General features: G+C 47.5%; 55 protein-coding genes (1 of these 55 running past the window's edge). 46 read left to right on the top strand and 9 right to left on the bottom strand.

The window, feature by feature from the left end; all coding sequences use genetic code 11:
* The 11 genes from DWX28_RS10265 to DWX28_RS10215 form a co-directional block, all read left to right on the top strand.
* A protein-coding gene (locus DWX28_RS10265; protein WP_118252632.1) for a L,D-transpeptidase family protein crosses the window boundary here: on the top strand, nt 1-1,201 show its 3' portion. Its footprint begins 242 nt before the window's first position; only the last 1,201 of its 1,443 coding nucleotides appear in the window; its start codon lies beyond the left edge, outside the window; the stop codon is at nt 1,199-1,201.
* Nucleotides 1,202-1,457: 256 nt separating this feature from the next.
* The gene (cbiD, locus tag DWX28_RS10260; RefSeq protein WP_118252631.1) at nt 1,458-2,633 is read left to right on the top strand and encodes a cobalt-precorrin-5B (C(1))-methyltransferase CbiD; all 1,176 of its coding nucleotides are present in this window, start codon (nt 1,458-1,460) and stop codon (nt 2,631-2,633) included.
* Nucleotides 2,633-3,391 (top strand): precorrin-4 C(11)-methyltransferase, encoded by a 759-nt coding sequence (gene cobM / locus DWX28_RS10255; RefSeq protein WP_022215257.1) that lies wholly within the window; start codon nt 2,633-2,635, stop codon nt 3,389-3,391. Before cbiD ends, cobM begins: the two co-directional genes overlap by 1 nt.
* The gene (locus tag DWX28_RS10250) at nt 3,375-4,457 is read left to right on the top strand and encodes a cobalt-precorrin 5A hydrolase (protein WP_330361775.1); all 1,083 of its coding nucleotides are present in this window, start codon (nt 3,375-3,377) and stop codon (nt 4,455-4,457) included. The genes cobM and DWX28_RS10250 overlap by 17 nt, the downstream gene beginning before the upstream one ends.
* Nucleotides 4,450-5,181, top strand: coding sequence for a precorrin-3B C(17)-methyltransferase (gene cobJ, locus DWX28_RS10245; RefSeq protein ID WP_022215255.1), 732 nt, complete (start codon nt 4,450-4,452; stop codon nt 5,179-5,181). The genes DWX28_RS10250 and cobJ overlap by 8 nt, the downstream gene beginning before the upstream one ends.
* Entirely contained in the window at nt 5,174-7,177 is a 2,004-nt protein-coding gene (gene cobK, locus DWX28_RS10240) for a precorrin-6A reductase (protein WP_022215254.1), read from the top strand. The genes cobJ and cobK overlap by 8 nt, the downstream gene beginning before the upstream one ends.
* Nucleotides 7,174-8,577 carry a cobyrinate a,c-diamide synthase gene (locus tag DWX28_RS10235; RefSeq protein ID WP_022215253.1) on the top strand — a complete coding sequence of 468 codons (1,404 nt, stop codon included), beginning with the start codon at nt 7,174-7,176 and terminating at the stop codon, nt 8,575-8,577. Before cobK ends, DWX28_RS10235 begins: the two co-directional genes overlap by 4 nt.
* On the top strand, nt 8,574-9,554 hold the full coding sequence (gene cbiB, locus DWX28_RS10230; protein WP_330417649.1) for an adenosylcobinamide-phosphate synthase CbiB: 981 nt from the start codon (nt 8,574-8,576) through the stop codon (nt 9,552-9,554). Before DWX28_RS10235 ends, cbiB begins: the two co-directional genes overlap by 4 nt.
* 30 nt (nt 9,555-9,584) lie before the next feature.
* A complete protein-coding gene (gene cobD / locus DWX28_RS10225) occupies nt 9,585-10,661 on the top strand; it encodes a threonine-phosphate decarboxylase CobD (RefSeq protein ID WP_022215251.1) in 1,077 nt (358 codons plus the stop codon).
* 1 nt (nt 10,662) lies between these two features.
* Nucleotides 10,663-12,186 (top strand): cobyric acid synthase, encoded by a 1,524-nt coding sequence (locus tag DWX28_RS10220; RefSeq protein ID WP_118252629.1) that lies wholly within the window; start codon nt 10,663-10,665, stop codon nt 12,184-12,186.
* On the top strand, nt 12,186-12,827 hold the full coding sequence (locus DWX28_RS10215; RefSeq protein ID WP_022215249.1) for a precorrin-8X methylmutase: 642 nt from the start codon (nt 12,186-12,188) through the stop codon (nt 12,825-12,827). The genes DWX28_RS10220 and DWX28_RS10215 overlap by 1 nt, the downstream gene beginning before the upstream one ends.
* Before the next feature lie 49 nt (nt 12,828-12,876).
* Here the strand turns inward: DWX28_RS10215 and pdxR are convergent, their stop codons facing one another.
* Nucleotides 12,877-14,187 (bottom strand): MocR-like pyridoxine biosynthesis transcription factor PdxR, encoded by a 1,311-nt coding sequence (gene pdxR / locus DWX28_RS10210; protein ID WP_118252628.1) that lies wholly within the window; start codon nt 14,185-14,187, stop codon nt 12,877-12,879.
* Between the two features lie 104 nt (nt 14,188-14,291).
* Between pdxR and DWX28_RS10205 the strand changes: the two genes are divergently transcribed.
* Nucleotides 14,292-15,158: a pyridoxamine kinase gene (locus DWX28_RS10205; protein WP_118252627.1), complete on the top strand. Its 867-nt coding sequence runs from the start codon at nt 14,292-14,294 to the stop codon at nt 15,156-15,158.
* Between the two features lie 205 nt (nt 15,159-15,363).
* On the opposite strand, the gene DWX28_RS10200 is transcribed toward DWX28_RS10205, so the two are convergent.
* From DWX28_RS10200 to cobI, 3 genes are read right to left on the bottom strand one after another with little or no spacing between them, the layout of a single operon-like run.
* On the bottom strand, nt 15,364-16,095 hold the full coding sequence (locus DWX28_RS10200) for an ABC transporter permease (RefSeq protein ID WP_022215246.1): 732 nt from the start codon (nt 16,093-16,095) through the stop codon (nt 15,364-15,366).
* Between the two features lie 13 nt (nt 16,096-16,108).
* On the bottom strand, nt 16,109-16,954 hold the full coding sequence (locus DWX28_RS10195) for an ABC transporter ATP-binding protein (RefSeq protein WP_022215245.1): 846 nt from the start codon (nt 16,952-16,954) through the stop codon (nt 16,109-16,111).
* 2 nt (nt 16,955-16,956) lie between these two features.
* Nucleotides 16,957-17,643, bottom strand: a complete 687-nt coding sequence (gene cobI / locus DWX28_RS10190) for a precorrin-2 C(20)-methyltransferase (protein WP_118252626.1) — start codon at nt 17,641-17,643, stop codon at nt 16,957-16,959.
* A 154-nt stretch (nt 17,644-17,797) separates the two neighbouring features.
* Between cobI and DWX28_RS10185 the strand changes: the two genes are divergently transcribed.
* The 12 genes from DWX28_RS10185 to DWX28_RS10130 all read left to right on the top strand — a co-directional run bounded on the left by DWX28_RS10185 (nt 17,798) and on the right by DWX28_RS10130 (nt 32,561).
* Nucleotides 17,798-18,349 carry a hypothetical protein gene (locus DWX28_RS10185; RefSeq protein ID WP_022215243.1) on the top strand — a complete coding sequence of 184 codons (552 nt, stop codon included), beginning with the start codon at nt 17,798-17,800 and terminating at the stop codon, nt 18,347-18,349.
* A gap of 221 nt (nt 18,350-18,570) precedes the next feature.
* Nucleotides 18,571-19,968: a PTS mannitol transporter subunit IICB gene (locus DWX28_RS10180; protein ID WP_118252625.1), complete on the top strand. Its 1,398-nt coding sequence runs from the start codon at nt 18,571-18,573 to the stop codon at nt 19,966-19,968.
* 248 nt (nt 19,969-20,216) lie between these two features.
* The gene (locus DWX28_RS10175; RefSeq protein ID WP_118252624.1) at nt 20,217-21,743 is read left to right on the top strand and encodes a PTS mannitol transporter subunit IICB; all 1,527 of its coding nucleotides are present in this window, start codon (nt 20,217-20,219) and stop codon (nt 21,741-21,743) included.
* Nucleotides 21,740-23,845 carry a BglG family transcription antiterminator gene (locus tag DWX28_RS10170; protein WP_118252623.1) on the top strand — a complete coding sequence of 702 codons (2,106 nt, stop codon included), beginning with the start codon at nt 21,740-21,742 and terminating at the stop codon, nt 23,843-23,845. The genes DWX28_RS10175 and DWX28_RS10170 overlap by 4 nt, the downstream gene beginning before the upstream one ends.
* A gap of 195 nt (nt 23,846-24,040) precedes the next feature.
* Nucleotides 24,041-24,529 (top strand): PTS sugar transporter subunit IIA, encoded by a 489-nt coding sequence (locus DWX28_RS10165; protein WP_022215239.1) that lies wholly within the window; start codon nt 24,041-24,043, stop codon nt 24,527-24,529.
* 4 nt (nt 24,530-24,533) lie between these two features.
* The gene (pfkB, locus tag DWX28_RS10160; RefSeq protein ID WP_022215238.1) at nt 24,534-25,463 is read left to right on the top strand and encodes a 1-phosphofructokinase; all 930 of its coding nucleotides are present in this window, start codon (nt 24,534-24,536) and stop codon (nt 25,461-25,463) included.
* 45 nt (nt 25,464-25,508) lie between these two features.
* Complete coding sequence (locus DWX28_RS10155) at nt 25,509-26,774, top strand: zinc-binding dehydrogenase (RefSeq protein ID WP_022215237.1); 1,266 nt, start codon at nt 25,509-25,511, stop codon at nt 26,772-26,774.
* A gap of 255 nt (nt 26,775-27,029) precedes the next feature.
* Entirely contained in the window at nt 27,030-28,550 is a 1,521-nt protein-coding gene (locus DWX28_RS10150) for an amino acid adenylation domain-containing protein (RefSeq protein ID WP_118252622.1), read from the top strand.
* Nucleotides 28,551-28,555: 5 nt separating this feature from the next.
* Nucleotides 28,556-29,731, top strand: coding sequence for a diaminopimelate decarboxylase family protein (locus DWX28_RS10145; RefSeq protein ID WP_158565303.1), 1,176 nt, complete (start codon nt 28,556-28,558; stop codon nt 29,729-29,731).
* A 2-nt stretch (nt 29,732-29,733) separates the two neighbouring features.
* Complete coding sequence (locus DWX28_RS10140) at nt 29,734-29,961, top strand: phosphopantetheine attachment site (protein ID WP_022213472.1); 228 nt, start codon at nt 29,734-29,736, stop codon at nt 29,959-29,961.
* A 1-nt stretch (nt 29,962) separates the two neighbouring features.
* The gene (locus DWX28_RS10135) at nt 29,963-31,558 is read left to right on the top strand and encodes an MBOAT family O-acyltransferase (RefSeq protein WP_243002402.1); all 1,596 of its coding nucleotides are present in this window, start codon (nt 29,963-29,965) and stop codon (nt 31,556-31,558) included.
* On the top strand, nt 31,545-32,561 hold the full coding sequence (locus tag DWX28_RS10130; protein WP_118252620.1) for an SGNH/GDSL hydrolase family protein: 1,017 nt from the start codon (nt 31,545-31,547) through the stop codon (nt 32,559-32,561). Before DWX28_RS10135 ends, DWX28_RS10130 begins: the two co-directional genes overlap by 14 nt.
* Nucleotides 32,562-32,577: 16 nt before the next feature.
* On the opposite strand, the gene bioA is transcribed toward DWX28_RS10130, so the two are convergent.
* From bioA to DWX28_RS10110, 4 genes are read right to left on the bottom strand one after another with little or no spacing between them, the layout of a single operon-like run.
* Nucleotides 32,578-33,762 (bottom strand): adenosylmethionine--8-amino-7-oxononanoate transaminase, encoded by a 1,185-nt coding sequence (gene bioA / locus DWX28_RS10125; protein ID WP_022213475.1) that lies wholly within the window; start codon nt 33,760-33,762, stop codon nt 32,578-32,580.
* Nucleotides 33,759-34,457 (bottom strand): dethiobiotin synthase, encoded by a 699-nt coding sequence (gene bioD / locus DWX28_RS10120; RefSeq protein WP_118252619.1) that lies wholly within the window; start codon nt 34,455-34,457, stop codon nt 33,759-33,761. Before bioD ends, bioA begins: the two co-directional genes overlap by 4 nt.
* A gap of 7 nt (nt 34,458-34,464) precedes the next feature.
* The gene (gene bioB / locus DWX28_RS10115) at nt 34,465-35,448 is read right to left on the bottom strand and encodes a biotin synthase BioB (RefSeq protein ID WP_118252618.1); all 984 of its coding nucleotides are present in this window, start codon (nt 35,446-35,448) and stop codon (nt 34,465-34,467) included.
* Nucleotides 35,445-36,035: a biotin transporter BioY gene (locus DWX28_RS10110; protein ID WP_022213478.1), complete on the bottom strand. Its 591-nt coding sequence runs from the start codon at nt 36,033-36,035 to the stop codon at nt 35,445-35,447. The genes bioB and DWX28_RS10110 overlap by 4 nt, the downstream gene beginning before the upstream one ends.
* A gap of 370 nt (nt 36,036-36,405) precedes the next feature.
* On the opposite strand from DWX28_RS10110, the gene DWX28_RS10100 reads away from it, so the two are divergent.
* Nucleotides 36,406-37,587: an MFS transporter gene (locus tag DWX28_RS10100; RefSeq protein WP_118252616.1), complete on the top strand. Its 1,182-nt coding sequence runs from the start codon at nt 36,406-36,408 to the stop codon at nt 37,585-37,587.
* A gap of 63 nt (nt 37,588-37,650) precedes the next feature.
* Here DWX28_RS10100 and DWX28_RS10095 read toward each other — a convergent pair whose 3' ends face one another.
* Complete coding sequence (locus DWX28_RS10095; protein WP_118252615.1) at nt 37,651-38,445, bottom strand: sirohydrochlorin cobaltochelatase; 795 nt, start codon at nt 38,443-38,445, stop codon at nt 37,651-37,653.
* A gap of 193 nt (nt 38,446-38,638) precedes the next feature.
* On the opposite strand from DWX28_RS10095, the gene cysK reads away from it, so the two are divergent.
* From cysK to DWX28_RS09990, 21 genes are all read left to right on the top strand, one after another.
* Nucleotides 38,639-39,571 carry a cysteine synthase A gene (cysK, locus tag DWX28_RS10090; RefSeq protein ID WP_118252614.1) on the top strand — a complete coding sequence of 311 codons (933 nt, stop codon included), beginning with the start codon at nt 38,639-38,641 and terminating at the stop codon, nt 39,569-39,571.
* A 90-nt stretch (nt 39,572-39,661) separates the two neighbouring features.
* Nucleotides 39,662-40,972 carry an O-acetylhomoserine aminocarboxypropyltransferase/cysteine synthase family protein gene (locus DWX28_RS10085; protein WP_022213482.1) on the top strand — a complete coding sequence of 437 codons (1,311 nt, stop codon included), beginning with the start codon at nt 39,662-39,664 and terminating at the stop codon, nt 40,970-40,972.
* The gene (locus DWX28_RS10080; RefSeq protein WP_118252613.1) at nt 40,973-41,416 is read left to right on the top strand and encodes an Rrf2 family transcriptional regulator; all 444 of its coding nucleotides are present in this window, start codon (nt 40,973-40,975) and stop codon (nt 41,414-41,416) included.
* A 71-nt stretch (nt 41,417-41,487) separates the two neighbouring features.
* Nucleotides 41,488-42,564, top strand: a complete 1,077-nt coding sequence (locus DWX28_RS10075) for a LacI family DNA-binding transcriptional regulator (RefSeq protein WP_118252612.1) — start codon at nt 41,488-41,490, stop codon at nt 42,562-42,564.
* A 26-nt stretch (nt 42,565-42,590) separates the two neighbouring features.
* The gene (locus DWX28_RS10070; RefSeq protein ID WP_118252611.1) at nt 42,591-43,742 is read left to right on the top strand and encodes an ATP-binding protein; all 1,152 of its coding nucleotides are present in this window, start codon (nt 42,591-42,593) and stop codon (nt 43,740-43,742) included.
* A gap of 221 nt (nt 43,743-43,963) precedes the next feature.
* Nucleotides 43,964-44,986: a sulfate ABC transporter substrate-binding protein gene (locus DWX28_RS10065; protein ID WP_118252610.1), complete on the top strand. Its 1,023-nt coding sequence runs from the start codon at nt 43,964-43,966 to the stop codon at nt 44,984-44,986.
* Nucleotides 44,987-45,004: 18 nt separating this feature from the next.
* Nucleotides 45,005-45,841, top strand: a complete 837-nt coding sequence (gene cysT, locus DWX28_RS10060) for a sulfate ABC transporter permease subunit CysT (protein WP_118252609.1) — start codon at nt 45,005-45,007, stop codon at nt 45,839-45,841.
* Nucleotides 45,841-46,668, top strand: a complete 828-nt coding sequence (gene cysW / locus DWX28_RS10055) for a sulfate ABC transporter permease subunit CysW (RefSeq protein ID WP_118252608.1) — start codon at nt 45,841-45,843, stop codon at nt 46,666-46,668. The genes cysT and cysW overlap by 1 nt, the downstream gene beginning before the upstream one ends.
* Complete coding sequence (locus tag DWX28_RS10050) at nt 46,669-47,727, top strand: sulfate/molybdate ABC transporter ATP-binding protein (protein ID WP_118252607.1); 1,059 nt, start codon at nt 46,669-46,671, stop codon at nt 47,725-47,727.
* A gap of 60 nt (nt 47,728-47,787) precedes the next feature.
* A complete protein-coding gene (locus tag DWX28_RS10045) occupies nt 47,788-48,219 on the top strand; it encodes an RrF2 family transcriptional regulator (protein ID WP_022213490.1) in 432 nt (143 codons plus the stop codon).
* A 199-nt stretch (nt 48,220-48,418) separates the two neighbouring features.
* Nucleotides 48,419-49,654: an O-acetylhomoserine aminocarboxypropyltransferase/cysteine synthase family protein gene (locus tag DWX28_RS10040; protein WP_118252606.1), complete on the top strand. Its 1,236-nt coding sequence runs from the start codon at nt 48,419-48,421 to the stop codon at nt 49,652-49,654.
* A gap of 1 nt (nt 49,655) precedes the next feature.
* Nucleotides 49,656-50,519, top strand: coding sequence for a 4Fe-4S binding protein (locus DWX28_RS10035; RefSeq protein WP_022213492.1), 864 nt, complete (start codon nt 49,656-49,658; stop codon nt 50,517-50,519).
* Nucleotides 50,512-50,760 carry a sulfurtransferase TusA family protein gene (locus DWX28_RS10030; protein ID WP_022213493.1) on the top strand — a complete coding sequence of 83 codons (249 nt, stop codon included), beginning with the start codon at nt 50,512-50,514 and terminating at the stop codon, nt 50,758-50,760. The genes DWX28_RS10035 and DWX28_RS10030 overlap by 8 nt, the downstream gene beginning before the upstream one ends.
* 1 nt (nt 50,761) lies before the next feature.
* Nucleotides 50,762-51,079 (top strand): thioredoxin family protein, encoded by a 318-nt coding sequence (locus DWX28_RS10025; RefSeq protein WP_022213494.1) that lies wholly within the window; start codon nt 50,762-50,764, stop codon nt 51,077-51,079.
* 77 nt (nt 51,080-51,156) lie between these two features.
* Nucleotides 51,157-51,366, top strand: coding sequence for a sulfur carrier protein ThiS (gene thiS, locus DWX28_RS10020; RefSeq protein WP_022213495.1), 210 nt, complete (start codon nt 51,157-51,159; stop codon nt 51,364-51,366).
* Entirely contained in the window at nt 51,366-52,169 is an 804-nt protein-coding gene (locus tag DWX28_RS10015; RefSeq protein ID WP_118252605.1) for a HesA/MoeB/ThiF family protein, read from the top strand. The genes thiS and DWX28_RS10015 overlap by 1 nt, the downstream gene beginning before the upstream one ends.
* A gap of 246 nt (nt 52,170-52,415) precedes the next feature.
* On the top strand, nt 52,416-52,835 hold the full coding sequence (locus DWX28_RS10010) for a M67 family metallopeptidase (protein WP_022213497.1): 420 nt from the start codon (nt 52,416-52,418) through the stop codon (nt 52,833-52,835).
* A gap of 18 nt (nt 52,836-52,853) precedes the next feature.
* Nucleotides 52,854-54,548 carry an adenylyl-sulfate reductase subunit alpha gene (locus tag DWX28_RS10005; protein WP_118252604.1) on the top strand — a complete coding sequence of 565 codons (1,695 nt, stop codon included), beginning with the start codon at nt 52,854-52,856 and terminating at the stop codon, nt 54,546-54,548.
* On the top strand, nt 54,529-54,840 hold the full coding sequence (locus DWX28_RS10000) for a 4Fe-4S dicluster domain-containing protein (protein WP_022213499.1): 312 nt from the start codon (nt 54,529-54,531) through the stop codon (nt 54,838-54,840). The genes DWX28_RS10005 and DWX28_RS10000 overlap by 20 nt, the downstream gene beginning before the upstream one ends.
* A gap of 15 nt (nt 54,841-54,855) precedes the next feature.
* Nucleotides 54,856-55,758, top strand: coding sequence for a sulfate adenylyltransferase subunit CysD (gene cysD, locus DWX28_RS09995; RefSeq protein WP_118252603.1), 903 nt, complete (start codon nt 54,856-54,858; stop codon nt 55,756-55,758).
* Nucleotides 55,759-57,450, top strand: coding sequence for a sulfate adenylyltransferase subunit 1 (locus tag DWX28_RS09990; protein WP_118252602.1), 1,692 nt, complete (start codon nt 55,759-55,761; stop codon nt 57,448-57,450).
* Nucleotides 57,451-57,671 lie beyond the last annotated feature (221 nt).

The raw sequence follows: 57,671 nt of genomic DNA, 5'->3' as shown, positions 1-57,671 counted from the left end.
GGATGTCTACAGTCTGACTCTGAAAGATCTGGGTTACAGCCTGGATGAAAATGACCTTACGACGCAGCTTACAGAACTTCAGAAGAAGAGAGAGGCAAACCGCAAGATCTTTGCAGAACAGGAGAATGTAAATATCTCTTACAAAGTCAACAAGGATGCCGAGCAGGAAAAGAGTGCACTGACAGCAGACCATTTTGGTGACAGGGAACGTACCTCTTCTACAAATGCATCGATCCAGTATGATGACGCAAAGAAAGAATTTACGATTACCAGTGAGGTACAGGGCGATGAGATTGATGAAAGCCGTCTGATGAGCTTTGTGGATCAGACACTGGATGCGGATTTTACTTCTGCACTTCTTGATGCAGAAGCAGATATTACGATGGGTACAGAATGTTATCAGCTCCCGGATGTTTCCGCAGATGAGGAGATGCAGAACAAGCTGACCAGCCTGAATGACCAGCTTGACAAATACAGAAGTACAACAGTTACCTATACATTTGGAGAGAGTACAGAAGTCCTGGATTCCCAGACCATTAATTCCTGGATCACGATCGACGGAGAAAATATCGGAATTGACCAGGAAGCAGCGAAGGCATATATCCAGAATCTTGCGAATACCTATAATACGATCTATGTACCGAGAACTTTCCATACTTCCTATGGAAATGATGTGACGATCTCAGGAAATGAATACGGCTTCCAGATCGACCAGGACGGAGAACTTGCACAGCTTCTCGAGGACTTAAAGAGCGGCACCGCAGTTTCCAGAGATCCGGTATACAGCATTCAGGGAATGCAGCGCAACGGGACCGACGACCTGGCGGGCAGCTACATAGAAGTCAGCCTGGATAACCAGCATCTGTGGCTTTACAAAGACGGTGCGCTTGTGACAGAAACCGACATCGTAAGCGGTGCTCCGACCAAAGGCAGAGAGACCTACCGTGGTGCATGGCCGATCGCATACAAGGCAAGTCCGTTTGAATTATCAAGCGAAGAATATGGCTACAATGTCAAAGTAAACTACTGGATGCCGTTCGTATACGGTCAGGGACTTCACGACGCATCCTGGCAGTCTTCCTTCGGAGGAAACCGCTACAAATCCGGCGCCGGCAGCCACGGCTGCATCAACCTCCCTGAAGACCAGGCAGCTCTGATCTACAATACGATCGATGGTGGCTATCCGATCATCATCTATTAAATAAGAAGACCGACCCGGCTTGCAGGTCGGTCTTTTTGTGCAAGATCTGGTTTGTGGGTCGGCCTTTTTTGTGTAAGCTCCGGCCAATTTTCTCTTCTAACAATCATCCGGCATCGATTTATATGTTATGAAGCATTCCCGATGCCGGAAGTGCCTGTTATGTTGACTTTTGGGCATTGCCCGAAAACAGGTGCATTTCGTTGACTTTTTTTATACAAAATAATATAATTAGTGAGCGGATACAAGGAGGAGATTTATGGTACAGAAAAACGGACTGGAAGATTATTATGTAATCAGAAACCAGAAGAAATTACACTTTGGTTATACGACTGGTTCCTGTGCGGCTGGGGCTGCCAGGGGAGCAGTACGACTTCTGCTTGGAGAGGATGAGATCAGTGAAGTGGAGCTGATGACTCCGAAGGGAATCCTTCTTCACCTGGAGATCCTGGACAGGAAACGAAGTGAGAACGCGGCAAGCTGCGCGGTCCGTAAGGATGCAGGAGACGATCCGGATACCACAAATGGAATCCTGGTTTATGCGAAAGTTGAGAAATTTTTGATACGGTCAGATATGGAAGACCGCATCGTGATAGATGGAGGTATCGGAGTAGGACGGGTGACGAAGCCCGGGCTTTCCCAGAAGGTCGGGGAGGCTGCGATCAATCCGGTGCCGAGAGCTATGATCTTACAGGCAGTCGAAGAAATTGCAGATCAGTATCACTATGAGGGCGGACTCAAAGTGACGATCTCTGTGCCGGAAGGGGAGAAGATAGCCAGAAAGACCTTCAATCCCCGTCTGGGAATCGTGGGCGGAATATCGATTCTTGGAACATCCGGTATCGTAGAGCCTATGAGTGAGAAAGCTCTGATCGACAGTATCCGGGTGGAAATGACACAGCATGCAGCAATGGGTGAGCAGTACATGCTTGTGACACCTGGAAACTACGGAGCCGATTATCTGAGGGAGCACATGGAGCTTCCTTTCGAAAAAAACATCAAATGCAGCAACTATGTAGGTGAGACGATCGACATGGCAGTAGATATGGGCGTGAAAGGGATTCTTTTTATCTCTCATATCGGCAAATTTGTCAAGGTTGCGGCAGGGATCATGAACACCCATTCACACAGTGCAGATGCACGTATGGAGGTACTTTGTTCCAATGCCATCCGTGCAGGCGGGGATCTTGCATGTGCCAGATCCATTCTGCAGTGTAATACCACAGACGAAGCATTGCGAGTCCTCGACGAGAACCACATTCTTAAGGAAACGATGAAGGAGATCACAGACAGGATCCAATTCTATCTGGACCATCGCTCCTACCAGCAGATCCTGCTCGGAGCAGTGATCTTTTCCAATGAATATGGATACCTCGGACAGACAGCAAATGCAGCGGAATTGATCGATAAAATTAGCAAAGGAGAAAAGGAATAATGGTTCATTTTGTAGGAGCAGGACCGGGAGCACCGGATCTTATCACAGTCAGAGGAAAACAGTATCTTGAGGAGGCGGACGTGATCATTTATGCAGGATCTCTTGTAAATCCGCAGCTTCTTGAATACAGCAAGGACGTATGTACGATCCACAACAGTGCCAAGATGACACTGGAAGAAGTAATTTCTGTCATCGAAAACGCAGAGGCAGAGGGTAAGATGACCGTACGTCTTCACACCGGCGATCCGTGTATCTACGGTGCGATCCGTGAGCAGATGGACATTCTCGATGAGAAGGGGATTTCCTACGATTACTGTCCAGGAGTCAGCGCATTCTGCGGTGCAGCAAGTGCACTGAATCTGGAGTACACACTTCCGGAGATCTCACAGAGCGTGATCATCACCAGAATGGAAGGACGTACACCGGTTCCGAGCAAGGAGAGCATCCAGTCTTTTGCGGCACATCAGGCAACCATGGTCATATTCTTGAGTACCGGAATGCTCGAAGAACTGAGCAGACGACTGATCGAGGGCGGATACACAGCAGATACACCGGCAGCGATCGTTTACAAGGCAACCTGGCCGGATGAGAAGAAATTTGTCTGCACAGTCGGAACACTTGCACAGACAGCAGCAGAGAACAACATTACCAAGACTGCACTTATGATCATCGGAGATTCTGTCAAGGCAGCCCAGTACGACCGTTCCAAGCTTTATGATCCGGGATTTACCACAGAATTCCGTGAAGCGACCAAATAAGAATAATATGGATATTTCTATCATATGCTTCAGCCTTACCGGATTTCAGACAGCTCTGAAACTCCAGGAAGGACTGAACGCACAGGGGTATCACACCAAACTTTACAAAAAGAGTAAATATCTGGAAGATTCTGTTACGGAAAGTACAGGAAACTGGACAGCAGAGCATTTCCAGAAGGATGACGGGATGATCTTTGTCGGAGCCTGCGGGATCGCCGTACGCAGCATCGCACCACAGGTTGCCAGTAAGAAATCAGATCCGGCAGTTCTTGTCGTGGATGAGTGCGGACAGTTTGTGATCTCACTTTTGTCCGGACACCTGGGCGGGGCGAATGCACTGACTCTTGAAACGGCAGAGATTCTGGAGGCACAGCCGATCGTGACGACAGCGACTGACCTTCATAAGCGGTTCGCAGTTGATGTTTTTGCCAAAAAAAACGGCTGTGAGATCTTCTTCATGAAAGCAGCGAAGGAAGTCTCAGCGGCACTGCTTGCGGGTGAGTCCGTGGGATTTTACAGTGAATTTCCATTTGAAGGATCTCTTCCAGAAGGACTGACAGCGTGCAGCGCGGATGGAACCCCGTTCGATGGAGGAACTGCCCCGGAGATCGGTGTTGCGGTTACGATCCACCCGTCCTGTCTGCCGTTTGCCTCTACCACGCAGGTAGTTCCGCCGGCAGTCACACTCGGAATGGGATGCCGTAAGAACAAAGAAACAGAAGTCATCCTGAGAGAAGCAGAGAACTGCCTCAGGGAAGCGGATATCTACCGTCAGGCAGTTGGAAATCTTGCAAGCATTTCCCTTAAGAAAGACGAGCCTGGGCTTAATGCCCTGGCAGAGGAATGGAAGATCCCTTTTGTCACTTATACAGAAGAAGAATTAAAAGAAGTAAAAGGAGAATTTACTCCATCTGCTTTTGTCCGGACCATCACAGGCGTAGAGAATGTCTGTGAGAGAAGCGCAGTACTTGCATCCGGCAATGGCAGCCTTATCAGAAAAAAGACCGGGAGAGAGGGCGTGACGACAGCTCTGGGACTCCGGAAATGGGAGGTACATTTTGAATAAAATATATGTTGTAGGAATCGGACCGGGAGGCTGTGATCAGATGACCGGTATAGCAATGGAAGCTCTGAAAAAAAGTGATGCGATTATCGGATATACCGTCTATGTAGATCTTGTCAAAGACACATTTCCGGACAAAGAATTCCTGACCACACCAATGAAAAAAGAAGTTGACCGCTGCGTTCTGGCATTTGAGGAAGCAATGAAAGGCAAAGTTGTTTCCATGATCTGCAGTGGAGATGCCGGTGTTTACGGTATGGCAGGCCTTATGTATGAAGTTGGCGTAAATTATCCGGAAGTAGAACTTGAGATCGTCCCTGGTGTCACAGCAGCACTTGGCGGGGCAGCAGTCCTTGGTGCACCACTGATCCATGATTTCTGTCTCATCAGTTTAAGTGACCTTCTCACTCCGTGGGAAAAGATCGAGGCAAGACTTCTCGGCGCATCTCAGGCAGATTTCGTGATCTGTCTCTATAACCCATCCAGCAAAAAACGTCATGATTATCTTCAGAAAGCTTGTGACCTGATGATGCAGTACAAATCCCCGGACACTGTCTGCGGAACTGTCTGCAATATCGGACGTGAAGGAGAAGAATATCATCTGATGACTCTGAAAGAACTTCGTGACACACAGGTGGATATGTTTACAACCGTATTTATCGGAAATTCTCAGACAAAAGAAATCAACGGCAAGATGGTAACACCACGAGGATACAGGAATGTATAAAGTCATTGTATTTGCCGGGACGACCGAAGGATACGAGATCAGTCGTTTCCTCGGTGAAAACCAGATCCCGGTGCTGGCATGCGTGGCGACAGAATATGGTTCTAGATCCCTCAAAGAGAGTTCCAGTCTGCATGTACAGGCGGGACGTCTCGACGAGAATGAGATGAAAGAGCTTTTTTCCAGAGAAAAACCGGAACTTGTTCTGGATGCGACACATCCTTACGCAGCAGAAGTGACAAGAAATATCCGAAAAGCCTGCGAGGAAGCCGAAGTCTCTTATACGAGGATCCTCCGTACAGGCAGCGGACAGCAGAACGCTGTCTATGTTAAGGATACACAGGCAGCGGCAGAGTACCTGAAAGGAACTACAGGGAATGTTCTCCTGACCACAGGAAGCAAGGAACTGGCGGCATTTACCTCCGTTCCGGATTATAAGGAGCGCTTGTTTGCAAGAGTGCTGTCCCTTCCGTCCGTGATCGAATCCTGTCAGGCACTTGGTTTTGAAGGCCGGAACCTGATTGCGATGCAGGGACCTTTTTCCATGGAAATGAATCGGGCGATGCTTACGCAGTATGAGTGCAGATATCTGGTTACCAAGGATTCCGGCAAAGCCGGCGGCTTTCTTGAGAAGATCCAGGCGGCCGAAGCCTGTGGTGCAACTGTTGTGATCATCGGAAGACCTCTCGCAGAAGAGGGTCTGTCTCTGCGGGAATGCAGGCATATGCTGATCGAACGCTACGGACTTACCAGAAAACAGAAGGTCACACTTCTCGGAATCGGCATGGGAAGCCCGAAGACTCTGACGCAGGAGGGTCAGGAAGCTGTCCGAAACGCGGATCTTATCGTAGGCGCAAAGCGAATGGTCGATGCTGTCCGGCTTTCTGGACAGGATGTTTTTTATGAATATCGGAGCAAAGAGATCGCAGAGTATCTGATCGCACATCCGGAGTACACCAAAGTTGTAGTTGCACTTTCCGGTGATGTTGGATTTTACAGCGGGGCGAAGAAACTTGCAGAACTTCTCGGACCGGATACGGAAATGATCTGTGGGATCTCATCTGTGGTTTATTTTATGTCAAAGATCGGCCTGTCCTGGGACGACGCAAAGATCGTCAGCGCGCATGGAAAAACCTGCAATCTCATTTCCCTGATCCGCACGAACCGCAAGGTTTTTGCAATCCTCGGAACGGGTGACGGAGTGCGTAAACTGGCAGAGAAGCTTATATTTTACGGAATGGGCGACGTTATTCTTCATGTCGGAGAAAATCTTTCCTATGATAACGAGAAGATCCTGGCGAAACCAGCCAGAGAACTTGTTTCCTATGAGGGAGATCCTTTGAGCGTAGTCTGTGCATATAATCCACAGGCAGAACTGGAACTGGCAACTCATGGAATTCCAGACGAAGAATTTATCCGCGGCAAGGCACCGATGACCAAGACAGAAGTGCGTACCGTTTCTCTCTCCAAACTGAGACTTCCAAAAGATGCCATCTGCTACGACATTGGTGCAGGAACAGGTTCTGTTTCTGTCGAAATGGCACTTCGCGCATCTGAAGGCGGGGTCTATGCGATCGAGAAAAAGGAGGATGCCCTGGCACTCCTTCAGGAGAATAAGAAGAAATTTGCACTGGACCATATGTACATCGTTCCGGGAACCGCACCGGAGGCACTTGAGGAACTTCCTGTGCCGACACACGCTTTTATAGGCGGATCTTCCGGAAATATGAAGGAGATCGTGGAGCTTCTGCTGAATAAGAACCCACAGGTGCGTATTGTGATCAACTGCATTACTCTGGAAACCGTGGGCGAGGCACTTGACTGCATCCGTGAACTTGAGAAGCAGGAAACTTATCAGTGCGAGAGCGAAGTCGTACAGCTCTGCGCTTCCAGATCCAAAAATATCGGACGTTACCATATGATGATGGGCGAAAATCCAATCTATATCATCACGGTACAGGCACACGAGAAATCCGAAACACAGGAGGAACAGGTATGAAGATCCCGAGAATCCTTCTGGCAGCAGGCTCCAGCGGAAGCGGCAAGACCCTGATCACCTGCGGGCTTCTTGAAGCACTGGTGGAGCGCGGTCTTAAGACGGCGTCCTTTAAATGCGGGCCGGATTACATCGATCCGATGTTCCACAGCCGGGTGATCGGGACAAAGTCCCGGAATCTGGACACCTTTTTTACAGGATCAGAGGTAACGAAATATCTTCTGACCCGAAATGCCAGAGACTGTGAGATCGCAGTCATGGAAGGTGTCATGGGCTTTTATGACGGCGTTGCGGGAACTACGACCACAGCCAGTGCCTATGACCTTGCCAAAGTGACCGATACACCAGTCATCCTGATCGTAAACAGCCGTGGGATGAGTGTGTCCCTGGCTGCCTATGTCAAAGGTTTCCTGGAATATAAGAAGGACAGCCACATCAAAGGTGTGATCTTTAACCAGATGTCTCCCATGCTCTATCCGAGAATGAAGAAACTTCTGGAAGAAGAACTGGGTGTTGCGGTTCTTGGTTATGTACCGAAGGTTGAGGACTGTGTGATCGAAAGCAGACATCTTGGTCTGGTCCTTCCGGATGAGATCCCGGAACTGAAAGACAGGCTTCATAAGCTTGCAGGCGTTCTGGAAGAGACACTTGACATCGACCGGATCCTGGAACTGGCGGGCGAGGCACCGGATCTTCTGGATGCGAAGCCGGAGTCAGTGACCGATTTCAGACTCTCCGAGCCGGTGCGTATCGGCGTTGCGGAGGATGAGGCGTTCTGCTTTTTCTATGCAGACAATTTCCGTCTTCTGGGCGAGATGGGGGCAGAGATTGTTCCATTTTCACCGATGGAAGATAAGCAGCTTCCGGATGATCTGGACGGGCTTTTGTTATACGGCGGCTATCCGGAATTAAACGGAAAAAAACTGGAACAAAATACCACAATGAAAGACATGATACGGGAAAAACTGAAAGCAGGGATGCCATGTATGGCAGAATGCGGAGGCTTTATGTATCTCCACAAGGAAATGGAGGGCATGGATGGGAACTTCTACCAGATGGCAGGGGTGATCCCGGGAAAAGCATACCGCACACCGAAACTTTCCAGATTTGGCTATGTGACACTGACACAGAAAAAGCCGGCTCTTGGAATGGAAGATTTCGGAGAGATCCCGGCACATGAGTTCCACTATTTTGATTCCGAAAACTGCGGCGGGGATTTTCATGCGGCGAAGCCGGAGAGTAAGCGTGGATGGGACTGTATCCATGGAACGGACACGATGCTGGCTGGTTTTCCACATCTTTATTATTATGGAAATCCCGAAGTACCGAAGGCATTTCTTAAAAAATGCCTCGCATACAAAAAACAACGATGTTCCTGCAAGCAGGAAGGTCAGGAAGAGTGACAAATGTGATCTATCATACGATAGCCCTGGCAGCAGGGTTTTTACTTGATCTGATATTTGGAGATCCCAGGTGGCTGTATCATCCGGTCTGCCTGATCGGAAATCTGATCTCCGTTCTTGAAAAGGGAATCCGCAGGATCTTTCCGAAGACAAATGCAGGAGAACTGGCTGGCGGAGTTGTGGAAACGATTCTTGTCTGTCTGTTTTCCTTTGGCGTGCCGGCTGTGCTCCTGTCTCTTCTGTACGGACATTTCCCGGTGGCGGGTGTGATCCTGGAGACATTCTGGTGCTACCAGCTCCTTGCTACCAGATCGTTAAAGGATGAGAGCATGAAGGCCTATGACCGGCTGGTAAACGGTACGATCGAGGAGGCGCGTTATGCAGTGTCCATGATCGTAGGACGTGATACCCAGGAACTCACCGATACAGGTGTCACAAAGGCAGCCGTGGAGACTGTGGCAGAGAACTGTTCTGACGGTGTGATCGCTCCGATGATCTATATGGCGATCGGCGGCGCACCGCTGATGTTTCTTTATAAAGGGATCAATACCATGGATTCCATGCTCGGCTACAAAAATGACAAGTATCTGTACTTTGGAAGATGCAGTGCCAAGCTTGATGATGTGGCAAACTTTTTTCCGGCAAGGATCTCTGGCTGGCTGATGGTTGCGGCAGCTTTTGTCTGTGGAATGGATGGCAAAAACGCAGCAAAGATCTACCGGAGAGACAGAAGAAACCATGCAAGCCCGAACTCTGCACAGACAGAGGCAGCAATGGCAGGAGCGCTTGACGTACAGCTTGCCGGCAATGCCTGCTATTTTGGCAAATTATACGAAAAACCGACGATCGGAGACCCGATTCGCGCTGTGGAACCGGAGGATATCAGACGCTCCAACCGTCTGATGTACGGAACTGCTTTTCTTGGCATTCTGATCTGCCTTATCATCCGCATCGCCGTCGGGTTCTGGATCCTGTAATACCACAACAGGCAGCAAAGGAGAAATGAAATGAAACACGTACATGGGGGAAATATCTATACTTACAAAAACTGTCTTGATTTTTCTGCAAACTGTAATCCCCTTGGAACACCGGAGAGTGTCAAGCAGGCAGTCCGGGACAGTCTGGACCATCTCAAAGACTATCCGCAGGTGGGATACGCGCCGCTGAAAGAAGCAATCGCTGCCTATGAGGATGTCAAACCGGAGAATATCATCTGTGGAAACGGTGCGGCGGAGCTGGTCTTTTCACTGTGCCATGCACTCAAACCGAAGAAAGCACTGATTCCGATTCCTACATTTGCAGAATATGAGCAGGCACTGGAAAGTGTCGGGGCAGAGGTGGAGCATGTGCTTCTCAAGGAAGAAGATGAATTCCGTGTTCAGGATAGTTTTATTGACTGGCTGCACAAAGATCTGGATATGGTATTTCTTTGTAATCCCAACAATCCGACGGGGATACTGACGGACAGAGAATTTCTGTTCAGACTGCTCCGTGTCTGCCGGGAAATGGGAATCTTTCTGGTGGTGGATGAATGTTTTCAGGATTTTATCCGCGAACCGGGACAGTACAGCCTCAAGGCACAGCTTCCGAGGTATCACAATCTGTTTCTTCTCAAAGCATTTACAAAGCGTTATGCGATGGCGGGTGTGCGTCTTGGATATGGAATTACAGAAAATGAGGAACTTCTTGAAAAGATGACACAGGCTACACAGCCATGGAATATTTCGATTCCTGCACAGGCGGCAGGAATTGCGGCACTTGGTGAAGTCGAATATGTCGAAAGAGCGAGAAAACTGATCTTTGCGGAATCTGAATATTTAAGTGAAGAATTATATAAGCTTGGGATGACCGTTTTTCCTTCTCAGGCAAATTATCTGTTTTTCAAGGGACCGGAAGATCTTTTTGAGATCTGCGTGGGACAGAATGTTCTGATCCGCGACTGCAGTAACTATCCGGGACTTGGTAAGGGATTTTACAGAGTGGCAGTACGCACCCATGAGGAAAATGAGCGTCTGATCCAGGCAATCCATGACGGTCTCATGGAAGCAAGAAAGAAAACACAGGAAGAAGAGGGGGAGGAGTAAAATGGCAAAAGCGATCATGGTGCAGGGAACGATGTCAAATGCGGGCAAGAGCCTTCTGGCAGCGGGACTCTGCCGTATCTTTAAACAGGATGGATACCGTGTGGCTCCCTTTAAGTCACAGAATATGGCATTGAATTCCTTTATCACAAAGGAAGGACTGGAGATGGGAAGAGCGCAGGTCATGCAGGCAGAGGCTGCCGGGATCGAACCGTCCGTCCTTATGAACCCGATCCTTCTGAAACCGACCAACGATGTGGGCTCTCAGGTCATTGTAAACGGAGAAGTCCTTGGCACAATGAGCGCAAGGGATTATTTTGCTTACAAGAAAAAACTTGTCCCGGACATCATGAAAGCATTTGATGTACTTGCAGCAGAGAATGATATCATCGTGATCGAAGGTGCAGGAAGCCCGGCAGAGATCAACCTCAAAAAAGAGGATATCGTAAACATGGGAATGGCGAAGATGGCAAAAGCACCGGTCCTTCTGGTCGGAGATATCGACCGCGGCGGTGTGTTTGCACAGCTTTACGGAACCGTGGAGCTTCTGGAGGAAGACGAGCGAAAGATGATAAAGGGTCTGATCATCAACAAATTCCGCGGTGATAAGACGATCCTTGATCCGGGCGTGGAGATGCTGGAGAGCAAATGCAGGATCCCGGTTGTCGGTGTCGCACCGTATCTTAACATCCAGGTGGAGGACGAGGACAGCCTGACAGAGCGCTTTGACCGTCCGCAGGAAGTTGGGATGATCGATATGGCAGTCATCCGTGTGCCGAGGATCTCCAATTTCACAGATTTTAATCCACTGGAGAGCATACCGGGAGTTTCTCTTCGCTATGTACAGCATCCGTCCGACCTTAAGAATCCGGATGTGATCTTCCTTCCGGGAACAAAGAATACGATGGATGACCTTAAGTGGCTCCGTGAGAGCGGGATGGAGGCTCTGATCCTCAAGGCAGCAGCTTCCGGTACCCTGATCTTTGGTGTCTGCGGCGGCTATCAGATGCTGGGCGAGACTTTAAGTGATCCGCATGGTGTGGAAGCGGGAGGTTCCATGCGTGGAATGGGACTTCTGCCGATGGATACCGTATTTGCGGAGAAAAAGACAAGGACACAGGTTACCGGACGTTTCCTTTCCCTGGAAGGCGATTATGCACCGCTTAAAGATGTCGAATTTACAGGATATGAGATCCATATGGGCGAGAGCACCTGGAAAGAGGGCGCCTCTGCCAGCACCTTTACGAAGGATACCGTGACAGGAAGCGAGAAGAGAGAAGGTACGTTCTACCACAATATCTGCGGTACTTATGTGCATGGAATCTTCGACAAGGAAGAAGTTGCACTCGGTCTCGTAAAAGCGGTGGGCGACAAAAAGGGAATCGATGTATCCGAGATGGAGGGCGTGGATTTTGCAGCATTTAAGGAGACACAGTATGATATCCTGGCAGCAGAACTGCGGAAACATCTGGACATGAAAAAAATCTATGAGATACTGGACGAGGGAATCGAGGAGGAGAAAGCCTGATGAAAGTAGAACTTGAAAATGTAAAACCGATGGACATCGAGAAGAGAAGCTTTGAGATCATCACGGAAGAACTCGGGGATACCCCGCTGCTCCCGGGAACAGAACTGGTGGTGAAACGCTGCATCCATACAAGTGCAGATTTTGACTATGCCAGAAATCTTTGTTTTTCCCCGGATGTTATCGAGAAGGCAATGGATGCGATCAAAAACGGAGCCTGCATCGTCACAGACACACAGATGGCTAAATCCGGCATTAACAAACGCGCCCTTGCCCGTTATGGCGGTGAGGTTTACTGCTTCATGTCCGATGAAGATGTGGCAAAGACCGCAAAAGAAAACGGAACCACGAGAGCGACTGCAAGCATGGACAAAGCAGCTACTCTCGATAAAAAGCTGATCTTCGCGATCGGAAATGCGCCGACGGCACTGGTGCGTCTCTATGAACTGATCGAGGACGGCAAACTGGATCCGGAACTGATCATCGGTGTTCCGGTAGGATTTGTCAATGTGGTGCAGTCCAAGGAACTGATTATGCAGTCCGGAGCACCGTATATCGTTGCAAGAGGACGCAAGGGCGGCAGCAATATCGCAGCCTGCATCTGCAATGCACTTTTGTACATGATCGACAATCGAAGGGATTAAAGAAAAACACCTGTTCCAGAGAAAAGGAGGGACAGGTGTCAGGTGATCATTATTTATTAAGAAGTTCTTTCAGGAGCCGGCATGCCGGGGCAAAATCGTCTGCGGGGATCGAGGAACAGGAAAGCAGGAGCGTGATCGTGTCTGCGCCTTCCTCGAGAATCAGCAGATCGAAGCCCTTCATGCGGGTTTCTTTTTTTAGTTCCAGGCCGGTCCGGGCGTAGGGAACAGTCAATGCGAGGCTTGTTCCGGCGGCACCTGTCTGGATCGTACAGTCACTGCCAAAGGTGTTCCGCACTTCGTTTTTCAGTTTTTTGAGTTTCTGCGCGTAGAGTTTCTTGAGCTTTTTGGTCTGTGAAGTCAGGTGACCGTCGCGGATAAACTGGCAGAGTGCGATCTGTTCGGCCTTGGAGGCAGTCTGGCTGTAGCGGTCTGCGACAGCAGCGTATTTCCTGGAAAGATTCGGTGGCAGGACCATGAAACTTAAGCGGATCGACGGAAGCAGCAGACGGGAAAATGACCCGATATAAACAACTCCATGTCCACCGGCAAGGTTAAAAAGGGACGGGGTCGGCCGCTGAAAATTGACGAATTCATTCTCAAAGTCATCCTCGATGATCAGGCTGCCCTTCTGAGCCGCGTAATGTACCAGTTCCATACGGCGGCTGACCGGCATGATCTCGCCCCATTTGGTCATATGGGCAGGAGAAACGTAGATGACATCACAGTCCTTGTTGCGGTACTGCACTTCAAAACCATAGCCTGCAAAGATCGTACTTCCCTGTACAAAAGAAGCATTCGGGAAAGAAACGGACTTTCTGTCCCGGATCAGAGGACAGAGAAGGTTCAGAAGACTCTGCACACCGGCTCCGATCACGATATCATCGGCAGAGCAGTTGACATTCCTCCGCTGTCGGATATAGTCAGCGAGCACCTGACGGAGATCCGCCTCACCCTGCGGTTCGCCGTAAGAGAGAAGACGGTCACTCTGGCGCAGCGCACTCTTGATATAACGCTGCCACAGATCGAAGCGAAAGCTTTCCCGGTCGACACCGTTGGAGGCAAAATCATACTGCACCAGCGGAAGATCTGCATGCCAGGAAGCGGTGGACACTGGTTTCTGGTCGGCGATACTGGTTACGTAGTAACCGCTCTGGGCACGGGCGACGATGTAGCCGTCTGCGGCAAGCTGAAGGTAGGCATTCTCGATCGTGGTGCGGCTGAGTTTCAGTTCTGTGGCGCATTTACGCAGGGAAGGCATACGGCTTCCGGCAGGAATGCGATGCTCCATGATCAGATTTTTGTAATGGTCGTATACCTGGAGATACAGGCTTTCTTTGGTGGAATGGAATGCTAGACTCATAAACTGTCCCCTCAAAAATGAATAAAAGTGGTTATTTTTATAAATACACTTAGGTGCTATTCTAAATCAGAATATGACAAAAAGCAAGACAAGGAGACAATACTTTGAAGAAAATTGCAGTTCTCAATGACCTGTCCGGGATGGGAAAATGCTCCCTGACAGCAGCGATACCGGTGATCTCGGTGATGGGGGTGCAGGCATGTCCGCTTCCTACTGCTATTTTGAGTGCACAGACCGGTTTTCCGTCTTATTATTGTGATGATTATACAGACCGTATGGATATCCTGATGGACGAATGGCAGAAGATGGATTTTCACCCGGATGGCATTTATACAGGATTCCTGGCTGATGCTGCACAGGCAGACAAGGCGGTGGATTTTATACAGAGATTTAAGAAAAAAGAAACAAAAGTCCTCGTTGACCCGGTCATGGGTGATGATGGGGAGGAATACCCGATCTATACAGAAGAACTGTGCGAAAAGATGAGAATGCTTGTCAGAGAGGCAGCAGTGATCACTCCGAACATCACGGAAGCGTTGCTTCTTCTCTATGGAAGAGAAAAAATGCACACAGAATGGCAGAAGATTTCCGGTTTCTCCGGAGAGGAATTTCTGAAATATGTCCAGACGATCGGCAGCCTGCTTACAGAGAAATTTGATGTGGAAGCTGTGATCACGGGCATCAGCCATGAAGAAGATGGTGCGAAGTACATCAGCAACCTTATCTGCAAAAAAGCAGCGCAGACCTGGGTGACAACGAAGAAAGAGGGCGGCAGCTATTCTGGTACGGGAGATCTGTTTGCCTCTATCTTAAGTGCAGGGATGGTCAAGGGGACTGATACCGCTGCTTCCGTACAGAAAGCGGTGAATTTCCTTGCAAAAGGAATCCATGATGCTGTAGAAGAAGGAACAGATCGAAATGAAGGAATCTGTTTCGAAACTTATCTCTATGAACTTGCAGATGTAAAATAACAGAAAAATACCCGCCGGTGGTCGCAGTCGATCGATCCGGCGGGTATTTTTTATTTAAAGATTCTTGTAACTATTTAGTAGGTAGTATCCCGCGAGGTGTTTTGGCATGTTTTTTGCCAAAATCCCGAGACATACAAGGCAAAATGCTATCACCGAAGGTGATCTGGAATGCATTTTGACTCGTAACTGTAAGGGTACTGAACAGTTACAGATTCTTTTTCTTATAGATAAACCAGGAGGCGATCCCTGTAAATACCAGAAGGTAAACAAGCAGGATCACAATTCCCGAAAATGCAAAGCCTTCACCAGCAGAAATGCTTCGGATCATGTGGCTTGTCTGGGAAAGCGGAAGCGCGGCTACGAACTTTCCGATAAAGCCAGGAAGCTTCTCAGTGGAAAAGAAGGTGTTGCAAAGATAAGCCATCGGCATGATGATGTAGTTGGAAAAACGCGGTACATCGGCGTGGTTTTTTGCAAGGAAAGAAACAACCACTCCGATCGCAGAAAACACTGCTCCGTTTAAGAACATCACCAGGAAGGACCATCCATTGAAGATCAGTCCTGTGTCGATCGGCAGAGTCAGGATCAGGATCACACCTCCGGCATAAAATCCACGGAGACTTCCTCCGATGATCTGACCGGCAATAAACTGCCACAGAGGCGTCGGTGAGATCATGACCTGGTCGAATGCTTTTTCGTACAGTCTCTGTACGTTCAGGTTCTGGGCGATCGCATTGAAACTTCCGTTCATGGTCGTCAGAGATACGACACCGGGGATCAGGAAATTCAGATAAGGCTGTCCGTGGGACGTTGTCTGGATCCCCATTCCAAATACGACAAGATACATCAGAGGCGCGATCATGGCTGCCAGGGTGATCTTGTAGAAATCTCTGCGGAATTCTACCCATTTTTCCCATAAAATTGTTATAATTCCCATAATTGACCTCCCTTTATGACGGCATCAGATGACGGCCGGCACGTTCCACAAATACATCTTCCAGTGTGGTCTCACGAAGAGAAGCCTGTCCCGGAATGCCGGACAGATAATCAATGGCTTCCTGACGGCTGTGGAAATAGCGGCTGACGGTATTTCCATCCGGTCCGGGCTCATCGATCGTGTAGGCTCCAAGACTCTCGATCAATGCGGAAGGTGTGCTGATTTCCTCAAGTTTACCGTGATCCATCAGGGCGACGCGGTTGCAGAGGTTCTGGGCTTCTTCCATATAGTGTGTGGTCAGAAGGATCGTCAGGTTTTTGCCGTTCAGCTTGCGGAGAAGGTTCCACATCTGTCGTCTGGAAAGCGCGTCCATTCCGGCGGTCGGCTCATCCAGAAGAAGGATCTCCGGATCTGTAAGAAGGGCACGGCAGACCATCAGTTTACGCTTCATACCGCCGGAAAGCTTGCGGACGGTACGTCTGCGGAATTTGATCAGGTCACAGAACTCCAGAAGTTCCTCTGTACGCCGTTTGATCTCCTTGCGCGGCATGAAATAAAGCCTGCCCTGATATTCCATGATCTCGTCCATGGTCATATCCTGGCGCATGGAATATTCCTGGGTGATCACGCTGATCTTGCGTTTTAGGTCCGGGCGGTTTCGTTTCAGTGTCTGGCCATCGATCAGAATCTCTCCCTTTGTAGGAAGGAGCAGGGTGGACAGAAGACTGATCGTCGTTGTCTTTCCTGCACCGTTCGGACCAAGAAGACCGAAAAACTCTCCCGTTTCAATCTTGAGATCCAGGGAATCCACGGCTGTGAAATTATCAAATGTCTTGGTCAGATTTCTGGTTTCGATCATTTTTATTTTTTCTCCTTTGCGATGATCAGGGAATAATAACCTGCATCATCCGGAATCTCCTCAACACTTCTGTAAATATGTTCTTCTGGCATACCGCAGTTCTCGACCATCAGGACATCACGGTCGCTCTTTGCGAGGATTTCCTTGACCTGGTTCATCTTTTTGCCTGATTTCATGAGTATATAGTTGCCGGATTCGCTGAGGTCGCTGTCCAGGCGGTGAACAGCCGGCACGATATGAAGCTGCTCATTCCACTCGGAAAGAGAAATGTTCAGGCGGGCAGCAGCGGCACAGAAAGAAGTGATCCCGCTCACCAGCTCTGTGTGATATCCGTCAGCCTCCACACGGTGCTGCAGATAGGAAAAAGTGGAGTATACACAAGGATCTCCAAGTGTCAGGAAGACAACGTTTTTGCCCTGGTCAAGACAGGCTTCCAGAGTTTTGGCTCCCTTTGCGTGGTTTTCTTCGAGTTCTTTTGCGTCGTGTGTCATTGGCATGTAGATCGGAAGAAGTTCTTTGTCGGCTAATTCCGGCACTGCCTGGACTGCGATCTTGTAGGCAACGGTTTCTTTGACATCTGCTCCCGGTACGGCGATGATCTCATTCTCGCGGATCATGCGGACTGCCTTCAGTGTCATTAATTCCGGATCCCCAGGTCCGACTCCTACGCCATATAATGTTCCTTTCATTGGTAAAAAACCTCCTGATATTTAAAAATATTAATTGATATAATTACTCACATTCTTTTTATTATACTAGAACATTATATAGTTTGCAATGTGTGATTTGCTGTGCTATAGTAGTTTTCAGAGTAATGAAAAATGAAACGGGGTTTGAAGTACGATGCATAAATATAAGAAATTTCTGACAGTCTGTTCTCTGGCAGCACTGGTATCCTCCTGTACTGCACCATTTGTCTGTATGGCGGCAGCAGATACGACAGAAATGCAGGCGGTAGAATTTGACAGGGAAGATGGAGAATATTCCATTCAGGTAGATCTGGAGGGCGGAAGCGGCAAGGCGAGCGTGACTTCCCCGACACTTTTTACCGTGAAGGACGGAAACGGATACGCACAGATTCAGTGGAGCAGTTCAAATTATGATTACATGATCGTGGACGGGGAGAAATATCTTCCGACGAATGAAGAGGGCATGAACTCTGTATTTGAGATCCCGATCCTTACACTTGATGAGGCAATGCCGGTGGTGGCAGACACAACAGCGATGGGAACACCGCATGAGATTGATTATACATTAACTTTTTATTCAGATTCCATCGGCTCCAAGAGCCAGCTCCCGCAGGAGGCTGCCAAGAGAGTCGTTGGCGTTGCAATGGTAATCATCGTTGGCGGCGGGATCCTGAATTATTTTGTCAACAAACGCAACAGATGTTAGGGACATTTATGAAAAACATTAAGGAGATTTGGCACTAAGGGATGGTGCCAAATCTCTTTTTCTATTTCTTGAAAAGTACAATGGTTTTTCGCTATAATGAACTCATCAAGAAGAGAGTAACTGGCCGGTTACACCTCAGAAAAAAAGTAAAACAAAACCGAAAAGACGGACAGAGAGAAGGGAATCTGTTCACAAAAAAATCAAAATGAGGTGTAAACACAATGAAAGAAAAAGTTCAGGTATTTGGAAGGTTTTTGAGCGGAATGGTCATGCCGAACATCGGCGCATTCATCGCATGGGGGCTCATCACAGCGCTTTTTATCGAGACAGGATGGTGTCCGAATGAGAAACTCGCACAGTTTGTAACTCCGATGTCAACCGTACTGCTGCCGCTTCTGATCGCATACACTGGCGGTTCTGCCGTAGCAGGACAGCGCGGCGGCGTGATCGGTGCGATCGCGACCATGGGTGTGATCGTCGGTTCTGACATCCCGATGTTCATCGGTGCCATGATCGTCGGACCGCTGGCTGCATGGATCATCAAGAAATTTGACAAAGCAGTTGAGGGTCACATCAAAGCCGGCTTTGAAATGCTGGTAAATAACTTTTCGCTTGGTATCATCGGTGCGATCCTTGCATGTCTTGCCATGTATGGAGTTGCCCCGCTCGTAACAGGAATGAACTCCGTTATGAGAGCCGGTGTAGATGTCTTTGTTTCACACGGACTTCTTCCGCTGGCAAGTATCTTTATCGAACCTGCAAAAGTATTATTCTTAAACAACGCGATCAACCACGGGATCTTATCCCCAATGGGAATCCAGCAGGTAGAGGAAACAGGAAAATCCATTTTCTTCCTGCTTGAAGCAAACCCGGGACCGGGACTTGGAATCTTGCTTGCTTACTGCATCGCAGGCAAAGGAAATGCGAAGAGCTCTGCACCTGGAGCAGTGATCATCCATTTCCTCGGCGGAATCCATGAAATCTATTTCCCGTACATCCTTATGAACCCGTTGCTTCTGATCTCTGTCATCGCAGGCGGCGCAAGTGGAATCTTCTGCTTCAACTTATTTAACGTAGGTCTTACCGCTCCGGCTTCACCGGGAAGTATCATCGCGATCATGATGATGGCAGAAAAACATAGCTATTTTGGACTGATCGTCGGCGTTGCAGTGGCAGCACTTGTCTCCTTTGCAATCTCCGTGCCGATCCTCAAATTCATGGGCAAGGATACATCACTGGAAGATGCACAGCGTCAGAAAGATGCCATGAAAAAACAGGCAAAAGGAATCACAGCAGAAACAGCAGCTACTGTACCGGCAGCAAATACAGGAAAAGTAACAAAGATCGCTTTTGCATGCGATGCAGGAATGGGATCCAGCGCAATGGGCGCAACGGTCCTCAAGAAAAAACTTGTAGCAGCAGGTCTTGAGGGAATCGAAGTCATCCACACTCCGGTATCCAGCATCCCGGCAGATGTACAGATCGTTGTCACACATGAGGAACTGGGAGAGCGCGCCGCACACAGCAATCCGAATGCAGAACGCATCCTGATCACCAACTTCCTTGCTGCACCGGAATATGCAACACTGGTAGAAAATCTGAAAAAGAGAAATTTATAATTTATCAGATGCCCTCTAAAATTTTAATATAACCGCAATGATCCCACACGTAACTGTTCACGGGTAATATCCCGCGAGGTGTTTTGCCATGAATATGGCAAAATCCCGAGACATACGGGGCAAAATGCCATCACCGAAGGTGATTTGGAATGCATTTTGACCAAGTTACTGTGAACGGAGTGAACAGTAACATCCCACACGTTGGTTATGCACCTTAACCGGAGCGAATTGACGGGTGGGATTGTTGTATGATAAAATTATTTACAGAATTAAAACGGGTAGCAGACAGGCGGCGGGGAGTCTGTCTGACGCGGGGGAACGTTATGAATGTGATACAGAAAACAGGAAAATTTTATTCAAGGATCATCATGAAAAACATCGGCATTTTTGTCTTTATCGGTCTTCTGTCTGTGGTATTCCAGACCGAAGGGTGGTTTCCGAATGAAGATATCTATGCGATCTCACAGGTTGCTTATCGCTATGTCCTGCCATGCATGATCGCCTATGAGGGCGGAAACCTTCTCAGCGATTCATTTGGAGGGCTGGCGGCAGTCATGGCACTCTGCGGGATCCTTCTGCGGGATCCGGAGGCAGGGATCTTTGGGGCAATGGTCTCGGCACCACTCGGAGGATACCTCTGGAAAAAAGAACGGGAATTTCTGGAGCGGGACTGTTTCGCAGAGACCAAGATGCTGTTCCGAAATCTGCTCCTGGGGCTTACCGGGGCGGTTCTTGCGGTCGGGGAATATTATCTTCTGGCAGAAGCAGTGACTGTCTTTGCAGTAGCAGCCGGCAGCTGCATCGGATGGATCCTGGAGCATGGCTATATCGCAGTCCTGAATGTCCTGATCGAGCCGGCGAAGGTTTTTTTCCTGAACAATATCATGAACCATGGGATCCTTGTTCCGCTGGGGATGAGCCAGGCAGAGCAGACTGGAGGTTCGCTCCTTTTTCTGCTTGAGACGAACCCGGGACCGGGACTTGGGATGCTGCTTGGACTGCTTTTATACAAAAGAAAAAATGTCAAACGCCGTCAGGAACTGGCGACAGCTGCATTTACACAGGCGATCGGAGGAATCCATGAAGTTTATTTTCCCTTTGTACTTGCGGATCTGGGACTTCTGCTTCCATTGATCGTGGGTGGTGTTGCGGGAAGTATCTGGTTTTCCATTTTTCACTGTGAGACAGCGGGCGTGATCTCGCCGGGAAGTGTTCTGACTATTCTGATCATGGCAGGAAGAAGCAGTATGCTGCCGGTGCTTGGAGGGATCTTTGTTTCTACGGCTGTGTCCGGCGTTGGAAGTTATCTGTATCTGTGCTGGAGAGGTGAGAGGAAAGAAGTGCCGCAGTCGGAAATACCGGAGAGTGAGAAGCAGGAAGAACTTGAGAAAGAAAATACAGAAATGTCCGGACTGGAGCGTGAACTGGAAACTGCATCAGAACAGGAGGAGAAACCCATGCCAGAAAATATTTATCAGAACTTACATAAAATAGGCTTCGTCTGTAACGGAGGAATGGGCTCCAGCGCAATGGGTGCGGCCCTGTTCCGACGCGCACTCAAAACAGCCGGTATCACCGGGATCCAGGTGGAAGTTTATGCCGCAGACCTGATCGAAGAGGACATTGACCTGATCGTCTGTCAGAAAGAATTTTATGCGCTGAATCCACAGCTGCATGAGAAAGCCTGTCATGTGATCGCCGGATTTACCGACAGAGAAGAATACACAAAACTGATCCAGTGCATCCAGGATGCACAGAACGGGGGAACACGATGAAGTTAAGCAATATTTCGCCCCGCGTCAGCCAGATCCTGCAGATTCTTCTGGAACAGAATGCGCCGATCTCTGTGAAAGCGCTTGCAGAGCAGATGAATTTAAGCAAGCGCACGATCCAGAGAGAGATGGATTCTATCAACACGATCCTCAAAGGATATGAGATCACCTTGAATTCCAAAACAGGAATCGGCATCTGGCTCGAGGGCAGCGAGGACAAAAAACAGGAACTGCGGCACGATCTGTCGATGGATGACCGCCTGGATGTCAGCAACCGCGAAGAACGCAGGAAGCGTCTGACGCTTGAGATCCTCAAGGAAAAAGAACTCCGCAAACTGTTTTATTACAGCAGCCGTTTCCAGGTAAGTGAGGCGACGATCAGTGCAGATCTGGAGGCAATCGAAGGATGGCTGACCAGATACGGGCTCCGGATCACGCGCAAGCCGGGAAGCGGGATCTCCATTTCCGGAAGTGAGGAAGCATACCGCCGTGCGATCCGTGCATTTATCAACGAAAATATTGATACCCATATGCTGAGAGAAGCCTACGAGTCTACAGAGAGTGACGCAGAGGGTTATGCATCGCTGCAGTACGGAGATATCGGTAAGATCTTGAATGATGATATCGTGAAGCGTGTGATCGCCTGCCTGTCAGGGATGGACAATACCCGTGTGATGACTCTGACAGAGAGTTCCTATGTCGGTCTGGTGATCCATATTGCGATCGCGATCAACCGGATCCTCAAGGATGAAGTGATCGACACGGATGCATCCTGGCAGCAGGGACTTGTGGAGGATGCAGATTATCACCTTGCAGAGCAGATCGTAGAAGAGCTGGAGGAAGAGTTTGAGATCGAGATCCCGGCAGTGGAGGTTTCCTATATCTGCCTGCACATCAAGGGAGCAAAGCATGAAAAGATCCAGTGGGACGGACAGAAGATCAATGCGATCGAGAACAGGGAACTCCGGGGGCTTCTTAATGAAATGGTGGATGCTTTTGACCCGGAAAGTGCGTATCTTCTGAAGCAGGATGAGGAATTTATCCAGGGCCTTCTCGCACACTTACGTCCGACTTTGATCCGCCTGGATCACGGTATGCAGATCCAGAATCCGGTGCTGGATGATATTAAACAGAATTATACGGATATTTACCAAAAATGCCTGAACGTTTCCAAAGTGCTGGAACGTTTTACCGGAAAGCCGGTTCCGGAGGAGGAGACAGGATTTCTGACCGTGCATTTCGGTGCGGCTATGGTGCGTCAGGAAGGACGCAAAGAAGAGATCCGGCAAGTGGATGTGGGAATCGTCTGCTCGAGCGGGATCGGTATTTCCCGTCTGATGCTGTCGAAGCTCAATAAGCTGTTTGGCGACCGCGTGAACCTTACTGCTTATGGCAAAAACGACATTACTTCCTATGTACAGGGAAAAACAGACTTTTTTGTATCCAGTCTTCCGATCGAAAAAGCGGAGATCCCGGTGATCCATGTCAACCCGCTTCTGAATGAGGAGGACATCGATCAGATCCGTAAGATGATCTATCAGTATCAGCGGATGCCGACCAAACATAAACAGGAAGATCTTTTTTCCGTGCAGCTTGACCAGATCAACCAGATGGCGGCACAGATCAACATTGTCATTAAGGATATGGAGCTTTTTTATGTGGATGTGGACATTACGTTTGAGGAACTTCTGCATCAGATCGGTGAGAGACTTTCGCCATATTCCGACCAGAGCCAGATCATCCAGGAGGATCTGATGCGGAGGGAGCAGGTGTCCTCGCAGATCTTTGCGGAGTTTGGCTTTGCGCTCCTGCATACCAGAACAAAAGGCGTGACGCGCCCGGTATTTGCCGTGTGCATGCCGGAGGAAAATGTGGCATTTAAAGATCCGTATTTCAAACAGATCACGGTGGCTTTTGTCATGCTGGTACCAGACGATGAGCTGGTAAAGATCAACAATGACATCATGGGACACATCAGCGGCATGCTCATCGAAGAACCGGAATTTATGGAGGTCGCAGAGCAGGGCGACAAGGAGCAGATCCGCACGCTGCTGTCCAGACATCTAAAACAATATTTCAGGAAATACATTTCAGGACTGTCATAAACGACAGTCCTTTTTGTTGTTATAAAACGTCTTTTTTCTTCAATTTTGGCACTAAGGGATGGTGCCAAATCCCCCTTTCTTTAAATTGAAATTTCCCATTTGCCATGCGTATAATAAAGTCACAAAGAGGGAAGCAAAAACAAATCGGAACTTCAAAAAATAGAAAATGAAAAAGAATTCAGGGAGGTAACTTACATGTTTTTTAAATCAAAAAAAGAAAAAGCTCAGAAAGCAGAAACAGCACCGGTGATCGAAAAGAAAGAACTTCTGTACCGTGAGAACATCCGCACAGGCTGTGCACCGGCGACAAAGCAGGAAGCGATCATGGCAGCAGGAAAGATGCTTGTGGAGACAGGTTATGTAGAGCCGGAATATGCAGAGGCGATGCTCGAGAGAGAAAAAACATGTTCCACATTTATGGGAAACGGACTTGCTCTTCCGCACGGTGTTGAAGCTGCAAAGAAGAGAGTTTTACAGTCAGGGATCTCCGTACAGACCTTCAAAGAACCGATCGACTGGGACGGCAATCCGGTCCGCATCGTGATCGGGATCGCAGGAGTCGGAGATGCACATCTCGACATTCTGGCACAGATCGCAGAAGCAATGCTTGATGAAGAAGTGAGTGCAAATATTGCAGATTATGACGCAGATAAAATTTACAAAGTCCTCACAGGAAAGGAGTAAAGAAATGATCATAACAGTAACAATGAACCCGGCGATCGACAAGACCGTAGAGATCGAACAGCTCGTGCCAAACGGACTGAACCGCATCCAGAAGGTAGAATACGATGCCGGAGGAAAAGGAATCAACGTTTCCAAAACGATCCACGAACTTGGCGGTGAGAGCCTTGCGATGGGATTCCTCGGAGGAAATGCAGGAAAGACGATCGAGAACGTACTTACATCCTGGAACATCCAGCACGATTTTATCTGGGTGGAAGGCGAGACAAGAACCAACACCAAAGTTTTTGAAAAGAGCGGCGGTGTGACAGAATTAAATGAGCCAGGACCGGTCATCAACGAAGCACAGGTGGAAGAACTGATCCAGAAGATCTGTGAGCACACAGACAAAGAAACTCTGGTCGTTCTCGCAGGAAGCATTCCGGCAGGTGTCGACAAAAACATTTACGCAGCGATCACAGAGAGTGTCCATGAAAAAGGCGGTTCCGTCCTGATGGATGCAGATGGAGAACTGTTCCGCAATGCGCTGAAAGCATCTCCGGACATCATCAAACCGAATCAGGTAGAACTGGAAGAATACATCGGAGCAGATTACAGGCTTTCCATGGGAGAACTCAAAGCTCTGGCAGAAAAATTCCAGAACAACGGAATCAAAACTGTAGCGATCTCCATGGGAAAAGGCGGCGCGATGATCGTAAGAGACAAGTTTGTGGCAAGATGCCCGGCATTGTCTGTCAAAGCACATTCCACCGTAGGAGCCGGAGATGCAATGGTAGCAGCCCTTGCATATTCCTGGGACAAAAAACTCGGTGATGAAGAAACCGTAAGACTCTGCATGGCAACGTCCGCAGGAGCCGTGACAACCGTCGGAACAAAGCCGCCGGCAAGAGCAGTTGTAGACGAGCTGATCCCGCAGGTGGAGATGGAGATTTTATAAAAAACTTACTTCAAATATATAAAGAATAGAAAAGGAGAATTTATCATGAAAACAAAAGCAGTGAGAATGTATGGAACAAGAGATTTAAGACTGGAAGAGTTTGAATTACCGCAGATCAAAGACGACGAGATCCTCGTAAAGATCATGAGTGACAGTATCTGCATGTCCACCTACAAACTTGCAGAGCAGGGTAAGAAACACAAAAGAGCACCACAGAACATCGACACCAATCCGATCATCATCGGACATGAATTCGCAGGTGTGATCGTAGAAGTCGGTGAAAAATGGAAAGATCAGTTCAAACCGGGCATGAAATTCGCACAGCAGCCGGCACTGAACTACAAAGGAAGCCTTGCATCTCCTGGATATTCCTATGAATACTTCGGTGGAGCCTGCACTTACTGCATCATCCCTCACGAAGTTATGGAACTTGGCTGCCTGATGCCATACGAAGGTGACAGCTTCTTCGGAGCGTCCCTTGGTGAGCCGATGAGCTGTATCATCGGAGGATACCACGGAAACTACCACACAAACAAACGCAACCATGACCTTTCCGTAGGAACAAAAGCAGGCGGCGATATCATCATCCTCGGCGGCTGCGGACCGATGGGACTTGGTGCAGTCAGCTACGGTATCCAGATCGAAAACCGCCCGAAACGGATCGTTGTAACAGATATTGACGACGCCAAGATCGAGCGTGCAAGAGAAGTTATCCCGGAAGCAAAAGCAGCAGAAAACGGCGTAGAACTTCTCTATGTAAACACCGCAAAAATGGCTGATCCGGTTGAAGAATTAAAAGCGATCACCGGCGGCAAAGGCTATGACGATGTATTCGTATACATTCCAAACAGAGCGGTTGCAGAAATGGGCGATAAGCTCCTTGCATTCGATGGCTGCATGAATTTCTTTGCAGGTCCGACAGACAACCAGTTCAAAGCAGAGATCAATCTGTACAACTGCCATTATACAAGCACACATATTCTCGGTACTACAGGTGGAAACAACGATGACCTGATCGAAGCGAATGAACTGGCTGCCAAAGGAAAGATCGAACCGGCAGTTATGGTAACACACGTCGGCGGTATCGACAGTATTGCAGAGACAACCCTGAACCTGCCAAAGATCCCGGGCGGAAAGAAGTTAAGCTATACACAGTTTAACATGCCAATGACAGCAATTGAAGATTTCGGAAAACTCGGCGAGACCGATCCTCTCTTCAAGAAACTGGACGAGATCTGCAAAGCAAACCGCGGTCTGTGGAGCGCAGAAGCAGAGAGAGTATTATTCGATCACTTTGGTGTGGAATACTAAAAAACAATTGAAAAATCACATTTTCTGCCAGCTGGCTTGTCCGGCTGGCAGTTTTTCTCTGCATATAAAAATTTCCTGTTAAAAATTCCCGGAAAACATTGACTTAAAACGATTTATGACATACAGTAATGTATTGTGGTGTACACCACATTTCTTGCATAAAAAAGTCTGAACTTAAGAAAAATTAAGAAATTATTCAGAAAAAGGTAATATTATTATGCAAAAATGATATGAGTAAAGGCAGGTGAATAGGCAATGGATAATATATTAAAATATCTGGAAAATACAGCAGAGAAATTTCCGGACAAAACAGCAGTGGATGACGGAAATCAACAGTTTACCTATCAGGAACTTCTGAACCGAGCGAGACATTTTGGTCTGTCTTTCCTGAACAGGACAGAACCAGGCAGACCAGTGGCAATCCTGCACGAAAAAAGCTCCGAGGTTTTATCCGCTATGTTTGGCGTTGTTTATGCAGGATGTTTTTATGTAATGATCGATCCGGAACAGCCGCTTGAAAGGCTTAAGGATATCCTTACTGTTCTTGAAACAGATTTGGTGATTACAGACAGTACATACAGACATCAGCTTGATGATGCCGGCTATCAGGGACAGATCTATCTTCTGGAAGAGGAACCATCTGATGAAGCAGTTACTGTACAGGAACTGGACAAACTGATGGAACGACGTTCTTTTGCAAAAAATACAGATCTTCTTTATGGTATTTTTACATCAGGTTCTACCGGAAAACCGAAATGTGTGGCAGTCAGCCATCAGGCAGTCATTGATTTTATTGGTCATTTTACGAAACAGTTTCAGATTACGGACAGGGACTGCATTGGCAATCAGGCTCCGTTTGATTTTGATGTTTCGGTCAAGGATATTTATTCCGCAATTACAACAGGAGCAACGCTGGTGCTGGTTCCGAAGCGTCTGTTTGCACTTCCGCCGAAGCTTCTCGACTATCTCTGCGACAAAAAGGTTACAGTTATGGTCTGGGCTGTTTCTGCCCTGTGTCTGATCTCTTCCCTGAAGGGACTGAAATATAAGATCCCGGAAGATGCAAGACTGATCATGTTCAGCGGCGAAGTTATGCCGGTGAAGCAGATGCGCCTCTGGCAGCAGGCTCTGCCACAGACCGAATTTGTCAATCTGTACGGACCATCAGAGATTACCTGTAACTGTACCTGGTATCCGGTACAGAGGGAATTCCAGGATGGCGAAGTGATTCCGGCAGGTAAGGCATTCAATGGACGAACTGTATTTCTTCTTGATGATACCGGCGCAGAGATTACAGAACCTGGCAAAACAGGTGAGATCTGTGTTGCAGGAGAGTCTCTGGCAGATGGCTATTATCATAATGAAGAGGAGACTGCACGCAGATTTGTACAGGGAATCATTGCATCTACAGGAGAAACTGCAAGATATTACAAGACAGGTGACCTTGGTTACTACGGAGAGGATGAGAATCTGTATTTTGCAGGAAGAAAAGATTTCCAGATCAAACACATGGGACATCGTATCGAACTGGAAGAAATCGAGAGAGCCTTTGAGAAACTTGACGGAGTATCAAGATGCTGCTGTCTGTTTGACAAAAAACGCAACAAACTTCTGGGATTTTATACTGGCGACAGCGAGGAGAAAGAAGTTCATCAGGAACTGAAACGTTATCTCCCTGTATATATGATTCCGGCAAAGATCCGAAAGATCGACAAAATGCCTCTCAACAAAAATGGCAAGATTGACCGTAAATATCTTGCAGAGGAATGGAGCTAATGGAAATGCAGACAAACGAGCTCAAAAAAGCAGCAGAATTTGGAACACCGCTTTATGTGTTCCATGAAGAAGAGTTACAGGAAACAACCAGACGTTTTCAGAATACTCTTGGCAAAGTAGCAGGTCTCTGTTATGCGATGAAGGCAAATCCTTTCCTTGTAAAAGTGATGGAGCCTATCGTTGATCGTATTGAAGTATGTTCGATGGGAGAGTTTGCAATCTGCGAGGAACAGGGAGTTGCCCCGGAGAAAATTCTGGTGTCCGGTGTACTCAAAAAAGCAGAAAAACTGAATGCAGTACTGGACAAATATGGGAATTCCTGTATGTACACAGCGGAATCTCTGCAGCAGTTTGAACTTCTTAAGAACTGGTCAGCGGAGCACAGGCAGGAAATTTCAGTGTTTCCGAGACTGACAAGCGGCAATCAGTTCGGAATGGATCAGAAGACGATCGAAGAGCTTATTGAAAATCGTCAGAACTATCCTTTCCTTAAGATCCGTGGGATCCACTATTTTTCCGGCACACAGAAACGTTCTGTCGGAAAGATCCAGAAGGAACTGGAGAAACTCGATGTTTTTCTTACTGAACTGAAGCAGAAATATGATTTTGAACCAGAAGAACTGGAGTATGGTCCGGGAATGCCGGTTCCTTATTTTGATCCATCCAAAGCAATCGGGGATGATGGTCTCATGGAGCTGGTACAGACTCTGGAACAGATGAACTTCTCCGGCAGGGTAACTCTCGAGATGGGAAGAGCCTTTGCAGCGGACTGTGGATATTATCTTACAAAGATCATGGATGTCAAATCAAGTGATGACAGAAATTACTGCATTACAGATGGGGGAATCCATCAGCTTAATTATGACGGACAGATCAGAGGAATGTATGAGCCACCAATGGAAGTTCTTGCCGAAGAGAGACAGGGAGAACAGAAGAACTGGACAATCTGCGGAAGCCTTTGCACTGTAAATGATATTATGGTACAGAAACTGCCGCTTACAGATCCGAAGCCGGGAGATGTTCTGGTATTTAAGAAGACAGGAGCTTACTCCTGCATGGAGGGCATGCTGCTGTTCTTGAGCCACAGCCTTCCGAAGATTATGCTGTATAATAATACAGATGGATTCAGACAGGTAAGAAAAGCATACAAAACCTATAAATGGAATATGGAGGAAAAATAATAATGGAAACTTTACTGGAAATTTTAAATGATATTGATGATACTGTAAACTGGGAAGATGAAACAGCCCTGATCGATGACCGTATTCTGGATTCTTTTGGAGTGATCAGCCTTATTTCTGAGCTGGAAGATCAGTTCGAAATTGAAATTGATGCATCTGAGATCGTTCCGGAAAACTTTAATTCCGCAGATGCTATGTGGAAAATGATCCAGAGATTACAGGAGAACTGATATGGCATTGGCATATCATACAGAGTTATATCTGTTTGTGTTTTTGCCGCTGGTAGTTCTTGTATATCATTTTTCATCACAAAAAATGCGCAGAGCAGTTCTGATCCTTGCAGGATATATCTTTTTCTGGTCCTTCAGCCAGTGGCTTGTGGGATATCTGATTGCGGTTTCAGGACTGGTCTACGGAGCAGGGCGCTGGATGGAGCAGCTCAAAGAAACCGGAAAAGCCAGGTCAAAAGGGCTTCCCTCCAAAGAACGTTCTGCCGTAAAAAAACAGTACAAAGCAAAAGAAAAAAAAGTTCTTATAGCCGGGATTGTTATTTTACTTGGAATCCTGGCATATTTAAAGTACTGTAATTTTTTTATACAGAATATAAACAGAATCTTTGCAGCATCAGGAAGCGGCTTTCATCTGAACCCACAGAACCTTCTGATCCCGATAGGAATTTCTTTCTATACGCTGGAGGCAATTGGCTATATGGCAGATGTTTACTGGGGTAGGATCAAAGCAGAACATAATTTTGGCAAAGTAGCCCTTTTCCTGGGCTTTTTTCCGCAGATCATGGAGGGACCGATCAGCAGCTGGAATGATACAGCAGATGCACTCTGGGAGTGCAGACCGGTTCGAAGCGAAAATCTTACAAAGGGAATCATCCGTATTGCCTGGGGACTGTTCAAAAAAATTGTTGTGGCGGACAGACTTTCTGTTCTGGTAGCAGCGATTTATGACGATTATACCAGCTATCATGGTGTTATGATCGTGGTTGTCGCCATTGCATATACGCTTCAGCTTTATATGGAATTTTCCGGCTGTATGGATATCGTGATCGGCAGCGGCAACCTTTTTGGTGTGGATCTTCCGGAGAATTTCCGGCAGCCGTTTTTTGCCGGAAATGCATCTGAATTCTGGAGAAGATGGCATATTACACTTGGCGCATGGCTGAAAGCATATGTTTTTTATCCGGTTTCGGTTTCGGGGCTGGTCAAGAAATGGAACCACTTTGCGCGGAAACATGTTGGGAAATATCTGACCAAGATGGGAATCTTTGCAATGACTTTGTTCCCGGTATGGATGTGCAATGGTCTGTGGCATGGTGCACAGTGGAATTACATTCTTTATGGAATGTATTATTTTGTAATCCTTCTGGCAGGAGAAGCAGTTGCACCGGTCAGGGAGATGGTTCTTGAAAGATTTCATCTGGACTGTCACGCATTGTACTGGAGAGTGCCGCAGATCCTGAAAACCTGGATGATCATTTTTACAGGTGAAATGTTTTTCAGGGCAGAAGGTGCAGCAGCCGGATTTCACATGTTCCGAAGCATCTTTCAGGGGTTTGAACTACAGAAACTGTGGGATGGAACTCTTTTGGGAATGGGATTAAACGCCGCAGATTTTGCAGCTGTTGGTTTTGGAATTCTTATTGTCGCTGTGGCAGATATATTAAAAGAAAGGAAACTGCTGAACTGGGATAAGCTGCAGGAGATGAAGCTTCCGGTACGCTGGATACTTTATTATGGACTGATTTTTGCAGTACTTCTGTTAGGTGCTTATGGTACAGGATATCAGCAGGTTGATTTGATTTATGCAGGATTTTAAACAGAAAATGAGAACTTTAAAGAAACCGGCAGTGTTTCTGGCAATTTTTCTCTGCCTGATTTTGATCCTGTCTGCTTTCTTTGTAAATATGGCAAAAAAACATCCGGAGTTTGTACAGTCAAGAAACCGACCCTGGCTTAATATTCAGAATGAAAAGAAAAACAGCATAGATGTTCTTGTTCTGGGAGACAGCGAAAGCTATACGACATTTTCACCACTGGAGATCTGGAAACAGAATGGAATTGCTTCGTTTGTCTGCGGTCAGACCGGACAGGAAGTGGAAGAAACCTATTATATGCTCAGGAGAGCTCTGCGCACGCAGGAACCGAAGGTTGTTGTATTCGAAACGAACAGTATGTTTCAACCGCAGAATGCTGCAGAGGGGTTCAGTAAGACGATTGCACAGACAGTTAATTATTATTTTCCGGTGTTTCTGCTTCACAGCATGTGGCAGAACTGGCTTATGGGCCCGGAAAAACAGCAGGTTTACTATAAGGGGTTTGTTGTCCGGGATATTGTGGAGCCTTATGACGGCGGCAGCTACATGGAAAAAACGGAGCGCAGAGAGTACATGTCCCGGGCTGTCCGCTCTTACATGGACAAAATGCTTGCAATGTGCAGAGAAAAAGGAATTTCGGTGATCCTGTACAGTGCACCGTCTCCGAATAACTATAATTATGCAAAGCATAATACACTGACAGATTATGCAGAGCAGAATGGTGCGGAATATCTTGATTTTAATCTGATGACAGAGGAATTAGGGATTGACTGGGAAAAAGACAGCCTTGATAATGGCGATCATCTGAATGTTCTCGGAGCAGAAAAACTGAGCCGTTATTTCGGAAGTTATCTGGAAGAACATTATGATCTTGAAGACCACCGCAAGGATCCAGAGTACAGTTCCTGGAACGAAGATGTGCAGAAATATCAGAATGCCGAAAAAAATGCAATCCGCAAAATAGAGGTTATTCTGGAATATCTGAGAAAAAAGAAACAAAAGTAAAACAGAAGGGCTGGTTTCAGTGAAACCAGTCCTTCATTACGTCAAAGATCTGAATCAGTTCCCCGTCTGAGATCACATAAGGAACCATGGAATACATATAGTTTAAGAAGGGTCTGCAGAAGACACCACGCTCATAAGCAAACTGCTGGAAGCCTTCCAGGGTCTTGGAATCGTGGACTTCGACGCAGGTACAGCCGCCCATGATGCGGACTTCTTTGATGCGCGGGTCAGAGAAATTTTCCATTTCCTGACGGGAGATCTGTTCGATATGCCGGATCTTGCTCATATAATCGTCACGTTCAAAGATCTCGATTCCCTTAAGTGCAACGGCGCAGGCAAGTGGATTTCCCATAAAGGTCGGACCGTGCATCAGGGCAAGGCGGTCATCGTCGCTGTAAAAAGCGTCAAAGACTTTGTGGTTTGCAACCGTGACAGCATGTCCGATATAACCGCCGGTCAGGGCTTTCCCGAGAACCAGGATGTCCGGAAGGACAAGGTCTGCCACAAAGCGGTTTCCGGTACGGCCAAATCCGGTCGCAACCTCGTCAAAGATCAGAAGCACATCATACTGATCACACAGTTCTCTGGCACGTTTCAGGAAAGAAATATTATACATCCGCATGCCGCCGGCACCCTGAAGGAGCGGTTCTACGATAAAGCAGTTCAGCCTGTCATGGTAAAGTTCAAATGCTTCCTCAAGCGCCGGGATCTCTGTCGGTATATGGACAACGCCTTCTTTTTTGTCAAAAGCGAAATGATAATCTTCGTCATCGCCGACTTCCATTGCCTTGAAGGTATCTCCGTGGTAGGCATGTTCCAGAGCCAGCACCAGGGGGCGTTTTCTTCCCTGATTGGTGTTGTACTGGAGAGCCATCTTGAGGGAAACTTCTACCGCAACGCTTCCGGAATCAGAAAAGAAGCAGTAGTCCAAGTCACCCGGAAGAAATTCCTGGAGCTTATCAGAAAGTTTTTCTACCGGCTCATGGGTGAGACCGCCGAGCATCACATGGCAGAAACGGTCAGCCTGTTCTTTGATGGCAGCGGTCAGTTCCGGGTGTTTGTAGCCGTGGATCATACACCACCAGGAAGAAATCGAATCGATCAGTTTCTGGTCTTTGGTGTAGAGATGCACGCCTTCTGCATCCAGGATCTTGTAAGGCTCTTTCATTGTTTTCATCTGTTCATAAGGATACCATATCATCTGATCTTCACCTCGTCATAAAGTGCACTCAGCACATCTGCATCTGTCTCAAGTTCTGTGGCATTGTCCTGTACCTTTGCAAGCACAGGAAGCCCTGTCATATGTTCGCACATGGAAATATTATCTTCTTCCATGATGTTTCCCGGATGGTAATGATTAAAAATGATACCCTTAAGCGGAAGGTTGTGTGTCTTCATATATTCAAAAGTCAGGACAACACTGTTGATCGTGCCAAGACCGGCATCGGCGACAAGGATACTGGAAAGTCCAAATTCCCGGATCACATCTTCAAGCTGGATCTTGCGCTCATCAAAACAGAGAGGGCAGAGGATCCCACCGCTTCCTTCCATCGTGATGTAGTCATAGTTCTCAGCGACTTTCGTAAAACCTTCGTGGACAACAGCGAGGTCAACAGGATTTCCCTCCACGCGGGAGGCAAGGTGTGGTGACCAGGCATTTTCATATACATAAGGGCACATTTCGCCAAGCGGCTGTGAGATACCGGACATCTGCCGGACAAAAAGTGCATCGCCTGGGATCAGGCTTCCGTCTGGGCGGCGGTCATTTCCGCTCATGGCTGCCTTGTAATAGGCAGGATTCTTGCCCGCCTGTGCAAGTTTTTTTACGATCAGTCCGGCGATGAAGGTTTTGCCGATATCTGTACCGGTTCCGGTGAGAAAAATTGCTTTGCTCATTTTTATTTTACACTTCCTTCCAGTATTCAGGAGTCACGTCACGTCCCATGTCAGCGAGCATCTTGCGGTCGCTTCGGATCGTCGCGCAGGCAACGGTGGTCAGCATGTTTCCGGTGATGGAAGCGGAGGCTCCGGCCTTGAATGCAGTTTCTCCGTCGTTGGTGAGAAGGGCGCGTCCGGCGGCGAGACGGATGTTTGCTTCCGGGTTGATATAGCGGAAGAAAGCGATCGTACGGAGGATATCCGGCTCAGAAAGTTCCGGGAGATGTTCCAGAGGCGTTCCCGGGATCGGCATCAGAGCATTGATCGGGATGGAGTCGATGCCAAGTTCAGCAAGGCTGATCGCCATATCCAGACGGTCTTCCCAGGTCTCACCCATGCCGATGATGCCGCCGGAGCAGGCGCACATGCCTTCGGCTTTGACTTTTTTGAGGGTTTCGATCTTCATGTCGTAAGTGTGTGTGGTGCAGATGTTCGGGAAATTTCTGCGGGAGGTCTCGATGTTGTGATGGTAGCTGGTCACGCCTGCCTCGTGAAGACGGTGAAGCTGTTCTGCGGAGATAAATCCCATGGAAGCGCAGAGGTCGATCTTGTATTCTTTATGCATGGTCTCATAGGCATGGATCGCCTGGTCGAATTCTTTTCCTGTCAGAGCTTTTCCGGCGGTGACGATGGAAAAACGGTCAACACCTTCGGACTCGTTCATCTTACAGGCTTCAAGGATTTTTTCCTCCGGAAGAAAATCATAAACTTCGCAGGAAGTGTGGTGGTGTGCGGACTGTGCACAGTATTTACAGTCTTCCGGGCATCTGCCGCTGCGTCCGTTGATGATCGAGCAGAGGTCTACTTTGTCTCCGATACAGGCCTTGCGGATGCGGTTTGCACCTTCGCATAATTCATCCAGATCACAGGTGAGAAAGAAGGAAAGATCATCCTCTCTTGTGATCCTGCGTCCGTCAATGATTTCCTGGGCTAAAGTAAGTGGGTTCATTTTGCTGTCTCCTCCGTATGTAATAAAGTTGTATTGGAATCAGAAAGGTACTGGATCACGACTGGACGGACACGTCTGGCAATGATGGCACCAAGGATGCTTAAAGCGATGTCACCAGGTACTGCAAGAAGGAAGCAGTAGAGGATGAGCGGCCAGATCCCGATCGGTGTGTTGATCACATAATTGCAGATCACGTAGTAGTAGATCATGCCGCAGGCATAGACGATCATAAGTCCCGCCAGGTTTGCGAGCAGGTAGCGGAAGATCGTCTTTTTCTTCAGATGTTCTGCGATACGTCCTGTCACGTAAGTTCCGAGACAGAATCCAATGATATAGCCAAAACTTGGTTTAAAGACATACCAGAGACCGCCGCCCTCAGAGAAGATCGGAAGCCCTGCAAGCCCCAGAAGCATGTAGGCAACGACAGAGATCGTTCCACGTTTCGAACCAAGCAGCAGCCCTGCAAGCATCGTAAACAGATACTGCAAAGTAAAAGGAACCACCGGCACCGGGATCTTGATAAAAGCCCCCGCCGCGATCAGCGCAGTAAAAAGACTGCAGTAGATTAAAGTTTTCGTCTTTGACATTTGTAAACCTCCAAAATCTTTATGGTTTACAATTTTAAAAGAAAGAGTACGAATTGTCAACTTAAAAAATTAAAAAGTTTACAATTGTAACAAAAAAGTATTTTTTACGCAAGGCTGGTCATATATAGAAAGAAAAGCATAAAAAGCAAATGGTACCTTATGCGAGCAAATGTATTCACGCATCGGAAAATATGCTGCATGTCATATCCGATGCCAGATGGCCATTAAGAGAGAAATCAGGATTCAGTTTTGAAATGATTTTCCTTAAAGAAAGTCAGGATTTCGTAAAAAGTGGTCAAAATATGGCTGGTATTTTTCTGGAAAAGATATTATGATAAAATTCTAAGTTATATTTTACAGGAGAAAAGGTATGAGACCATCATTCAAAAGAACCATGTACGCCTGTTTCGTGGGATACATCGTGCAGGCAATCGTCAACAATTTTGTTCCATTGCTGTTCGTAACATTCCAGAAAAGCTACCAGATCCCGCTGTCAAAGATCACGCTGCTGATCACGATCAACTTTATGATCCAGCTTCTGATCGACCTTCTGTCAGCCGGATTTGTAGATAAGATCGGATATAAGGCATCGGTAACGATCGCGCATATCTGTTCGGCGATCGGTCTGTTTTTGCTGACGATCCTTCCGGAAGTCACGGCAGATCCGTTTACCGGCATTCTGATCGCAGTTGCGATCTACGCAATCGGCGGCGGACTTCTGGAGGTACTGATCAGCCCGATCATCGAGGCCTGCCCGACAGACAACAAAGAAAAAGCAATGAGCCTTCTGCATTCGTTTTATTGCTGGGGACATGTGGGAGTCGTTCTGATTTCCACGATCTTCTTCAGTACCTTCGGAATCGCAAACTGGAAGATCCTTGCACGCATCTGGGCGGTCATCCCGGTGCTCAATGGAATCGTATTTCTGACTTCCCCGATCTATTCCCTGCATGAAGAAGGAGAGAAGGGACTTTCTATCAGAGAACTCTGCTCCATGAAGATCTTCTGGGTCGTGATGCTGATGATGACCTGTGCAGGAGCGAGTGAACAGGCAGTGAGCCAGTGGGCATCCACTTTTGCAGAAGAAGGACTGAAGGTCAGCAAGACGGTCGGAGACCTCGCGGGTCCGATGGCATTTGCAGTCCTGATGGGACTTGCAAGACTTCTTTATGGGAAATACGGAGAGAAGATCGATCTGAAACGTTTTATGACCTACAGCAGCATTCTCTGCGTGATCTCTTATCTCTGCATCGCTTTCGTTCCGGTTCCGATGCTCAGTCTCGTCGGCTGTGCTGTCTGCGGATTTTCCGTAGGGATCATGTGGCCGGGAACGTTCAGCATTGCGTCGGCATCCATCAGAGGCGGCGGTACCGCAATGTTTGCATTACTTGCTCTCGCAGGAGACCTCGGCTGCTCCGGCGGTCCGACACTTGCCGGTTTCGTATCCAGCAGTGTGGGTAATAATCTGAGGATGGGAATCCTCGCGGCGATCGTGTTCCCGGTGCTTCTGCTTAGCGGGATTCAGATATGTAAGAAGAGTCAGAAGAATTAAAAAAAGTCTGGACATTCGAGATTTTATAAGTCTTGATGTCCAGACTTTTTTGATGCTGAAATATTACATAGAAGCAATCGCCTCACGTGCATGCTCCACAAACATCGCACGGATTCCCGGATATTCGCCAAGTCCCTTCAAAACAGGACAGACTTCAAATCCGGCTTCTTTAAACTGACAGACCCAGGAATCCGGGGAATCTCCAGCCATATCATTGTGTGCATGATCACCCGCCACGATCATAAACGGTGTCATATAGATCTTGGATGGCTGGAAAGCAGATACCTCTTTGACAAGATCCTGGATCGTTGGTTCTGCTTCCACTGTTCCGATAAAGACGTTGGAGTGTCCTGAAGTTTTAAACTTCTTATCCAGTCCTGCATAAACAACATTGACCTGATGCGTGGTTCCATGGCCCATAAGTACCAGGGCTTCCGGATCTTTCAGATCAGAAAATTCAGAATTTACAGCTTCGATCGCTTTCTGCTCATCCTCCGGTGAGGTCAGAAGAGGAGTACCGAATACAATTTTGTCAAAAGATTCTTTATAAGAAAGAACTTCTTCCTTCATAACATGATTCTCGATACCGTCCAGGATATGTGTCGGCTGCACAGCCACTTCCCGGATCCCGTCTGCGATCATCTGTTCCATGGCTTCTTTTACCGTAGGAACGATATAATTGTCCCTTTTCTTAAGAACAGAGATGATCATCTTGCTGGTCCATGCACGATAGATTCGATGATCGCCAAAAGCATCGGCAATATCCTGCTCGATCTTTTCTATGGTAGCTTTCCTGGAGGCTTCATAACTGGTTCCGAAGCTCACGACCAGGATCGCTTTATCTGTTTGCTGATTCATAAAATGCATTCTCCTAAAGGTTTATTTTCCGCGTATAAATGGGATTATACAATACTGCGAAAAAAAGTTCAATTTTTTTCCAAAAACCTATTGACATTTCGGGTAAAAAGGAATAACATACTAAACATATCAAAGAGGTATGTTAATAAAAACAGACACGAATAAATAAGAAAACAGAAAGGCGGTAAACACCATGGCAAACATTTATAAAGGAACACTTGGACTGATCGGAAACACTCCACTTGTAGAAGTAACAAATGTAGAGAAGGAACTCGGACTGGAAGCAACCATCCTTGTGAAACTCGAGTACTTCAATCCGGCAGGAAGCGTCAAGGACAGAATCGCCAAAGCGATGATCGAGGATGCTGAAGCAAAAGGAATCCTCAAGGAAGGATCCGTGATCATCGAGCCGACATCCGGAAACACAGGAATCGGTCTTGCATCCATCGCAGCAGCGAAAGGATACAGAATCATCCTCACTATGCCGGAGACTATGAGTATTGAACGTAGAAACATCCTGAAAGCATACGGCGCAGAACTGGTTCTGACAGAGGGAGCCAAGGGAATGAAAGGTGCGATCGCCAAAGCAGACGAACTTGCCAAAGAAATCCCGAACAGCTACATCCCGGGACAGTTCGTAAACCCGGCAAACCCGGCAGCACACAAAGCAACCACAGGTCCTGAAATCTGGAACGACACAGACGGAAAGGTAGACATCTTCGTAGCCGGTGTCGGCACAGGCGGAACACTTACAGGAACAGGTGAATACCTCAAAGAACAGAACCCGGACATCAAGATCGTAGCAGTAGAGCCTGCAACTTCCCCGGTACTTTCCGAAGGAAAAGGCGGTCCGCACAAGATCCAGGGTATCGGAGCCGGATTCGTTCCGGAAGTCCTCAACACACAGGTTTATGATGAGATCATGCCGATCGACAACGAAGTATGCTTCACAACAGCGAAGCTTCTTGCCAAGAAAGAAGGCGTTCTCGTAGGTATCTCCTCAGGAGCAGCTCTCTACGCAGCGATCGAACTTGCCAAACGTCCGGAAAACAAAGGAAAGACGATCGTAGCACTTCTTCCGGATACAGGTGACAGATATTACTCAACAGCACTGTTTACAGAGTAAGAAATTTCATATACAATAGACAGTCGGAAGGAAGAGTTTCTTCCTTCCCCCACAAAAAATCAAAAAAACAGAAAAGAGGATCAGATTATTATGGGTGAAAAGATCACAAGAGAAAACAGAAAATTCAAATTTGAAACACTTCAGCTTCACGTAGGACAGGAACAGCCGGATCCGGTTACCGATGCAAGAGCAGTTCCGATCTACCAGACATCTTCTTATGTATTCCGTAACTGCGATCATGCAGCAGCTCGTTTCGGACTTGCAGATGCAGGTAACATCTACGGACGTCTGACAAACCCGACAGAGGACGTTTTTGAGAAGAGAATCGCAGCACTTGAAGGCGGTACAGCAGCACTTGCAGTAGCTTCCGGTGCAGCAGCAATTACATACACGATTGAGAACCTTGCACAGAACGGAGACCACATCGTAGCAGCAAAGAACATCTACGGTGGAACAACAAACCTTCTGGAGCATACTCTTCCGGCATATGGAATCACAACAACATTCGTAGACATCTTCAATCTTGAAGAAGTAGAGAATGCGATCCAAGACAACACCAAAGCACTTTACATCGAGACTCTAGGAAACCCGAACTCTGACGTTGTTGATGTTGAAGCTTGCGCTGAGATCGCTCACAGACATCAGATCCCGCTCGTTGTAGATAACACATTCGCAACACCATACCTTGTAAGACCGATCGAGTACGGTGCAGACATCGTTGTTCATTCCGCAACCAAATTCATCGGAGGACATGGAACAACAATCGGTGGTGTCATCGTAGAAGGTGGCAAATTCGACTGGGAAGCTTCCGGTAAATTCCCGTCCCTGACAGAGCCAAACCCGAGCTACCATGGAATCAGCTTCACAAAAGCATGCGGTCCGGCTGCATTTGTTACAAAGATCCGTGCGATCCTTCTTCGTGACACAGGTGCAACGATCTCTCCAGTAAGCTCCTTCATCTTCCTTCAGGGTCTTGAGACACTGTCCCTGCGTGTAGAGCGTCATGTAGAGAACGCACTCAAAGTTGTTCAGTACCTGAACAATCACCCAATGGTAGAGAAAGTACATCATCCGTCCGTAACAGATGATGAGAGCCAGAAAGCTCTGTATGCAAAATACTTCCCGAATGGCGGTGGATCTATCTTCACATTCGAGATCAAGGGAGATGCACAGACAGCCAAAGACTTTATCGACAACCTGGAACTGTTCTCTCTGCTTGCAAACGTAGCAGATGTTAAATCACTGGTTATCCATCCGGCAACCACCACCCACAGCCAGTGCACAGAAGAAGAGCTTCTGGATCAGGGTATCAAACCGAACACGATCCGTCTTTCCATCGGAACGGAAAACATCGACGATATCATCCAGGATCTGGACGAAGCTTTCAAGGCAATCCAGTAATTGAAATTTTGCAAAAAAACCAGATATGGTCTCACTGCGCTGATGGACCTGGCTGCACAGCCGTCCAGCACACCGGTAGCCCTGAAAACCATAGCTGAGAGAAATGACATTTCTCTGCAGTTTCTGGAACACATATTTGCCTCGTTCCGCAGAACAGGCATAGTAAAAAGTGTCAAAGGCTCCCAGGGAGGATATAATCTGGCGAAGGCTGCTGACGAGATCACTGTTGCATCCGTGGTGGAAGCTCTCGAAGGAAGCTACCACCTCGAAGATGAGGATGTTGTGGCGGAAAACAGCTATAAAGGAATCTCAGATACGATTCAGAAGCTGGTGGTGGATACCGTCAATCAGGAACTCGATCAGATTCTGTCAAACTTGACTTTGGCACAAATGAGCGGATATTATTCCGATCATTACGAAAAACAGGAAATGTACTATATCTGAAAAACTCTGGAGGTTTGAGGCGATGCCCTGGCCTCCGGTTTTTTTTATCGACTTCAAGAGGAAATACACATATGTCTATCAAAAAGATTGCAGAAAAAGCAGGAGTATCTATCTCAACCGTTTCCAGAATCCTTAACCGTCCTGACTACAAATGTTCGATTCCCGGCCTTCGGGAAAAAGTCTGGGCGATCGCCATGGAAATGAATTACGTCCCAAACGAGGCGGCAAGAAATCTCAAAAAAGGCAGGCAGTCCAGAGACAGCCGGATCTGGTACGTCAATGTACTGATGACAAGAACTGATGAGTCAAGGACGGATCCTTTTTTCACAGAGCTTCTCCGCGTGGTGGAGAGCGAGATCCACGAGCACAACTGCATCCTCTCCAAAGTCTGGTATATGCCGCTTTTTTCCGATGACCGAAAATGCCGGCGGGAAAATCTTGACCAGATCATCCAGGGAATGTATACTGAGACGGAGGGAAAACAGGACGGCTTGATCGTGATCGGCCGATGCAATCCTGTGGCCCTTAAGAAACTAAATCAGAAATACCGGAGTGTAGTGTCAGTCAACCGTAATTCCACCAATTATGAGGTGGATGAAGTGTTGTGTGACGGCAGAAAGATCGCGGCGATGGCAGTGGAACATCTGATCTCACTGGGGCACCGGAATATCGGGTATGTCGGAAACTGTCGAAACGAGGACCGTTACAATGGCTATCTGGACACTCTTAAGAGAAATAACCTGGATGTGATCCCGGAGTATGTCGTGGAGACGAACCAGACAGAGAAGGAAGGCTACGAAGCGATGGAGCAGCTTCTTAAGTCTGACGACTGTCCGACAGGAATCTACTGCGCCAATGACATTACGGCTGTCGGAATGCTGAAATATCTGGGACGCTGCAGGAATCTTTATTTTACGCCGTCGATCATAGCGAGTGACGATATCGAGGAAGCGCAGTACACGAAGCCGATGCTGACAACTGTAGGACTTCCGAAGGAAGAGATGGGGAAATTTGCCCTCTACCTTCTTCTCGACCGCATGAAAGGCGGACACAGCGGTGTCGTGCGTATGGAACTTTCCGGTCACCTGATGATCCGGAACAGCTGCTCCCACGTTTCCGAGAGCACCTGGAGCGATTACTGTATATAAGAAATTTTTTATTAAGGAAGAAGCATATGTGTATTAGAACGATTGAAGAATTACAGGAAGATACAAGGGAAAAACAGATCATAGACATCCGTGACAAGGCAGATTTTGACAAGGAAACCTATCCGGGGGCTGTCAACATCTACTGGGAAGAATTAGAAGAGCATATGGACAAGATCCGCAAGGACTGTCCGGTTTACCTGCTCTGTTATACCGGGCAGAAGAGTGAGGAAATTGCGCAGGAACTGAATGAACAGGGGTATGAAGTATACAGCATCAAGAACGGCTACCGCGCATGGCTCAAGATCAAACTCAGCAAAATGATGGCGGATCACAATGCGGCAGAACAGCGCACAAAGGACATCGAGCGCAGCATCATCAAGAAATTCCGCAAGCCGATCTGGAGGAGATTTACCAAGGCGATCCGTGAGTACGAGCTTGTGCAGGACGGAGACAAGATCGCAGTCTGTATCTCAGGCGGCAAGGACTCCATGCTGATGGCGAAGCTGTTTCAGGAGCTTTCCCGCCACGGCAAGAAGAACTTTGAGGTTGTTTTCCTGGTAATGAACCCGGGCTATAATGAAATCAATTATCAGACGATCAAGGATAATGCAAAGATCCTGAATGTGCCGATCACAGTTTTTGAGTCGGATATTTTTAATATCGTTGCAGCAGAAGAACAGTCACCATGCTATCTCTGCGCGAGAATGAGAAGAGGTTATCTCTACAGCAAAGCCAAAGAACTGGGCTGCAACAAGATCGCGCTCGGACACCACTATGATGATGTCATCGAGACGATCCTGATGGGAATGCTCTATGGCGCACAGGTCCAGACCATGATGCCGAAGCTTCACAGTACGAACTTTGAGGGAATGGAGCTGATCCGCCCGCTGTATCTGATCCGTGAGGCAGATATCATTCACTGGGCGAATTACAATGACCTTCATTTCATCCAGTGTGCATGCCGCTTTACAGAGCACTGTGCATCCTGCGGCGGTACAGAGAAGGGCTCCAAGCGTGCGGAGATCAAGGAACTGATCCATGAACTTGCCAAGAAGGATCCGGTCATTGAATATAATATTTTCCGAAGCGTGGAGAATGTCAACCTGAATACCGTCATCGGATACAAGCAGGATGGCGTGAGACACAATTTCCTTGACACTTACGATGAACAGAAATAAAAATATAAAATAAAAAAGACCATCAATACAGACGGCTGTAACTCCTGGCGTACAGGGGAACAGGTGCTGTGTTGGCGGTCTTTTTTGCTGCCTGATCAATGCCCGACCAGTGCCGGAGAAACATCTGTGCAAACGTTTTCTAAAAAACATATTTAAAAAGTATGTTTATTGGTATATAATGCCTTTAACGTAAAATAAGAAAACAACAGGGAGTGGCAGAAATGACAAAGAAAAAACTGAGAAGCCTGTGTCTGGCAGCAGTACTTGGAATTGCAGCTTTTACCGGAGTCTGTTCCTACGATGCAGGGGCAGGATCCGATGTACATATTATCAATGTTTCCTACGATCCAACGAGGGAACTGTATGAATCTTATAACAAGATCTTTCAGGAACACTGGAAGGAAGAGACCGGTCAGGATGTGGACGTGATCCAGTCCCACGGCGGTTCCGGCAAACAGGCACTGGAAGTCATCAACGGCCTGCAGGCAGATGTGGTGACACTGGCACTGGAATATGATATCAATGCGATCCAGGATGCAGGAATGATCGATGAAGGATGGAAAGAAGAACTTCCGGACGACAGTGCTCCCTACACTTCCACGATCGTATTTCTGGTAAGAAAAGGCAATCCGAAAAATATTCAGGACTGGGATGATCTGATCCGTGACGATGTTGATGTGATCACACCAAACCCGAAGACTTCCGGTGGAGCCCGCTGGAACTATCTGGCAGCCTGGGCATATGCACAGAAAGCTTATAATAACCAGGAAGACAAGATGGAAGAATTTATCAAAAAATTATACCAGAATGTACTTGTTCTGGATTCCGGTGCAAGAAGCGCGACCACTTCCTTCGTGGAGAACGGACAGGGAGATGTCCTGATCGCCTGGGAAAATGAAGCATTTCTTTCTGTACAGGATGATCCGGATGAATTTGAGATCATCAACCCGAGCATCAGTGTACTGGCACAGCCGTCTGTGGCAGTGGTCGACGAAGTGGCAGAGAACCGCGGCACAGAGGACATCGCAAAAGAATATCTGAACTATCTTTATTCCGACGATGCACAGAGGATCGCAGCAGAAAATTATTACCGTCCGGTCAACGAGGAGATCCTGAAGGAATACAGCGATGTGTTTGACCTTACAATGGAGTTAAAAACGATCGACGATTTTAGCGGCTGGCAGGAAGTGCAGGAGAAACATTTTGCAGACGGCGGGATCTTTGATCAGATCTACGGCAACTAAAATACGAGGTGAACGATTATGAAAAAAAGCAAAAAAAGAGTAATTCCGGGATTCGGACTGACCATGGGTGTGACGATCACCATGCTCAGTATCGTGGTTCTGATCCCGCTGGCTTCCCTTGTTGTGTATTCTTCGCAGCTTGGGCTGAGAGAATTTTTTGAGGTCATTACAAGAAAGAGAGTCCTGTCCAGTTTTTATGTCAGCTTTATCACCGCACTGGGCGCATCCCTTGTCAACGCCGTGATGGGACTGATCCTTGCGTGGGTTCTGGTACGCTATGAATTTCCGGGCAAACGGATCATGGACGGTATGATCGAACTTCCATTCGCGCTGCCGACCGCAGTTGCCGGCATCTCTTTGACTTCCCTGACATCAGACCAGGGACTCATCGGAAATTTTTTTGCAAAATTCGGCATCAAGATCGCCTACACGAAACTTGGGATCACATTTGCACTGATCTTTGTAGGAATTCCGTTTGTCGCAAGAGCAGTGCAGCCAGTCCTTGAAAAGCTGGACGGTTCTTATGAAGAAGCAGCAAGAGTCATGGGTGCGAAGCCTGGATATATTTTTCGAAGAGTCATTCTTCCGGAACTTCTTCCTCCGCTTCTTACCGGTACAGGACTGGCGTTCGGACGCTGCCTTGGAGAATACGGAAGCGTTGTATTTATCGCAGGAAACAGACCTTACGAGACTGAGATCACACCACTCATCATCATGTCAGAACTTCAGGAATTCGATTACAAAAGCGCAACTTCGATCGCTCTCGTCATGCTGATCGCATCGTTCCTCATCCTGTTTCTGATGAATCTGATGCAGGCACGCAATTCAAAAAGACTGAGAGGAGGCAACGTCTGATGAAAAACAGAGAAAATGAATCAAAGATCGTAAAATATCTTCTGATCGGGATCAGCGTTTTATTTCTTTTTGTGATGCTGGTACTCCCGCTGTTTGTCGTAGTCACAGAAGCTCTCAAAAAAGGCTGGGAAGTCTATGTAGAAGCGGTGACAGACTCCTATACGATCGCCGCATTGATGCTGACACTGAAAGCAACCGTGATCGCAGTCGTATGCAACACCGTTCTTGGATTATGTGCAGCCTGGGCAGTCACGAGATTTCAGTTTAAGGGCAAAAAACTGCTCACGACTCTGATCGATGTTCCGGTCACAGTCTCACCAATCATTGCCGGTCTTATCTACCTTCTGATCTTTGGAAAACAGAGCATCCTTTATCCGTATCTGCAGAAGGCGAATGTCCAGATCGTCTTTGCAGTTCCAGGTATCGTTCTTGCAACGGTATTTGTTACTTTTCCATTTGTGTTCCGTGAGCTTCTTCCTGTACTGGAATCCATTGGAACAGATGAAGAAGAGGCGGCCGCACTGATGGGCGCGAAAGGCTGGACGATTTTTTCTAAAATTACATTTCCACATATCAAATGGGCACTCCTGTATGGAATCGTATTATGTACAGCGAGAGCAATGGGAGAGTTCGGAGCGGTTTCCGTTCTGTCCGGACATCTTCGCGGCCTGACCAACACACTGCCGCTACATGTGGAGATCTTATTCAATGAATTTCAGTATGTGCCGGCATTTGCGGTATCTTCGATCCTGGTGATCATGGCGGTGATCCTTCTGATCATCCGCAGCGTGATGGAGCACAGAGGAAAAAAAGAGGGGGAAGTCTAAATGTACGTCGAATTAAAGGATATCAACAAAACTTTTGGAGATTATAAAGCATCCGACCATGTTTCTTTTGGAATCGAGAAAGGAAAACTGATCGGTCTTCTGGGTCCGAGTGGAAGTGGAAAGACCACGATCCTGCGTATGATCGCAGGTCTGGAGCAGCCGGACAGCGGCGAGATCATCATTGATGGAAAAGTAGTCAACGACATTCCGGCAAGTGAGCGCGGGATCGGATTCGTATTCCAGAGTTATGCGCTGTTCCGCTATATGACCGTATACGACAACGTTGCTTTTGGCCTGAAAGTCCAGAAAGCAGACAAAAAATACATCAAAAGCAGAGTTATGGAACTGATCGAGCTGGTAGGCCTTAAGGGTCTGGAAAAAAGATATCCAAGCCAGCTTTCCGGTGGGCAGAGACAGAGAGTTGCTTTTGCGAGAGCACTTGCTCCGAATCCGCAGCTTCTCCTCCTCGATGAGCCATTTGCGGCGATCGATGCCAAGATCCGTCAGGAACTCCGTACCTGGCTCAAAGATATGATCGAACAGCTGGGGATTACCAGTATCTTCGTGACGCATGACCAGGATGAGGCGATCGAGGTGGCAGATGAGATCATCATCACAAACAGAGGCCACATCGAACAGAAGGGAAGCCCGGTCGAGGTATATCAGAGTCCGGAAACTGCATTCAGCGCATCTTTCTTCGGACAGGCAGCTGTTGTAAAAGATTATCAGATGTTCAAATATTTTGAGGACATTCCAGGGGCCGAATACGCGATCATCCGTCCGGAGTTTGTCAAAGTCACCAGAAAGACAGAGGTACAGAAGTACAAAAGCTCCGCATCCGGGGCAGAAGTCGAACGAGTGGCTTTCCGTGGAAGCTATTTTGAGCTGGAAGTGAAAGTCGGAGATGTTACGCTGACGGCAAAACGAGGCCTGGATGAGCCAATGGTGCGCCAGGGCGAAAAAGTCGACGTGTTCGTGCAGAGGCTTTTTGTGATAAAAGAAAACAAGGTTTACTCACTGGAAAACAGCTCTACAAGAGAAGATTATCTTGTAATCTGATGGGATATCGCTTGAAATCCCTATAACCTTGTGGTATAATAGGTATATGGAGGGATTTACATGAAAATTTCAACAAGAGGACGCTATGCGATCCGCGTCATGCTGGATCTTGCAGAGCATAATACAGGAGAATATATTCCGTTAATGGACATTGCGAAGAGACAGGAAATCTCAGAGAAATATCTGGAATCGATAGTTTCCGTATTAAGCAAACAGAAATTTGTCAAGGCACTCAGAGGCAAGGGCGGCGGTTATCGTCTCGCCAGGACACCTTCTGAGTATACGATTGGGAGCATCTTAAGGATTACAGAGGGATCCATGGCACCGGTTGCCTGTCTGGATGATCATCCGAACCAGTGCGAGAGAGCTGCCACCTGTAAGACACTTCAGATGTGGGAGGGCTTTTATAAGCTGATCAATGAATATTTTGACGGAATCACACTGGAGGATCTTCTGGAACAGAATTCAAACATGGGAGATTACGTGATCTGACAGCCACTCTGTGGCATAAGGCAGCAGAACATATCAAAAAAGCAAGATGTGTTCTGCTGCCTTTTTTGATATGTTCCGAAAGCTGAAAATAGAAAAATGAAAAAATTTGGAAAAAACATACATTACCTATTGACATGGTATGTTTATAGGTATATAGTAATACCATCAAAACAGCAAAGGAAAACAAAGGAGCACAGGAATGAAAGAATACGGTTTTAACACAACTTTGCTTCATGGAAGCGAGGACAGCAATCCTCACGGCGCGACACAGGTTCCGATCTACCAGTCCAGTGCATTCCGTCACGATACAGCAGAGGAACTGGAGAAGATCTTCGCAAACAAATGCGCAGGCTACTCCTACACGAGGATCAACAATCCGACGATCGAATCCTTCGAGAAGCGGATGACGAAACTGGAAGGCGGAGTCGGAAGTGTAGCGTGTTCCTCCGGAATGGCAGCACTGACCATGGCACTGATGAACATTCTTCGAAATGGTGATCATGTTGTGGCAGCGGCAGGACTTTACGGTGGAACGGTAGAACTTCTGGATGAGCTTAAGGCATACGGGATCACCACAACCTATGTTAAGGAAAACACCCCGGATGCTTTTGAAAAGGCGATCATGCCTGAGACCAGAGCCGTTTTTGCAGAGACGATCGGCAATCCGAAGCTGGATGTCACAGACATCGAGGGAGTGGCAGAGATCGCACATAAGCATGGACTTCCGTTTCTGGTTGACAACACCGTTGCAACCCCATATCTGATCCAGCCATTACGCCTCGGAGCGGATGTTGTGATTCATTCCTCATCCAAATACATAAACGGAAGCAGTGATGCGATCAGCGGAGTTCTGGTGAGCGGAGGCAAGTTTAAATGGGACCCGGAGAAATATCCGGCGATGGCAGAATTTAAGAAGTTCGGACCATTTGCCTATCTTGCAAAACTGCGGAACGGACTTTTTCGAAGCATGGGAGCCTGTCTTGCACCGCAGAATGCTTTTCTTAACAATCTGGGACTTGAAACCCTGGGACTTCGAATGCAGCGTCACTGTAGTAACGCCATGGAGCTGGCGGAGTTCCTGAACGGATTAGGACATGGCATCACCGTTTCCTATCCGGGACTTGAGGAACATCCATATCATGAGATCGCGGCGAAACAGTTCCATGGTGGGTTTGGAGCGATCATTACCTTAAGAACAGGAAGCAAGGAGAGAGCTTTCCAGATCTTAAACGAACTAAAACTTCCCTGGCTGGTATCCAATATCGGAGACACCAAGACACTGGTGATCCACCCGTCAAGCACCATCGCAGCACACCTTTCCAATGAAGAAAAAGAGCTTTCCGGTGTGTACGATGACATGATCCGGATCAGTGTGGGAATTGAAGATATCGAGGACTTAAAGGAAGATTTCAGACGAGTGATAGAAGGAGAATAAAATGGCAAAAGTAGATTATGCAACATTAAAAAAAGGCGGTTTCATGCGCCAGAAACAGAAAAACAACTTTTCCCTGCGTCTTGCCTGTGTCGGTGGAACACTGACAGCAGAGAACCTCAAGAAGATCGCAGAGGTAGCTGAGAAATACGGTGACGGATACGTACATCTCACTTCCAGACAGGGAGTTGAGATCCCGTTCATCAAATTAAACGACATCGATGATGTGACAGCAGATCTTGCCACAGGCGGATGTAAACCAGGTGTCTGCGGACCGAGAGTAAGAACGGTAACAGCATGTCAGGGCAATGCAGTCTGTCCAAGCGGAAATATCAACAGCTACGACATCGCTGTTAAGTTAAATGAGAGATATTTCGGAAGGGAACTTCCTCATAAATTCAAATTCGGCGTAACCGGATGCCAGAACAACTGTCTCAAAGCCGAAGAAAACGATGTAGGAATCAAAGGAGCCGCACAGGTTACCTGGCAGGAAGATGCATGTATCCATTGCGGTGTCTGTGAAAAAGCCTGCCGCGAGGAAGCGATTTCCTTCAAGGACGACAAACTTGTGATCGATACCGACAAATGCAACTACTGCGGACGTTGTGCAAAATCCTGTCCGGTAGATGCATGGGATGTAAATGAAGCGTTCCTTGTATCATTTGGAGGTACTTTTGGAAACCATATCAGCAAAGGACAGGAATTCCTGCCACTGATCACTTCCGAAGAACAGCTCTTCCGCGTGACAGATGCAGCGATCCAGTTCTTCGGAGATCACGCAAAACCAGGTGAAAGATTCAAATTCACGATCGACAGAGTTGGAGAAGGTAAACTGTACGAAGTACTGAAAGGAGCTTACGATGGCTGATTATAAAATTGATGATACCGTAGATATTACAGATGTTGTGTGCCCGGTGACCTTTGTCAAGGCAAAAGTGGCACTGGAAGAACTCGATGACGGACAGATCCTCGCCGTCCGTATGAACAACGGCGAACCGGTACAGAACGTACCGCGAAGCATCAAAGAAGAAGGACATCAGATCCTGAAGCTCACCGACAACGGCGACGATACCTTCACTCTGATCGTCAGGAAAGTAGAGGACGAATGATATGGCACTCAGGATCAACGCAGAAAACTTCGAAGAAAAAGTATTAAAGGCAGACAAACCAGTCCTCGTAGACTTCTACTCCGACACCTGCATCCCATGCAAACAAATGGCCTGCATCCTCGGAGACCTCGAAGACGAAAACGAAGACGCCCTTTACATCTATAAAGTCAACGTCAACTACGACAAAGCACTCGCCGAACAATACAAAGTCATGTCCGCTCCAACCGTCATCTGTTTCGTAAACGGCGAACAGAAAGGCAAAATAGTCGGGCTCAAAGAACCAGAAGAGATTGAAGCTTTGTTTGAAGATTATATCTAATTATCATTTCACAATTATATAACTTTGATTTGATAATTAAATTCATAAATTTTGTTATAATAAAGGAGATAAGAATCATGTTTATCAAAGTAGCAGGAGAAAAGAAAGAATATCCAGAAGGACTTACCGTAAAAGAGTTAATTGAGAAAGAGGATGTGGAAACACCTCAGTATGTAACCGTAACCATCAACGACGAATTCGTAGAAAGCGGAGCTTTCGAGACAACAGAAGTCAAAGACGGCGACGAAATCGAATTCCTGTACTTCATGGGAGGAGGCGCAAGATAATGGCATTCACAAACGAACAGTTAGAACGCTATTCCCGCCACATCATCCTCAAAGAGGTTGGTGCAAAGGGACAGAAAAAACTCCTGAACGCCAGCGTCCTCATCATCGGAGCAGGCGGACTGGGAGCACCGGCAGCCATGTATCTCGCAGCAGCCGGCGTAGGAACCATCGGAATCGCAGATGCCGATGAGGTAGACCTCTCAAACCTTCAGAGACAGGTCATCCACACAACAGCCGACCTCGGCAAAGCCAAAGTAAAATCCGCCAAAGAAACCATGCAGGCGATCAATCCAGATGTCAAAGTCAATACATACCGCAAATTCATCACATCCGAGAACATCATGGATATCATCAAAGACTACGACTTCATCATTGACGGAACCGACAATTTCCCGGCAAAATTCCTGATCAACGATGCATGTGTCATGGCAGGAAAACCATTCTCCCACGCAGGGATCATCCGCTTCAAAGGCCAGCTCATGACCTACGTCCCAGGAGAAGGACCATGCTACAGATGCGTCTTCAAAGATCCGCCGCCGAAGGATGCAGTCCCAACCTGTAAACAGGCAGGCGTCATCGGAGCCATGGGCGGAGTCATCGGAAGCCTCCAGGCAATGGAAGCAGTCAAATACATCATCGGCAAAGGAGACCTCCTCACAGGAAGACTCCTCACCTACGATGCCCTGACTATGACTTTCCGTACAATTAAACTGCCGAAAAACCATGATTGTCCGGTATGTGGTGATCATCCTACCATTACTAAATTAATCGACTACGAGCAGGTTGAGTGTGACATGCACTAAAACTGAATTAGTGAAATTGGCATTAGTCGAATATGTCAAAGAGCAATGGTCGTTCCCCATGCGGGAACGTGGATTGAAATATAAGGGGATGATCTGAGACGGCCGGTTCTTAGTGACCGTATTGTGACCGATACACTGTGGACGTAGTACACAGTGTATCCGCTGCCAGTCGAAGTCAGCGAGAGCGTGTCCCCGTTGAACTGTTTATTCACACATGTCAGAGAACAATATCGAGGAGCCCCCATTATGAAATTATATATAAAAAAATCAGACTACAACACCATCCTGGACCACTGCACTGCCGGCCTCCCAAATGAATCCTGCGGTCTCCTCGCAGGAACCAAAGAATCCGAGAAGATCACCGTCACCAAAGTCTACCTTCTCACAAACGTAGACGCCAGCAGAGAACACTTCTCCATGGATCCCAAAGAACAGCTTGCAGCACTCAAAGACGCCAGAGCCAATGGATACAAGATCATCGGAAATTTCCATTCCCATCCGGAATCCCCATCCCGCCCATCCGAAGAAGACAAACGCCTGGCATTTGACCCGACCATTGAATACCTCATCCTCTCCCTTATGGAAGAAGGAAACCCGGTACTCAAAGCATTCGGAATCGACAAAGAAAAAAACGTAACGATCCACGAGATCGAGATCACAGAATAAAGTCAGGAAGAAAAAACCATGAGCAGACCCTTACAGGTAAAACACTTACATACAGATGTCCTGATCATAGGCGGCGGCACCGCAGGCTGCTACGCCGCACTCACCATCAGCAGAAACTCTGACGCTTCCGTTCTCGTCGCAGAAAAAGCGAACATCAAACGAAGCGGCTGCCTCGCAGCAGGTGTCAACGCGATCAACGCCTACATCGTCAAAGGCCGCAAGCCACAGGACTACGTAGATTACGCAACCAAAGATGCGGCAGGAATCGTCAGAAACGATCTCCTTCTGACAGCCGCAGAAGAATTCAATGAAGTAACGGCAGATATGGAAAAACTTGGTCTCGTGATCCTCAAGGACGAAAACGGAGACTACGTGGCAAGAGGAAACCGCAACATTAAGATCAATGGCGAAAACTTCAAACCACTCCTCGCAGATGCCGTATACAAAAGCAAAAATGTAGATGTCCTCAATTATGTAAATATCACAGACCTTCTCACAGAAAACGGAAACGTTTACGGAGCTGTCGGTTTTTCCATCATGGAAGAAACAGCCTATGTGATCCATGCAAAAGCAGTCCTGATCGCAACAGGCGGAGCAGCCGGCCTCTACAAACCAAACAACCCGGGATTTTCCAGACATAAGATGTGGTATCCGCCATTCAACACAGGAGCCGGATACGCGATGGGAATCCGTTCCGGTGCAGAGATGACAACCTTTGAGATGCGTTTTATCGCACTCCGCTGCAAAGATACGATCGCTCCGACAGGAACTATCGCACAGGGTGTGCAGGCAAAGCAGGTCAACTCCAAAGGCGAAGTCTATGAGCACATTTACGGTCTGACTACCAGTCAGCGTGTATATGGAACTGTCAAAGAAAATCAGCTTGGGCATGGCCCTTGTTATCTCAAGACCTCCGGTATCACATCCGATCAGGATCAGGATCTTCTCAAAGCATACCTGAATATGGCACCGAGCCAGACCCTCAAATGGATCGAGAGCGGTAAGATGCCAAGCGAACAGGACGTAGAGATCCAGGGAACTGAGCCGTATATCGTAGGCGGTCATACAGCCAGCGGTTTCTGGGTAGATACCAGAAGAGAAACCACCATCCACGGACTTTATGCAGCCGGTGATGTGGCAGGCGGATGTCCTCAGAAATATGTGACCGGTGCTCTGGCAGAGGGCAAGATCGCCTCTCTCGCGATCATCGAACAGTTAAAAGATGATCATAACGAAGAAACATCCGAAATCGAAAAACAGGCACAGACGATCCTTGCCGATTATGAAAAGATCCGCAATGGAGAAAACGGTCTGTTCACCATCGACGAACTGGAAGAAGCCATGCAGAAAGTCATGGACGAATACGCAGGCGGAATCGCCAGCAACTATCAGTTCAATGAGAAACAGCTGGATCTTGCAGAAGAAAAGATCGTAAGACTGAGCGAACTTGCCGATCAGGTCGGTGCAGAAGATATGCATGAACTTCTTTTTGCATACGAATTAAAAGAAAGACTTCTCGTCTGTCAGGTGCTGATCGAACATCTCAGAAACAGAAAAGAAACCAGATGGCATTCTTTCAATGAGAATCTCGATCATCCGGAAACAGACCAGAATTTTGAAAAATACGTAAATTCCAGAATGGAAGACGGCAAGATCCACATTCTGTTCAGGGATCTGGTAAAGGGGGATACTTATGAGCATACGAATTCGTGAAGACCGATGCGTCGGCTGCGGTAAATGTCAGGAAGTATGTCCTGGCACCCTGATCCAGATCAAAGACAAAAAAGCGGTCATGAAATACCCGAAGAACTGCTGGGGCTGCGTTTCCTGCGTAAAGGAATGTAAGATGGGAGCTATTGAATTTTATCTTGGCGCAGACATCGGCGGCATGGGTGGAACCATGAACGTTACCCAGAAAGGTGATCTCCTCAACTGGAACATCACCAGATCTGACGGCAGTGAACTGGTCATCAGCGTTGACCGGCGAAATTCCAATAAATATTAGTACAGGAGTAGAACTATGAGCGGATTATCACATTTAGATGAACTGGAAGCAGAAGCAATATATATCATCCGGGAAGTGGCAGCAGAGTGCGAAAAACCTGTTATGCTTTATTCCATCGGAAAAGACAGCTCAGTGATGCTTCATCTCGCACTGAAAGCCTTTTATCCGGAAAAACCACCTTTCCCGTTTTTACATGTAAACACAACCTGGAAATTCCGGGAAATGATCGAATTTCGTGACAAGACAGCCAAAGATCTTGGAATCGAGATGCTGGAATATATCAATGAGGACGGTGTGAAGCAGGGAATCAATCCTTTTGACAACGGATCCGCTTATACCGATATCATGAAGACACAGGCTCTGAAACAGGCTCTCAATAAATACGGATTTACCGCAGCATTCGGAGGCGGTCGTCGTGATGAGGAGAAGAGCCGTGCCAAAGAGAGGATCTTTTCTTTCCGTAATGAAAACCACGCCTGGGATCCGAAGAACCAGAGACCGGAGATGTGGAAACTTTACAATACAGAGATCAACAAAGGCGAGAGCATCCGTGTTTTCCCAATCTCCAACTGGACAGAGAAAGATATCTGGCAGTACATAAAAAGAGAAAATATTCCGATCGTACCTCTTTACTTTGCAAAAGAGCGTCCGATAGTATATCGTGACGGAAATATCATTATGGTAGATGATGACCGTATGCGTCTGAAACCTGGCGAGAAACCGGAAATGAAAAAAGTTCGTTTCCGTACCCTGGGATGTTATCCTCTGACCGGTGGTATTCTTTCTGATGCAGATACACTCGATGCGATCATCGATGAGACATTAAGTTCTGTAGAATCTGAAAGAACCAGCCGAATCATTGATTCTGACGGTGGTGCAGCCAGCATGGAAAAGAGAAAGAGAGAGGGGTACTTCTAGATGAGCGGTTTACTGAAATTTATTACCTGCGGAAGTGTGGACGATGGAAAATCCACACTGATCGGACATATACTTTACGATTCCAAACTGCTTTATGCAGACCAGGAAAAAGCCCTGATCCTCGACAGTAAGGTAGGATCCAGAGGCGGCGCGATCGACTATTCACTTCTTCTGGATGGTCTGATGGCAGAGAGAGAACAGGGTATCACCATTGATGTTGCTTATCGTTATTTTACAACAGACAAGAGAAGCTTCATCGTTGCGGATACACCGGGACATGAAGAATATACAAGAAACATGGCAGTTGGTGCTTCTTTTGCACAGCTTGCGATCATCCTTGTCGATGCAAAACAGGGTGTTCTGGTACAGACAAGACGCCACAGCCGCATCTGCGCCCTGATGGGAATCCATCATTTTGTATTTGCAGTCAACAAGATGGACCTTGTAGGTTACAGCGAAGAAAGATTCAATGAGATCGTAAAAGATATCAACGAACTTTCCGAAAGCCTCGGACTTCAGGATGTTGTGATCGTTCCTGTCAGCGCGACAGAAGGAGATAACGTCACAGTCAAATCCGAGAACATGCCATGGTACACAGGCAAAACACTTCTGGATCATCTGGAAACCGTCGATGTGACAGAGACAGAGAGCGAAGCAGGATTCTATATGCCGGTACAGAGAGTCTGCCGCCCGAACCATGAATTCCGTGGCTTCCAGGGACAGATCGAAAGCGGTAAGATCAAAGTCGGACAGACCATTACCACACTTCCAAGCAACGAGACTGCAACTGTCAAATCCCTTCTGAACGGAAGCACTTCCGTAGAAGAAGCCGTGACAGGACAGGCAGTGACCATCCAGCTTGACAAAGAAGTGGATGTCAGCCGAGGCTGCGTCCTCACCGACCAGGCACAGCTCTCCGTAGCAAAAAGCTTCACCGCAACACTGCTCTGGATGGATGACAGCAAGCTGACTCTTGGAAAAGAGTATCTGGTCAAACTGGGAACTAAGAGAATTCCTGGATTTATCCGCAGCATCAAATATAAGATTGATGTTAACACCGGAGAACATATCTCCGCAGATTACATTGAGAAAAATGAGATCGCACTGTGCGAGATCGAGCTGGCTGAGAAGATCGTCCTTGACGAGTTCAAGAAACATAAGACTCTCGGCGAAATGATCCTGATCGACCGCGTAAGCCATATGACATCTGCCTGCGGCGTTCTTGAGACCGTAGAAAATGACGGAGAAAAGCCGTATTTTCAGAAAGATGACATCAAAGTTGGAGGATATGTATTTGAAGAATTTTACTTCAACCTTGAAAATGCGATGATGTCCAAGGCTGGATCCGATAAGAAGACTTATCATGTCGGCGACGAAGTGCCGGTTGTTGGTGATAGCTTCAAATATCCGGAGTATTTTGATATCCTTTCCGTTGAGGATGGAGCTGCGGTTCTGATCCGCGATGGCAAGGTGGAAGATATCCAGAAGATCGAAGAGTATCGTTATATGGGACTTCCGGTTGTCGATGAAAGAGGAATGGCTTTGCTTGTGAAAAACAAAGAGGATCTTGAGAGATTCCTTGAAGAAGCAAAGAATGTGACCTCAGAAAACCGTTCGGAAGTACATAACAAGTGGTTCCGGTTTGAGACTTATCGGAAGGTTGTTTGTACGGATAATTTTTGGGTGATCTAAGGGTACTTCCTTAGGGACCTTCGAGTTTTGAAAAAACCATGCGAGGGGAGGGCACTCGAAGTTGCGAAGGCCGTTCTCCCCTCGCACTCCCCACCTGGCCACGCGAAAGGCGCGGGAGAAAGTATAAAAGAGAACAGCATCTGTCTGAGCAATGTCATTAAGTTAACCTATTGTGCTACTTCAAATAAATTATATGAAAACCTGTAAATGCGCAAAGAATC

Origin of the sequence: Blautia sp. AF19-10LB, from assembly GCF_003461245.1 — a bacterium.
In the GTDB taxonomy this organism is placed as follows: Bacteria; Bacillota; Clostridia; order Lachnospirales; family Lachnospiraceae; genus Blautia_A; species Blautia_A intestinihominis.
The sequence above is the reverse complement of the archived record's forward strand: the minus strand, read 5'-3'. Positions and strand labels throughout refer to the sequence as shown.

Coding starts and splice junctions, on each gene's coding strand:
- DWX28_RS10030 (WP_022213493.1), top strand. CDS start 50,512: ATGGCTGATTATAAAATTGATGATACCGTAGATATTACAGATGTTGTG.
- cysD (WP_118252603.1), top strand. CDS start 54,856: ATGAGCGGATTATCACATTTAGATGAACTGGAAGCAGAAGCAATATAT.
- DWX28_RS10170 (WP_118252623.1), top strand. CDS start 21,740: ATGAAGTTAAGCAATATTTCGCCCCGCGTCAGCCAGATCCTGCAGATT.
- pfkB (WP_022215238.1), top strand. CDS start 24,534: ATGATCATAACAGTAACAATGAACCCGGCGATCGACAAGACCGTAGAG.
- DWX28_RS10220 (WP_118252629.1), top strand. CDS start 10,663: ATGGCAAAAGCGATCATGGTGCAGGGAACGATGTCAAATGCGGGCAAG.
- cysT (WP_118252609.1), top strand. CDS start 45,005: ATGAAAAAAAGCAAAAAAAGAGTAATTCCGGGATTCGGACTGACCATG.
- DWX28_RS10200 (WP_022215246.1), bottom strand. CDS start 16,095: ATGGGAATTATAACAATTTTATGGGAAAAATGGGTAGAATTCCGCAGA.
- DWX28_RS10185 (WP_022215243.1), top strand. CDS start 17,798: ATGCATAAATATAAGAAATTTCTGACAGTCTGTTCTCTGGCAGCACTG.
- cobK (WP_022215254.1), top strand. CDS start 5,174: ATGTATAAAGTCATTGTATTTGCCGGGACGACCGAAGGATACGAGATC.
- DWX28_RS10070 (WP_118252611.1), top strand. CDS start 42,591: ATGTGTATTAGAACGATTGAAGAATTACAGGAAGATACAAGGGAAAAA.
- DWX28_RS10135 (WP_243002402.1), top strand. CDS start 29,963: ATGGCATTGGCATATCATACAGAGTTATATCTGTTTGTGTTTTTGCCG.
- DWX28_RS10045 (WP_022213490.1), top strand. CDS start 47,788: ATGAAAATTTCAACAAGAGGACGCTATGCGATCCGCGTCATGCTGGAT.
- cobM (WP_022215257.1), top strand. CDS start 2,633: ATGGTTCATTTTGTAGGAGCAGGACCGGGAGCACCGGATCTTATCACA.
- DWX28_RS10140 (WP_022213472.1), top strand. CDS start 29,734: ATGGAAACTTTACTGGAAATTTTAAATGATATTGATGATACTGTAAAC.
- DWX28_RS10130 (WP_118252620.1), top strand. CDS start 31,545: ATGCAGGATTTTAAACAGAAAATGAGAACTTTAAAGAAACCGGCAGTG.
- DWX28_RS10010 (WP_022213497.1), top strand. CDS start 52,416: ATGAAATTATATATAAAAAAATCAGACTACAACACCATCCTGGACCAC.
- DWX28_RS10175 (WP_118252624.1), top strand. CDS start 20,217: ATGATAAAATTATTTACAGAATTAAAACGGGTAGCAGACAGGCGGCGG.
- DWX28_RS10040 (WP_118252606.1), top strand. CDS start 48,419: ATGAAAGAATACGGTTTTAACACAACTTTGCTTCATGGAAGCGAGGAC.
- DWX28_RS10195 (WP_022215245.1), bottom strand. CDS start 16,954: ATGATCGAAACCAGAAATCTGACCAAGACATTTGATAATTTCACAGCC.
- DWX28_RS10095 (WP_118252615.1), bottom strand. CDS start 38,445: ATGAATCAGCAAACAGATAAAGCGATCCTGGTCGTGAGCTTCGGAACC.
- DWX28_RS10180 (WP_118252625.1), top strand. CDS start 18,571: ATGAAAGAAAAAGTTCAGGTATTTGGAAGGTTTTTGAGCGGAATGGTC.
- bioD (WP_118252619.1), bottom strand. CDS start 34,457: ATGAGCAAAGCAATTTTTCTCACCGGAACCGGTACAGATATCGGCAAA.
- cysK (WP_118252614.1), top strand. CDS start 38,639: ATGGCAAACATTTATAAAGGAACACTTGGACTGATCGGAAACACTCCA.
- DWX28_RS10110 (WP_022213478.1), bottom strand. CDS start 36,035: ATGTCAAAGACGAAAACTTTAATCTACTGCAGTCTTTTTACTGCGCTG.
- cysW (WP_118252608.1), top strand. CDS start 45,841: ATGAAAAACAGAGAAAATGAATCAAAGATCGTAAAATATCTTCTGATC.
- bioA (WP_022213475.1), bottom strand. CDS start 33,762: ATGATATGGTATCCTTATGAACAGATGAAAACAATGAAAGAGCCTTAC.
- DWX28_RS10015 (WP_118252605.1), top strand. CDS start 51,366: ATGGCATTCACAAACGAACAGTTAGAACGCTATTCCCGCCACATCATC.
- cobI (WP_118252626.1), bottom strand. CDS start 17,643: ATGAAAGGAACATTATATGGCGTAGGAGTCGGACCTGGGGATCCGGAA.
- cobD (WP_022215251.1), top strand. CDS start 9,585: ATGAAACACGTACATGGGGGAAATATCTATACTTACAAAAACTGTCTT.
- DWX28_RS10085 (WP_022213482.1), top strand. CDS start 39,662: ATGGGTGAAAAGATCACAAGAGAAAACAGAAAATTCAAATTTGAAACA.
- DWX28_RS10065 (WP_118252610.1), top strand. CDS start 43,964: ATGACAAAGAAAAAACTGAGAAGCCTGTGTCTGGCAGCAGTACTTGGA.
- DWX28_RS10000 (WP_022213499.1), top strand. CDS start 54,529: ATGAGCATACGAATTCGTGAAGACCGATGCGTCGGCTGCGGTAAATGT.
- thiS (WP_022213495.1), top strand. CDS start 51,157: ATGTTTATCAAAGTAGCAGGAGAAAAGAAAGAATATCCAGAAGGACTT.
- DWX28_RS10005 (WP_118252604.1), top strand. CDS start 52,854: ATGAGCAGACCCTTACAGGTAAAACACTTACATACAGATGTCCTGATC.
- DWX28_RS10150 (WP_118252622.1), top strand. CDS start 27,030: ATGGATAATATATTAAAATATCTGGAAAATACAGCAGAGAAATTTCCG.
- DWX28_RS10100 (WP_118252616.1), top strand. CDS start 36,406: ATGAGACCATCATTCAAAAGAACCATGTACGCCTGTTTCGTGGGATAC.
- bioB (WP_118252618.1), bottom strand. CDS start 35,448: ATGAACCCACTTACTTTAGCCCAGGAAATCATTGACGGACGCAGGATC.
- DWX28_RS10075 (WP_118252612.1), top strand. CDS start 41,488: ATGTCTATCAAAAAGATTGCAGAAAAAGCAGGAGTATCTATCTCAACC.
- DWX28_RS10035 (WP_022213492.1), top strand. CDS start 49,656: ATGGCAAAAGTAGATTATGCAACATTAAAAAAAGGCGGTTTCATGCGC.
- DWX28_RS10025 (WP_022213494.1), top strand. CDS start 50,762: ATGGCACTCAGGATCAACGCAGAAAACTTCGAAGAAAAAGTATTAAAG.
- pdxR (WP_118252628.1), bottom strand. CDS start 14,187: ATGAGTCTAGCATTCCATTCCACCAAAGAAAGCCTGTATCTCCAGGTA.
- DWX28_RS09990 (WP_118252602.1), top strand. CDS start 55,759: ATGAGCGGTTTACTGAAATTTATTACCTGCGGAAGTGTGGACGATGGA.
- DWX28_RS10235 (WP_022215253.1), top strand. CDS start 7,174: ATGAAGATCCCGAGAATCCTTCTGGCAGCAGGCTCCAGCGGAAGCGGC.
- cbiD (WP_118252631.1), top strand. CDS start 1,458: ATGGTACAGAAAAACGGACTGGAAGATTATTATGTAATCAGAAACCAG.
- DWX28_RS10215 (WP_022215249.1), top strand. CDS start 12,186: ATGAAAGTAGAACTTGAAAATGTAAAACCGATGGACATCGAGAAGAGA.
- DWX28_RS10145 (WP_158565303.1), top strand. CDS start 28,556: ATGCAGACAAACGAGCTCAAAAAAGCAGCAGAATTTGGAACACCGCTT.
- DWX28_RS10050 (WP_118252607.1), top strand. CDS start 46,669: ATGTACGTCGAATTAAAGGATATCAACAAAACTTTTGGAGATTATAAA.
- DWX28_RS10165 (WP_022215239.1), top strand. CDS start 24,041: ATGTTTTTTAAATCAAAAAAAGAAAAAGCTCAGAAAGCAGAAACAGCA.
- DWX28_RS10155 (WP_022215237.1), top strand. CDS start 25,509: ATGAAAACAAAAGCAGTGAGAATGTATGGAACAAGAGATTTAAGACTG.